Origin of the sequence: Micromonospora sp. NPDC005205 (assembly GCF_040608275.1) — a bacterium.
GTDB lineage: Bacteria > Actinomycetota > Actinomycetes > Mycobacteriales > Micromonosporaceae > Micromonospora.
Map to the genome: position 1 here is coordinate 224312 of NZ_JBEXHV010000008.1, position 55422 is coordinate 279733.

The following is a 55422-nucleotide window of genomic DNA, read 5'->3' on the forward strand; positions in this document are numbered from 1 at the left end:
AACGCGGCACCGCCGAGCAGCCGCTTCTTGTGCGCCGACCGGTCCGCTATCGCCCCGATGACCGGCAGCACGAACACGGTGAGGAACACCGACAGCGAGATCAGGTACGGGTAGTAGGACCCGGCGGCGACCTTGATGCCGAGCGGGTACACGAAGCCGTCGCACGAATCCGCACCCAGCTCGCACCCGGCCGCCACCTCGGCGACAGTGGTCAGGAACGGGCCGAGGAACACGGTGATGACGGTGGTCTGGAACGCGGAGTTGGCCCAGTCGTAGATGTACCAGCCCCGGCGCTCCCGGCGGGTGCTCGCGGGAGGCGGGGTGTCGTCCACCGTGGGGGTCACGGTCTCGGCCATCGGGGGTCCTTGGAATGGCTCAGGCGGCCCAGTGGCCGCGGCTGCGGTAGACGTCGCGCAGCACGCCGACGTGATCGGTCATGATGCCATCCACGCCACGATCCAGTAAGTCGTGCATCTGGGCGGGTTCGTCGATCGTCCAGACGTGCACCTGCAGGCCGATCCGGTGGCAGTAGTCGAGGAACCGGCGGTCCACCACCGGCACCCGCCCGTAGCGCGGCGGCACCTGCGCGGCGACCACCGACGGCGGCAGCCGCAGCGGACGCCCGTGCAGGGAGGCCAGCCGCAGCCGGGCGACGCCGCGCATGCCGAGGCTCGTGGCGACGCGTCCCTCGGTGAGCGCCCGCAGCCGGGTCAGTCGGGCGTCGCTGAACGAGGCGAGCAGCACCCGGTCGCCGGCGCCGGCCCGGGTCACTGTCGCGACCGTCGGCTCGACGCCGCCGTCGGCCTTCACGTCGATGTTGAAGCGGACCTGCGGCCACGCCCCCAACACCTCGTCGAGCCGGGGTACGACGGCAGCGCCGCCGACGCGTACGGAGGCGAGGTCCGCCCAGCTCATCTCGGCGATGCGCCCCGCCTCGCCGGTGACCCGGCGCAACGTCGGATCGTGGAAGATCACCGCGACGCCGTCGGCGGTGGCGTGCACGTCGGTCTCCACGTACCGGTAGCCGAGCCCGATGGCCCGGGCGAACGCCTCGGTGGTGTTCTCGTCGCCCTCGGCGGCGCCGCCACGGTGGGCGAACGCCAGCGGCGCGGGCGCGTCGAGGTAGCCGAATCGGGTCAACACGCGACGCAGTATGCCCGTCGCCGGTGGAGCGCGGGTGGCCTGCCGGCGAAGATCAGGCCTGGGACGCCGGGGAGGCGGCACGGGTGGTTGCCGTGGTCGGCAGGTGTGTCCGCGGTGGCGGCAGGCGCGACGTCGGCATGCCAGTCGGCCGCACGGTCCCGCCGGACCGGCCTACGGCCCCCACCTCCGGATGCCTGTCCTTCGTCCTTTGCTCTGCACCCGCGGAGTCGACAGTCACCTTCAGTAGCTGGTGCGTCCGCGGGTGCAGAGCAAAGGACGCGAAGGTGGTGTTGGGGGGCACCCGGCTGACCTCGGTGCCGCAGGCCCCCGGCAGACCGTTCCACCCGGCGCCCGACCCGGCTTTCCGGCGCCCGTGCGGGGTCTCCGGGCACTGGCGCACCTCGACGTCGCGGCAACCGCGGCGGTGGCCTCAGTCTGAGCGGCGGCGGTGGGTGCGGCTGAGGTCGGTGGGGCGTCCGGGGTCGACGTGGCGGGGCCGGTCGGGTTCGTCGGGGCGCAGCGGGGCGAGGGTGTCGGTGAGAGCGTCGATGATCCGGTCGGTGGCGCGGCGGGCCGCGCCGGGGTTGGCGGCCGCCGTCTCGCCCAGGTCGACGGGAGTGCCGAAGTGCACCCGGATCACCGGGCGGCGCCACAGCGAGCGGGCGATGCCGCGCAGCATTCCGCGGGGCGCCTGGTAGGGCAGCACCTCGTGCGAGCCCCACTGGGCGACCGGGACGACCGGGGCGCCGCAGGCCAGGGCGAGGCGGGCGGCACCGGTCTTGCCGCGTTCGGGCCACAGGCCCGGGTCCAGGCCGATGCGCCCCTCGGGGTAGATGAGGATCACCGAGCCACGGGCGACGGCCGTGGCGGCGTTGTCGAGGGCCTGGTGCACGGCGCTGGTGCCCCGGTCGACCCGGATGTGCCCGGCGTGGCGCATGGCGGCGCCGAGCACCGGGGCCCGGAACAGCCCGGCGGTCGCCATGATCCGGGGGGCGACGCCGCGGGTCTGGCAGGCGGCGGCCATCACCAGCGGGTCGAATGGGCTGATGTGATTGGCGGTCAGCACCAAGGGACCGTGCCGTAGGTGGGTCGGGACGTCGCCGGTGACCTCGAGGCGGGCGAGCAGGCCGACCAGGCCCCGGGCCAGCAGCAGGGCTGCGCGCCAGATCAGTGGCGGCTGCCAGGTGGTGTGTGCGGTGTCCATCAGCGCGCCATCGTCGCACGCTCCGGCGGGGCCGCGAGGGCGGGTCGGGTGATCAGGGTCATTGGTCCCGGGTGTGTTCGGGCCGCAAGGCCCTGCCCAATCCTCTACGACGAGCAGTAGTATTTACTACGTCTCGTAGTACGGATCGTTGGGGGTTTCAGGTGGACGCGTTGGACGTTGCCCGCTGGCAGTTCGGTGTCACCACCGTCTACCACTTCCTTTTTGTGCCGCTGACCATCGGCCTCTCCGTGCTGGTGGCCATCCTCCAGACGATGTGGCACCGCACCGGCAACGAGCGCTACCTCAAGCTCACCAAGCTCTACGGCAAGCTGTTCCTGATCAACTTCGCCATGGGTGTGGTCACCGGCATCGTGCAGGAGTTCCAGTTCGGCATGAACTGGAGCGACTACTCCCGCTTCGTCGGCGACATCTTCGGCGCACCCCTGGCCATCGAGGCGCTCGTCGCGTTCTTCCTCGAATCCACCTTCATCGGCCTGTGGATCTTCGGCTGGGACCGGCTGCCCAAGCGGGCGCACCTGGCCAGCATCTGGGCCGCCGCGATCGGCACCAACCTGTCCGCGTACTTCATCCTCGCCGCGAACTCGTTCATGCAGAACCCGGTGGGCTACCGGATCAACCCGGACAGCGGACGCGCCGAGCTGACCGACTTCCCGGCCGTGCTGACCAACAAGGTCGCCCTGATCACCTTTCCGCACACCCTGGCCGGCTCGTTCCTGGTCGCCGGGTCGCTGGTCGTGGCCGTCGGCTTGTACCACGTGATCCGCAACCGCGACTCCGCCGACACCGGCGCGTACCGCTTCGCCACGAAGTTCGGCTCCTGGGTGGTCCTGGTCGCCTCCGCGGCCGTGCTGTTCACCGGCGACATCCAGGGCAAGATCATGACGGACGTGCAGCCGATGAAGATGGCCGCCGCCGAAGGCCTCTACACCACCGAGAGCCCCGCCTCGTTCTCGGTGCTCACCATCGGCAGCCTGGACGGCAGCCGCGAGGTGTTCGCCATCAAGATCCCGTACCTGTTGTCGTACCTGGGCACCGGCGACCCGAACGGCACAGTGCACGGCATCAACGACCTGCAGGCCCAGTACGCCAGTCAGTACGGCGCCGGCAGCTACACCCCGATCATCCCGGTCACCTACTGGAGCTTCCGCTTCATGATCGCCTTCGGGATGGCCGCCGCCGCGATCGCCCTGCTGGTGCTCTGGAGCCAGCGCAAGGGCCGCACCCCGAGCAGCAAGTGGCTGCTGCGCGCCGGGCTGGCCATGCCGGTGCTGCCGCTGCTCGCCAACTCCTTCGGCTGGATCTTCACCGAGATGGGCCGCCAGCCGTGGATCGTCTTCGGCGAGATGCTCACCCGCAACGGCGTGTCCCGCAGTGTCTCGCTGGCCGAGGTCCTCACCTCGTTCACCGCGTTCACGCTGATCTACGCCACCCTCGCCGTGATCGAGGTCAAGTTGCTGCTGCGCTACGCCAAGGCCGGCGTGCCCGACGTCAGCGAAGAGCACCCCATCGACGACACCCACGACGACGCCGAGCGCCCGCTCGCCTTCGCCTACTGATCCCGGAGCCCATCGTGGAACTGACCACCATCTGGTTTCTCCTCGTCGCCGTGCTGTTCACCGGGTACTTCATCCTGGAGGGCTTCGACTTCGGCGTCGGCATGCTGCTGCCCGTCCTGGGCCGCGACGACCGGGAACGCCGCGTCCTGATCAACACCATCGGCCCGGTCTGGGACGGCAACGAGGTGTGGCTGATCACCGCCGGTGGCGCCATGTTCGCCGCGTTCCCCGAGTGGTACGCCACCCTCTTCTCCGGCTTCTACCTGCCACTGCTGCTGATCCTGCTGGCCCTGATCGCCCGAGGGGTCGCCTTCGAGTACCGGCACAAGCGCCCCGAGGCGTCCTGGAAACGTCGCTGGGACGCGGCGATCGTGGTCGGCTCGCTGCTGCCGGCGATCCTGTGGGGCGTCGCCTTCGCCAACATCCTGCGCGGGGTGCCACTGGACGCCGACCACGAGTACGTCGGCGGCCTGCTGGACCTGCTCAACCCGTACGCCCTGCTGGGCGGCGCGACCACCCTCGCGCTGTTCCTCACCCACGGCGCGGTGTTCCTCGCCCTGAAGACCACCGGCGACATCCGCGAGCGGGCCGGCGCGCTCGCCGTGCGCCTGGGTGTGGGCGCCGCCGTGCTCGCGGTCGGGTTCCTGACCTGGACGTTGAACATCCGCTCCAGCGCGGCCGCCGTCGTGCTGGCCGTCGGCGCGGCCCTCGCCCTGCTCGGCGGTCTGGCCGCCGCCCGGGTACGCCGGGAGGGCTGGGCGTTCACCGGCACGGCCGTGGCGATCGGCCTGGCGGTGGCGACCCTGTTCGCGGCGCTGTTCCCGAACGTGCTGCCCTCCACGCTGGACGCGGCCGGCACGCTGACGGCCACCAACGCCGCGTCCACCCCGTACACCCTGAAGATCATGACCTGGGTGGCGGTGATCTTCACTCCGGTGGTGCTGGCCTACCAGGGGTGGACGTACTGGGTGTTCCGCAAGCGCATCGGCGTGGCCAACATCCCGCAACACTGACCGCCGAGAGCGGGGGATCGCGCACCAGCGGGGACGGCGCAGCGCGGGAGCGTCGGGAAAATCGGGCGGTTGGTGGGGGGTGGGCTCGTTTACGGTGTGCCGATGCCCGCCACTGTGCACGTACGCGAACTCACCGCCGACGACCTCGACGCCGCCTGGGAGCTGGGCCGCTTCGCGTTCGGCTCCGACCCGCAGCGCCCGGCGCCCGCGCCCGCGCCGGTGCCCGGCCTGACCCGTTGGGGCGCGTTCGACGACTCCGGTCGGCTCGTCGGCAAGGCCGTCGACCTGCACCACGACCAGTGGTGGTCCGGGCGGGCGGTGTCGGCCGCCGACGTGGCCGGGGTGGCCGTCGCCCCCGAGGCCCGTGGTCATGGCGTGGCGCGAGCCCTGCTCAGCGCGCTGCTGCGCGGTGCCCGCGACCGTCAGGCGGCGATCAGCGCGCTCTATCCGACCGTCGCCGCCCCGTACCGGGCCTGCGGGTGGGAGGCCGCGGGGGTGCTGCGCACCGTCGACCTGGCCACCGCCGCGTTGCCCCGGCACCGGCCCGCGTCGCACCTCACCGTCCGAGCGGGTACGCCCGCCGACCTGCCGGCCGTCGACGCCCTGTACGAGCGGGTCACCCGGCACCGCAACGGCATGCTGACCCGCCGGGGTGAGCTGTTCGACGCCGCCGAGCGCGGTCTGCCCGGCGACGGGGTCACCCTCGTCGAGGCCGACGGCGAGCTGGTCGGTTACGCCACCTGGCAGCGGGGCCGGGGGTACGGAGCGGATTCGGTGCTCACCGTCGACGAGGCCCTCGCTGTCACGCCCGAGGCCGCCCGGGAACTCGTCGGGGTGCTCGGCAGTTGGGCCAGCGTCGCGCCGACGCTGCGACTGTGCCCGCTCGACGGCGACGCGGTCAGCACCCTCCTGGCGCTGGAGTCGGCCCGCGACCACGAGCGGGACCTGTGGATGCACCGACCGGTCGACGTCGCCCGCGCGGTGAGCGCGCGGGGGTGGCCCGCCCACGCCCGAGGCGTCGTCGACTTCACCCTCACCGACCCGCTCGCCGAGTGGAACACGGGCACCTGGAGGCTGACCGTCGCCGACGGCGACGCCGAGCTGACCCGGGTCGGCGGCGAGGCCGACCTGCGGTTGGACGTACGCGGCTTCGCCCTGCTCTACGCCGGTGCCGCGCAGGCCCGCTCGGTCGCGCAGGCCGGGCTGCTGCACCACAGCCCGGGTGTCGACCCGGGCGCGCTCGACCTCCTGGCCTGCGGCGGGCCCGCACAGTTGCTCGACTACTTCTGACCGGCGGGCCGATGGTTTCCGCCTCCGAAGTGGGAACTCAGCGGCGGCAGCGGACAGATACAGGTGTGACAGCCGAGATGCGGGCCCGGATCCGGGCCGGAGACTCCGACGTGTTGGGTGAGCTCTTCGACGAGCACGCCGAGGCGGTTCATCGACATGCGCTGTGGAGCGGAAGCGATGCGGCGCACGCCGAGGACGTCGTGTCGCTGACCTTCCTCGAAGCGTGGCGGATCCGCGAATCCCTGCGCCCGGACGGGGGCGGTCTGCGGCCGTGGCTGCTCGGGATCGCGACAAACGTCCTACGCAACCGCCGGCGGGCGGCGCGCAGGCACCGGGAGGCGTTGCGGCGGCTGCCGGTACGCGACACCGTCCCCGACTTCGCCGACGCGGTGGTCGACCGGATGCACGACGCCGACCAGGTGGCCGCCGCCCGTGCCGGCCCTGCCGGCGGTGCGCCGACAGGCACTGCGGCATCATCTGCTGACCGAGGTCCGACGGCCGTCGCGGTGGCCACGACGGATGCGGGTGCTCGTGCCGGTGGCGGGCGTGCTGACCGTCGTGGTTGCGGCCGGGATGGTCGCCCAGCCGTGGTCGTCGGACAGCGCGCCACTGATCGTCCCGGTCGAGCAGGGGGAACGCGTCGGGGCGTCACTGCTGCTCAACCGGATGGCCGCGGTGGCCACCGGCAGGCCGGGGCCACCGCCCGGCGAGGGCGGGTACGTCTACATCAGGAGCCGGGGCGCCTTCGCCGAGCTCGGTGACGGCCCGGCCCGACTGCCACCGGTGCACGAGCGGGAGATCTGGATCCCCCGGCACGAGCGGGGTGACGGCCTGGTGCAGCAGCCGTTCTTCCACGCTCCGATCGTCGGTGTGATCCCGCAACGCGAGACGCTCACGGACGTGACGCCGAACGCGGCGCTGGTCGACCTGCCCGAGGACCCGGACGCCCTGCTGGCGAAGCTGTACCGGGAACGTCAGCAGCGGGGCCGGGGCAACAGCCGCGACGGCGCGGCGTTCACCGCGATCGGCGACATCCTGCGCGAGTCGTTGGTGCCGCCGGTCGCGAGCGCCGCGCTCTACCGGGCCGCGGCGAAGATCCCCGGGGTCGAGGTGGTGCGCGGTGTCACCGACGCGGCCGGGCGGCGGGGGATCGCCGTCGCGCACACCGAGCGGAGCCGCCGCGACGAGTGGATCTTCGATGAGCAGAGCTTCGACTACCTCGGTGAGCGCAGCTATCTCGTGGCGGACACCGTCGACGGGCCGGCCGGGACGGTGCTGGGCACGACAGCGGTGCTGCAACGGGCGGTCGTGTCGGAGCTCGGGCAGCGCCCGGCGCGGTAGGGGCCCCGGGCGGCCGGGCTCCGTGTCCTGGATGCCGGCCGCCCGGTGGCGGCGTCCGGTCAGGCCGGGGTGGCCGCCAGTTCGGCGTTCGCGTGTCGGGTGACGATGGTGAGCACCCGCGCTGCCGTGCTGGCCTCGTCGGTGGGGATTCCCGCGTACAGCCGGGCGCTGAGGTCGGCGACGGCGGCGACGACAGCGCGTTGCGTGGCGCGACCGGTGTCGGTGAGCGCCAGCCGTGGCTCGTCGCCGCCGGCCGGACCGGCGACCTGCGCTAGGCCGGCGTCGACGAGGTGGTCGACCACCTGGCGCGCGGCCGAATCGTCGATCTTGAGCGTGCTGGTGACCCGGTGCGTGAGGTCTGCGCGTGCGATCGGGCCCTGGGCGAGGACGTGCAGCGCGACCACCTGGTTGAACGTGACGCCGAGTGTGCTGATGGCCCGTTCGAGCAGGGCCCGGGTGGCGTAGTGGGCCTGGCCGATGACCTGGCCGTTGAGGGTGGGGACGGTGGACATGACGCCTCCTTCGATACGTTGGCCGAGCCAACGTTGGTTGCGCCAACGTAACATCCGATCGTGGGTCGCGCCAACGATTCCTGATAGGCTGCGCCGCATGGACAACGCGGCCCCGCAGTCACCCGCCGGGCTCAGCACCACAGCGAGCTGGCTGCTCAACCAGACCGCCGGTCACGCCGCCCGCCTGCTCAGCGAGGGCTTCGCCGCGCACGACCTGCGCGGCTACCACTACCGGCTGCTCGCCACCCTGGCCGAGGACGGGCCCGCGAGCCAGGCCGACCTCGGCCGTCGCTGCGGCATCGACCGCAGCGACGTGGTGGCCGCCATCAACGACCTGGCCGGCCGAGGGCTCGTGGTGCGTGCCCCCGACCCGGCCGATCGCCGCCGCAACGTCATCAGCGCCACCGACGCCGGCGCCGACGAGGCCCGCCGGCTGGGCGCGACCCTCGCGCGCGTCCAGGTCGACCTGCTCGCACCGCTGTCCACCACCGAGCGCGAGCAGCTGACGCGACTGCTCACCCGACTGCTGCGCCACCACAGCCGGCACTGACAGCCCTCAGCGGGCCTCGCGCAGCTCCGCCAGCCGGGCCTCGATCTCGGCCAGCTCGGCGCGCAGCTTCTCGGCCTGCTGCTCCGCCTCGGCCCGCTCGGTGCCGAGGATCTGCTCCACCGCCTCCTGCACCCCCGGCACGTCGACCAGGGCCACCATCTTCAACGCCTCCGCCGGCTTCACCACGTACGGCTTCGCGAGGGCCTTGCTGCCCTGCTGCGCGGCGACGGTCCACTCGCCGTCGGCGTACGCCAAGGTCACGGTGAGGCCCGCGGGGCTCTTCGGCTTGACGGCCTTGACCGCCCGCCGCGCCGGCGGCTTCTCCGTCTGCTCCACCTTCGGCTCCTCCTGTCGCTGCGCGGGCACCCGCGGCGTGTCCAACACGAACTCCGGCGCGGCCACCGCCGGCGGCTCGGGCTCCGGCTCCGGCTTCGGCTCCACCACCCGACGGGTGACGCCCTTGGGCGCCACGGCCAGGTCGGCGGGGGAGAACGGCAACTCGTCGCGACCGAAGCGCACCACCACGAACTCGTCGGACACCTCCGGGTCGGTCAGCTCGATCACCTGACCGACCTGACCGGCGATCTGCCCCGCCGACGCGGTGAACACCACCCGCGGTTTACGCCCGGCCGCCAACGACTCCCGGATGCTCTGCACCTCGCTAGTGGACAAACCCTGGCCGGCATCCATCACAACCCTCTTCCGTACACCTGTTTGATTGCTGTCTTGATACCAGCCGACTGCGACACCCGCCGCACGGGGCTGACGCCCGCTCAGCCGCCCAGCGCCCGCAGCGCCCGGTCCGCGTGCTCGTTCATGCTGACCTCGCTGTGGATCACCTCGATGATCCGCTGGTCGGTGCCGATGACGAACGTCATGCGCTTCATGCTCAACGGCCCCAACGGCACCCGCCGCTTGACCCCGAACTGCTGCGCCACCGCGCCGTCGGCGTCCGACAGCAGCGGATAGTCGAAGCCGTGCAGCTTCGAGAACTCGGCCTGCTTCGCCACCGGGTCGCGGCTGATGCCCACCCGCGTCGCTCCCAGTGCCGTGAACTCCGCCGCGAGGTCGCGGAAGTGGCAGCTCTCCGCCGTGCACCCCCGGGTCATCGCCGCCGGGTAGAAGAACAGCACCACCGGTCCGGCCGCCAGGAACTCCGACAGCCGCCGCGGCGTGCCCGTCTCGTCCGGCAGCTCGAAATCCTGCACCACGTCGCCGACACCCACACCCGCCATCGCGCACCTCCATCGTCTGATCGACCGCGCGGTGAGCGTAAGCGATCACGCCCAGAGCGTCGTCACCTCGTCGGCCACCACATCGGCCTGGGCCCGCCCGGCCCGCGCCGCGCCGGGTCCAGCACGTTGCGGCCGATCGCCGTCCGCGCCGCCGCGTCCGGCGTCAGCACCACCACCCGCGACCCGGCCGCCCGCAACGCGTCCACCTGCGCCGACAGCCGTGGCATCGGCCCGAACGCCGCCGACGTCGGCGCGAGCACCAGCACCGCGCCCGCGCCCGCTGCCAGGTCAGCGTTCACCGTCGAGCGCATCCCACCGTCGACGAAGCGGCGCGCGCCGATCGTCACCGGCGGCCACACCCCGGGCACCGCGCAACTCGCGCCCACAGCGTCCACCAGGGACACCCCGCTGCCGCTGTCGAAGACCACGAACTCACCGGACGACGCGTCCACCGCCGTGATCAGCAGCCGCCGCCGCGGCCACTCCCGGACCGGCAGACGGGCCTCGATCACCACCCGTCGCGACGCCTCCGACTGGGTACGCGCCGCCACCGCCATCGCCCCGATCCGCGCCCGCGAGCGCACCGCATCGCGGGTCCGCCCACCGGCCCAAACGAGCCGCGCCAGCGCCGCGAAGCCCAACCGTGCCGCCCGCTCACTCGACGACGGCGCCAACTGCTCGGTGTAGAAACGCTCGACGGGCAACCCGGAGCACACCTGCGCGCCGACCATCGAACCCGCCGACGTGCCCACCACCAGATCCGCCTCGGTGACCGGCACACCCCGCTCGACCAACCCGGCCAGCAGCCCCAACTCCCAGGCCACCCCGGTCACCCCGCCACCGCCGAGCACCAACGCGCGCCGCATGTGACCCTCCTCTCGACGACCGTCCCGCGCCGGTCACGGTAGCGTCGGCACGAGCATCGCGCAGACGTCAGACTCCCCGGGAGGCACCGTGGCACCCGTCACCGTCATCACCGGCGGCGGCCGGGGCATCGGCGCGGCCACCGCCCGTCGGCTCGCCGCCGCCGGTCACCACGTGGCCCTGTGCTACCGCCGCGACGACGCCGCCGCCACCGCCGTCCTGGCCGACCTGCGGGCCGCCGGCGCACAGGCCATCGCGGTACGCGCCGACACCACCGACCCCGAGCAGGTGCACGCCCTGTTCGACGCCGCAGCGCAGCTCGGCCCGCTCACCGGCCTGGTCAACAACGCCGGCGTCACCAGCCTGATCGGACCGTTCACCGAGCTGCGCGTCGAGGACCTGCGCCGGGTCGTCGACGTCAACCTCGTCGGTTACGTCCTCTGCGCCCAGCAGGCCGCCCACCGGCTCACCGACGGTGGGGCGATCGTCAACGTCTCGTCGGCGGCCGCGACCCTCGGCAGCCCGGGGGAGTACGTGCACTACGCCGCCGTGAAGGCCGCCACCGACACCCTCACCGTCGGCCTGGCCAAGGAACTCGCCCCGAAGGGCATCCGGGTCAACGCCGTGGCCCCCGGCATCGTGCGCACCGACATCCACGCCGACTCCGGGGTGCCCGACCGCGCCGACTCCGCCGTCGGTCGCATCCCGCTGGGCCGCGCCGGCGAACCCGACGAGATCGCCGCCGCCATCGCCTGGCTGCTCGGCCCGGACGCCTCGTACACCACCGGGACCGTGTTGCGGGTCGCCGGCGGTCTGTGAGCCGGGGCGCGCCGCGCGCCCCGGCTCACCGCTCAGTGGGTGAACAGCTTCGCCGCCGTGATGACCGTCTGCGCCACCCCGTAGCCGAGCAGCGCCGCCACCACCAACCAGGAGACCCACAACCGGGCCTGCTGCCCGGATCGGCTGTCGTCACTCATCGCGTACCACTCCTCTGCGCCGTCGTGTCCTCGTCCACGTTCTGTTGCGGGTGCTGTCCCGCCGCTGGTTCGTGGTAGCGCTGCGGCACCGGCCGCACCAGCAGGTTCGCCACGAAGCCCACGGCCAGCACGCCCACCATCGTGAACAGCGCCGGACGGTACGCAGCGGCGGTCAGCGAGCCCGGCTCGCCCTGCGCGTCGAGGAACCCGTTGACGATCAGCGGACCGGCGATCCCGGCCGCCGACCAGGCGGTCAGCAGCCGACCGTGGATCGCCCCGACCTGGAAGGTGCCGAACAGGTCCCGCAGGTACGCCGGCACTGTCGCGAAGCCACCGCCGTAGAACGACAGGATCACGCAGGCCAACAGCACGAACAGGGCGGTCGAGGTCTGCCCGACGAGCGCCAGTAGCGCGTAGAGCACCATGCCGACACCCAGGTACACCAGGTAGATCGGTTTGCGGCCGATGATGTCCGAGGTGGACGACCACGCGAACCGCCCGGCCATGTTGAACAGCGACAGTAGACCCACGAACCCGCCGGCCGCCGCGACGGTCACCGCGGAGGTGCCGTTGTCGCGGAAGAAGTCCTGGATCATCGGGCTGGCCTGTTCCAGGATGCCGATGCCGGCGGTCACGTTGCAGAACAGCACCACCCACAGCAGCCAGAACGAGCGGGTCTTCACCGCGTTCGCCGCCGACACGTTCGCCGTGGTGACCAGCGGCTTCGCCGCCACGCTGGCGGGGTCGAAGCCGGCCGGCCGCCAGCCCTCCGCGGGCACCCGCACGTTCGCCACGCCGAACATCATGATCACGAAGTAGCCCAGGCCGAGCGTCACGAACAGCCACACCAGGGCGCTGCCCGACGCCGTCGACCCCGCGTTGGCCGGGTCGTAGCCGGCGTCGTAGAACGACAACAGTTGCCGCGACAGGGGAGAGGCGACCATCGCCCCACCACCGAACCCCATGATCGCCAACCCGGTGGCCAGCCCTGGCCGATCCGGGAACCACTTGATCAGTGTGGAGACGGGGGAGATGTAGCCGATGCCCAGCCCGATGCCGCCGAGCAGCCCGTAGCCCAGATACAGCAGCCACAGCTGCTTCGTGGCGATGCCCAGCGAGCCCACCAGGAAACCCGCCGCCCAGAAGCAGGCCGAGACGAACATGGCCTTGCGCGGCCCGTTCGCCTCCACCCAGGTCCCGGCGACCGCCGCTGACAACCCGAGCATCACGATCGCGATGCTGAAGATCACCCCGATCGCCGTCTGGCTGGTGTCGAAGTGGGCGATCAGCGAGTTCTTGTAGACGCTGGTCGCGTAGACCTGACCGATGCAGAGGTGGATGGCCAACGCCGCCGGGGGGATGAGCCACCGGCTGTAGCCGGGCGGCGCGACGGTGTGCCGACGATCGAGTGCGGAAAGCATGAGCTGCTTCCTCTCCGACGAGGACGAGAAACGTCGCCCCCAACGTGCCCACACCCCGCGTAAGCGGCAAACCTCACCGTCGCCGGACGGTCGTTCCGCTGAGCTGAGCGGTCAGTCAGCGACCGCGCACCGCACCCGTGACCGACTCGGCTTGCCCACAGTCGGGACACCGCGACAAGTCGGCCACGCCGCCTTCGTCAGCTCCGGCCGCGACTAGCGCAGGTCCGGAAGGTGCCAGCCGCCGGCCAGCGCGTCGGCGTCCGCCGGACCCCAGCTGCCCTTCTCGTACGACCGCACCGCCGTCGGCAGATCCAGGATCGGCTCGACGATGCGCCACTCCTGCTCGATCGTCTCGGCACGCGCGAAGCGCAGGTGCTGCCCGTCCATCGCGTCGTCGAGCAGCCGCTCGTACGCCTCCTGGCGGCGACCGAGCGCCGCGCCGAAGTCGACGGACAGGTCCACCGGACGGCTCGCCACCTCAGCACCCGGGCTCTTCGCCTGGATCGACATGGTGATGCCGTCGCCGCGCCCGAGCCGGAACCGCAGCAGGTTCGCGGCGGTGGCCTGACCCCGCTCGGCCGGGATCAGCGAGCGCTGCGGCTGCTTGAACTCGACAACGACCTCCGTCGCCGTCCCCGCCAGGGACTTGCCAGCACGCAGGTAGAACGGCACACCCGCCCACCGGGGGGAGTCGACCGTCAACCGGGTCGCCACGAACGTCTCCGTGTTCGAATCCGCCGCCACGCCCGGCTCGTCGCGGTAGCCCGCGTACTGCCCTCGGACGGTGGAGTCCGGCGACAGCGGCGCGATCTGCCGCAGCACCGCGGCCTCCGCCTCCCGGAACGCCGTGGTGTCCTCGCTGGCCGGCGCCTCCATCGCGATGAGCGCCACGACCTGCAGGATGTGGTTCTGCAACACGTCCCGGGTCGCGCCCACGGTGTCGTAGAAGCCGGCCCGGCCCTGGGTGCCGAAGGCCTCGGCGAGCGTCACCTGGATGTTGTCGATGTGCTCGTTGTTCCACAGCGGCTCGAACAGCCGGTTGGCGAACCGGAAGGCGTAGAGACCCTCGACGGCTTCCTTGCCGAGGTAGTGGTCGATGCGGAACACCCGCTCCGGCGCGAAGGCCGCGCCCACTGTGCGATCCAGCTCGCGGGACGACTCCAGGTCACGCCCGAACGGCTTCTCCACGATCACCCGACCCCGGTCGGCCAGACCCACGGCCGCCAGGCCCTCGACGACGGAGCCGAACACCGCCGGAGGGATCGCCAGGTAGAAGACCGGCCGCTCGGCGTCGCGCAGCCGCTGCGCCAGCCGCTGGTACGTCGCCGGGTCCGCGTAGTTGCCGGAGATCATCGAGAGGTTGTCCGCCAGTCGGTCGAAGGCCTCGTCGTCGATCTCGTCCTGGGCCTCGGTGACCGACTTGCGGGCCATGGTGACCAACTGCTGATCGTCCCAGGGGGAGCGGGCCACACCGATCACCGGAACGTCGAGACGGTCGCGCCGGGTCAGCTCGTACAGCGCCGGAAACAGCTTCTTCGAGACGAGGTCTCCCGTGACGCCGAACAGCACTACCGCGTCTGAGCGCATGTGCATGGCACTTCCCAATCGATCATCCGAACCTGATCTTCCGAACGGACAACGGCCCGACCACTCCCGGAATTCCCCAGCGTGCGGCGTACGTGAGGTCGGCGACAGCACTGTCTCGACGCGCCCCTATCTTAAGGAAGGTTTACAGTGCAGGCGAGACGCCGGTAACCTGCCCCTCTAATCGACAATCGTCGATCACGACGAGGCCTGGAGGTACCGTGCGTCGCCGACACACCACCACACGGCTGCTGGCCATAGCCGCACTCGCGCTACCCGTCACCCTGCCCGCAACACCCGCCGCCGCCGCGACACCCACCGCACCAGCCCGACACCTCAGCGACGTCATCCCCGCACCTGTCGAAACCCACCCCGACGCGCACAACACATTCCGCATCACCCCCCTGACCGTCATCCGCACCACCCCCGGCTCAGCCGCCGCCCGGCACGTCGGCCACCAACTCGCCACCACACTGCGCCCCGCCACCGGCCACGTCCTGCCCGTCCTGCCCGTACGCTCCACCCCGCTACCCGAGATCGCTCTGCTCATCGGCGGCGCCGACGACCGCATCGGCCAGCAGGGCTACCAACTCGACGTCACCCGCCGCAGCGTCACGATCCGCGCCAACACCCCCGCCGGGCTGTTCGCCGGCAGCCAGACCCTGCGCCAACTGCTCCCCGCCCAGATCGAGGCACCCGACCGGCAGCGGACCACCTGGACAATCCCCGGCGGACGAATCATCGACTACCCACGCTTCGCCTACCGCGGCGCGATGCTCGACCTCGCACGCCACTTCCACACCGTCGACGACATCACCGCCTACGTGGACCTGCTCAGCCAGTACAAAATCAACTACCTGCACCTGCACCTGACCGACGACCAGGGCTGGCGCATCCAGATCGACTCCTGGCCCCGCCTCACCACCGTCGGCGGCGGACCCGGCACCGGAGTCGACGGCGTCGGCCCCGGATACCTCACCAAGGCTGACTACACAGCCGTCGTCGCCTACGCCGCCGCACGACACATCACGATCATCCCCGAGATCGACATGCCCGGGCACACCAACGCCGCCCAGTCGACCTACCCCGAACTCAACTGCGACGGCGTCGCACCGCCCCCGCGCACCGACATCGCCGTCGGCTACAGCTCCCTCTGCATCAACGACGACCTCACCTACCGCTTCGTCGAGGACGTCATCCGCGAAATCGCCGCCATCACCCCCGGACCATTCCTGCACATCGGCGGCGACGAAGCCCACGCCACCACCGACGAGGACTACCGCACCTTCATGAACCGGGTCCTGCCCCTGGTCACGAAGTACGGCAAACGCGCCTACGGCTGGAACGAAATCACCCAGGCCGACACCTCCACCGACGACGTCGCCCAGTTCTGGGGCACCGGCACCACAAACGCCAGCCTCGTCGCGGCCGCCGCCCGCGGCACCAAAGTCGTCATGTCACCGGCGAACAAGGCCTACCTCGACATGAAGTACGACGCCAACACCCGCCTCGGCCTACGCTGGGCCGGCCTGATCGAGGTGTCCGACGCGTACGGCTGGGACCCCGCCACCCGGGTCACCGGCATCGGCGAGAACGCCATCCTCGGCGTCGAGGCCCCACTGTGGTCCGAGACGCTGCGCACCCTCGACGACATCGAACACATGGCCTTCCCCCGCCTACCGGCGATCGCCGAACTCGGCTGGTCAACCACCACCAGCCACGACTGGGAATCATTCCGCACCAGACTGGGGGAGCAGGCACCCCGCTGGCGACTGCAACAGGTCGACTTCTACCCGTCCCCACAGGTGCCCTGGATCTGACCCGTACCCCCGGCGCACCCGGTTCGTGGGCACCGGCCGACCCGGCCGGTGCCCACGACGCTCAGCGACCGCAGACGGTGTCCAACGCCTTCAGCGGCGGGTCGAGATCCGGCGCCTCGATCTCGGTGGCCTTCGGACCGGCCAGGTGCTTCTCCACCCCGGCGGCCAGGGTCTCCAACGCGGTGCGCACCTGCGGATCGGCAGCGGTCGGCGCCGCCGTCTTGAGGTCCTGCAACAGCGCCGTGTAGTGGCCGCGAACCTTCGCGCCCGCCTCCTTGGCGCTGACCGGCTTGTCGATCGCGGCGATCGCATCATCAGCCATCGCGACGTAGTGCTTCTTCACAAAAACGAGACTGGTGTCGCAGACCTGCTTGCTGTTCGCCGCCACGTCGACGGTCGGGCTCGGCGCCACGGTCGGCGACGGCGGGGCGGCGGCCCCAGCATTCTCCTTCTCGGCAGGCTGGCAGCCCACAACGAGGCCGACGGTCGCCACCAGGCCAACCACAATACGGACAGACTTACTCGTCAAGGCGTTCCCCCGTGGTGATGTGCGGCCCCGCCGTTCGCGGCGAACGGGCAGTGGCCGGAGCGCACCACTGTAGACACCACCCACCGAAGACGCAGACCAGTTTCACCCGCGGCCCGCCCGGCATGAGACGGTGAACCTGAACCCCACCGCCGACAAACCCAACGAGGACTCCCGATGAACCTGGCGTTCGACCACACGGCGGAGACCGGACCAGCGGTGGTGTGCCTCCCCATGTTCAGCATGAGCCGCGCCGCCACGGCCGCCGCCTTCCACCCCGCCTTCGCCGGCACCGGCCTACGAGAGATCTACCTGGACCTACCCGGCCACGGAGACACCCCCGCACACTGCCCACCCACCTCCCAGGCAGTGCTGGACACCGTCTGCGCCTGGCTCGACCACCACCTCGACACGCCAGCCCTGCTCGCCGGCGGCTCCTACGGCGCGTACCTGGCCGCCGGCATCGCCCGCCAACGACCCGACCTCGTCCGCGGCCTGCTCCTCGTCTGCCCCGGTGTCACCATCGCCCGCCACAGCCGCAACCTGCCCGACGACCCACCACTCGAAGCACCCCCGGGCTGGCTCGACGCCGCCCCCACCGAACTGCACCCACATCTGGACGCCGCCCTGGGTCACCGCACCCCAGAAGTCGTCGCGACGGTGCTCGCCGCACTGCACTCCGGCGGCCCCGGTGACCCGACATTCCAACAGGAGTTGCAGAACGGCCCCGACTACGCGCTACCCGACGAGAACACCAAGGTCGTCTTCGACAGCCCGGTCAGCGTGATCACCGGCCGGCAGGACCGCATCGTCGGGTACGCCGACCAGTTCCACGCCATGCGCCACTATCCGCGCGGCACCTACAGCATGATCGACGCGGCCGGGCACCACCTGCCGTACGAACAACCCGCCCTGCTGCGCTCGCTCACCCAGGACTGGCTGCGCCGATCGCACATCTGACAGCCCGAACTGGGGGAGCGGGCCCCGTCAACGAAGTCCCGAGGCCCAGGGAACCTCGTGGTACGTCACCCCCGTAGTGACCGAGACCAGATATTTCTGTCCTCGCAATGGGCCGTCCCACAACGCCTCGAGGTCGACCGGGTGGTCATCCTGCAACACCACGGGCCACCGAGGTTTCACAGGAGCGTCGTTGGGCCTCGCATCACTCACCTCTGACCACCTGACGGACAGCCGTCCGTACCCCACCGCGACGTAGGCCAACGTCGGCGTCGGTTGCGGCAGTCCGTCCTCGGTGAGGCCGTTGGTCGCGAAGTAGAATTCGACACCGTCGAGCGTCTCACCGCTGACCGGTAGCAAACCCGCCTGCCTCGCGGCCGCGTCCGCCTGGCGCAGCGCATCGAGCAACTCCGCCCGGACGGCGAAGTATCTGGTCTCGCCCCAGCTGCACCGCAGTTGGTAGGAGTCGTGCGGGTAGAGACCATTCGTGTCACCAGCGTGACAGGCATCGGACGTTGACGTCGCCACCGGTCTCAACGCCGGTGTTCGCTCGACCAGGCCGGCGACAATCGCATCGGCCTGGGCAGAAGCCGACGCGCCCGCCTGCCGGACGAAGCCGGACGTTGCCTCCCGCCTCGCATCCTCTCGTGTAGGCGCGTCGGATCCACATGCCGCCAACGACAGCGTCAGGACCACAGCTACTCCCACTCTGTACTCGCGTGTAGCCACGACCGGAGCATTCCGGCTCGCCGCAGCGGGCGCATGAGCTGCGGTACCTAACCTGCCGGGAGCACCAACACCCCCACCATCCACTCGTCAGTTCCAGCGCGATTCGATAATGCACATTATGTAAAGTAAAGCTTTCTGGGGGTCCCCTCTCCGTACCCCGACGGGGGTCAGTCGCGTGTCAGGCCGGGCGGGCACGCGTCCTCGTCCGGGCCGACGAGGCGCGCGTTGACCAGCGGGTTACCTCGCAGGGCCGCGAGCACCGCACCGCTGGCGCCGATGTCGGCCCAGGTGTCGTCCCACAGGGCGGAGACGAGCCAGGAACGATCCGCCGGAAAGAACAGGTCGGGCAGCGCCCCGTCGCCGCGCATGTGACCAACCCGCCAGCTGAGGGCCTGTTCCGGCCCGGCCTGGACCAGTACGTAGGGCCAGTCCCAGTAGAGGGACACCCTCGGGGCCTGCGGGAAGACGACGTCGTGGGCGCCGGTGTCGAGAAAGCCCAGCCACCAGGGCTGGTCCGGTGTGCACGCCACCAGCTCGTCGATCACGGCGTGTTCGTGGTCGTCGAAACCGACCCCGGCGGGCGGGTGAAAGGTGCCGTACGCCTCGAACACCGGCGGGATCGCCGTAGTGACCGACAGGCCCTGCGTGGTCCGGCCGGCGAGCCAGGCGACGTCGCCGGCCGTACCGATCCGCCAGGTCCGCCCGTCCTTGCTAACGTCCACGGGCTCCATCGGTGTCGTTGCGTCCTGCGGGTCGCGGTCGACGGCGGCAGGCGACGCATATGGAGCCCACCCGGCTCGGCCAGCGGCCCGCCAACGGTGCCCCTCGCAGCAGACCAGATCTGTCGGACCGTCGATGTCCCGGTACACGATGGGCGTGCCGGGTCGACCACAGGTGGGACAGATGGCGGCGACCGACGTCATGTCGCGCACGATACGTGCTTTCTCATCGGCTCCGGCCGTGCTCACGGCGGTCCGGAATGAGGCCGCTATCCCCCTCTGTCTACCCGCTTCCCGGGGACGCGAGAATCATGCATAATATCCCTTATGCATGACAAACAGGACGAATCGCTCGCGGTGCTGATCGAGGAGTTCCTGACCGCGCGGGCCACCCGTAAGCCCTCCCCGCACACCCTGGCCGCGTACCGCAGGGATCTGCGAACGATCGCGGCTCTGGTCGCGGAGGATGCCACCCCTCCCCTACCCCTGGACGCGTTGTCGATCACCGACCTCTCCCCCAGGGTGATGCGCGCGGCCTTCGCCCGGTTCGCCGCCCCCCGGGCGCCCGCGTCGGTGCACAGGGCCTGGTCCACCTGGAACAACTTCTTCACGTTCCTGGTCGCTGACGGGTTCGTGGCGGGCAATCCGATGCCGGCGGTTGGGCGGCCTCGGGCCCTACTCCCCCAGCCGAAGCCGTTGCGCGGCGCGGACACCCCCGAGGTGCTGCTCGCGTCCGCCGCGCGGGACGACGGGCGGCAACGCGACCCGTGGCCGGAGCGGGACGTGGCGGTGTTGGCGGTGGCGCTCTGCGCCGGGCTGCGTCTGTCGGAGTTGCTGGCGTTGCGCGTCGACTCGCTCGGCGGTCGGCCCGGTGAGCGGCGGGTCGAGGTGGCGGGCAAGGGTGGGCGGCCTCGGGTGGTGCCGATCGAGGCGGATCTGGACCGGGTGCTGCGGGACTACCTGGACAGTCGGGTGCGGCGCTTCGGTTCGCGGTCGGTACGCCCCGACTCGCCGTTTCTGGTGGATCGGCGTGGTGAGCCGTTGCGCCGTGGTGGCCTGCAGTATCTCGTGGAGTCGTGTTACCGGCGGGCCGGCATCGGTGACCGGGTGCCGCGGGGTGCGCGGCTGCACGCGCTGCGGCACACGTTCGCGACCCGGTTGGCGGAGGACGGTGCGAGCGCGGCGGAGATCATGCGGTTGTTGGGGCACGCGTCGTTGGCGTCGTCGCAGACGTACATCGAGGTGACGGCCGGGCAGCAGCGTGACGCGGTCCGCGCCAATCGGACCAACCGCGCGTTGGCGGGTCTGGTGCCGCCGGGGTGAGGGTGGTCAGTGTGCGCGGTGGCCGGTGCCGTCGGCGGTGACGGGCAGGGGGCCGAGGACGGCGTTGATGATGTGGATGCGGGCGTTGGTGGCCTGGTAGTCGGCGCAGACCGTGTCGGCGCGGTCGCCGAGGCGGGCGGTGGGCCCGGTGCGGGTGACGGTGACGGTGACGCCGTCGAGGGTGGTGGCGGTGCCGGCGGTGGTGAGGTCGGCGATCGGGTGGTTTCCGGTGATGAGGTGGGCTTTCAGCAGGGTGCGGAGCTGGTCGGTGTGGTGGGTCATGAGGTCGTCCCAGTTGTCCTCGGAGAATGTGGCGGCGAAGGCGTCGTCGGAGGGTGCCAGGAGGGTGACGCCGTCGCCGGCGGGTAGGTCGTTGAGGACGCCGCTGGTGCGCAGTGCCGCTTCGAACGTGGTGAGGGTGGGGATCCAGCGCAGCGCTGCCTCGACGGGTTGCCCGGCGAGGAAGCTCGGGTTGCCGGGGTCGGTGCCGGTGGGCAGGGCGGCGCAGAGTGGCCCGGTGGGCTGGGGTGCGGTGTTGGCGGGCGCGGCGTCCGTGCGGGGGGCTGCGGGGCTGCCGGTGCAGGCGGCCAGCAGCAGGGTCGGCAGGAGCAGGCCGAGCGTCCGGCGGACGCGTCGAGCGCCGTGCGGTCCGCGGGATCGTCGGTGTCGCGGTGCGGTGGCGGGGTGCGACACGGCGGCCTCCACGGGTGCGGTGTTGCTGGTGGGGTGCCGGCGGCGCGGGTGTCGGGTCCGCGCCGCCGGCGTGATGGCTCGCTAGTTGTCGGTCACAGTGCCGCGCACTGGGTGGTGCGGGGGCCGTGCACGGTGTTGGCCACGCCCAGGTTGGTCGGGGCGGGGTTGTTTGCCGTGCAGTTGAGTGGGCCGCGGATGGTGTTGCCGACCAGCAGGGGTGCGTCGGTGCCGGTGGTGTTGCCGGTCAGGCTGACCGGGCCGGCGATGGTGACGTCGATGACGGAGACCGCGTTGGTGGTCTTCGCGATCTGGACCGGGCCGTTGATGGTGCCGTCGGCGAGGAGGATGCCGGCGGCGCCGGTGGCGGTGACCGGGCCGCTGATGGTCGTTCCGGTCGCGACGAGTGCCGCGCCGGCCCGGACGGTGACCGGGCCGTTGATGGTGGCGTCGTCGGCGCAGGTGAAGCCGGTGACGGTCAGGGGTCCGTTGCGGCGGCCGGTGAGGGTGGGATAGACGCGTTCGCCGTCGGTCAGCTTCTCCACGCCCTTGCCGTCGAGGAGCAGAGGGATGAGGCCGCGTTCGGGTTGGTTGAGGGGGACGTAGTAGCCGTCCTCGGTCTTGATGACCTTCCAGCCGTGGGCGGCGATGCGCTGGGCGACGGTGGTGCCGACGCCACCGGGTCCGTCGGTGCGGGCGCCGTTGTACTGCTCGTCGGTGAGTTTGTAGGCGCAGGGCGGGTTGTCGAGGATCAGGTCGGCGGGGGGCGCGTCGAGTGGTGGTGGGCTGTCGCCGGGGTGCGGTGCCGGGTGGGCGGGGATGGGGCGGGAGCCGCGGAAGACCAGCCGGCCGGTGTTGGCGGCTTGGGTTTCGATGGCTTCGCTGCGGGCTTTCAGGATGTCGGCGCGGTCGGCGCGGTGGTAGTCGAGGAACTGCTGGAACGTCCACAGGGCGGAGTAGGTCTTGCGGCGCCGGTTGTTGGCGGTGTTGCCCTCGTCGGGGCGGGTCTGGCCGCCGGCGCTGCGCAGTTCCAGCAGGGAGTTGGTGACGTTCTTGAGCCCGAGGGTGTTGCGCAGGATGGTTTCTTCGCTGAGGCCGACGTTGCCGCCGCCTTCGCAGCCGTAGGGGCAGGCCCACCAGCCGGCTTCGGCGCCCTTGGCGTACATGTGGCCTTCGATCATGTCCTGGGACTGGTCGAAGATGGGTTGGGCGACGTTCTGGTGCCGTGGGGGCAGCATCGGCAGGTCGCCGGCGCGGGAGTTGCCGAACTCGTGGCCGTCGTAGCCGGCGACGGGTCGGTAGTCGCGGACCATTTTGATGTACGCGGCGGTCTCGGGTTGGCGGATCAGGGAGTAGTCGCGGTTGAGGTCCTGGCCGGTGGAGTTGCCGCGGGTGTTGTTGGCGCGGCCGTCTCCGTTGATGGTGGGGACGATCAGGACGGTGGTGTGGCTGAGCAGGTCGGTGATGCGGGGGTCGGTGCTGAAGGCGAGTTGGCGGGCCATGATGAGGCAGGCTTCGCGGTCGCCGGGTTCGTTGCCGTGCACGTTGCAGTTGATGGCCACTGGTGCGGTGGCGGCGACGGCTTGCGGGGTGGCCGCCGGGGTGGGGTGGCCGATGACCATCATGTTGATGGGTCGGTTCTGGACGGTGCGGCCGAGTTCGACGACGCGTACGCGGTCGCTGAGGGCGTCGATGCCGGCGGTGTAGGCGTACTCGTCGGTGTCGCTGGTGTACTGCGCGGCGTGGGTGGTTTCCCAGCCGGTGCGCAGTTGCTCGCCGGGGGTGGTGGGGTTGCCCCAGGGTGCGGTGGTGGTGGCGGTGACCGGGTCGGAGTAGGGCTGTTCGGTGGTGTCGGTGCGGGCTCGTACGCGCCATTGGAAGGTGTCGCCGGGGTTGTAGCCGGCGTCGGCGAAGGTGGGTGCCTGTTGGTTGATCTGGCGGTTGGGTCGCCAGATACCGACGATGGTGGGTGCGCCGGTGGGGGTGTTGTCGGCGTCGACGGGGGTGCGTTCGATCTGGTAGTCGGTGGCGCCGTCGACGGGTTGCCAGGCGAGGGTGGTGTATCCGTCGGCCTGGTGGGCGGTGAGGGCGGTGACCTGGTCGGGTGGTGCGGCGGTGTGGGCGTTGGCGGGGGTGGCTGCCGTGGTGAGGGTGAGGGCGATGAGGGTGGACACGGCGATGAGGGTTTGTCGCTGGCGTCTCATGTGGCCTCCGACGAGTTGATCGTGGCGTGTCGACCAGCATGATCGTCGAAGTCCGTCGATGCAATGATCTTGAGGGAATCTTGCGACTTGGCGGTCCGCTCCCCCGCCCTCAGGCGTTGATGGTGGTGGGCTCACCCGGTGGGAGCCAGCGGATGCTGTCGCGTACCAGAGGCGGCGCGGCGGTGAACGCGCGCTCGATGACCTCGCGGGGTTCCTGGAAGTGCTGCCAGCCCTCGTAGTGCACCGGGATCGCGGTGTGGGGTCGCAGGGCGGCGCAGAGTTTCGCGGCCCGCCGGGCCGTCATCGAGTAGCGCAGCGGACCGGTGACGGGGAATCGCACTCCGCCCAGGTGCAGCAGCACCGTGCCGACCCGGATGCGGGTTGCGACCTGGCGTACCCGGCGGGTCAGCACCGTGTCGCCGGTGATCCAGAGCGCGCCGTGTTGTTGCCCGGCCCAGCGCAGGGCGAAGCCGATGACGGCGCCGACGATCGGGCCGCTCAGTGGCGGACCGTGCCGGCACGGCGTGGCGGTCACGTCGATCGTCGGCCGTCCGGGCTGCGTGAGCCGGGTGCGCTGCCCGGCGCGCAGGCCCCGGGTGTCGGGGCCGAGCCGTCGTGCCCCGGGCACGGTGGTGATGACCGTGCCCGCAGCGCTCAGCAGCGCTCGGCCGTTGTGGTCGAGGTTGTCGCCGTGGTGGTCGTGGCTGAGCAGCACCGCGTGGATTGGCCCGAGGTCGGCGGCGGGGATCGCCGGGCCGGTGATTTTGCGCGACGAGGTACCCCAGCCGAAGGTGTAGCGCCGCCCGGGCGGGTCGAACGTGGGGTCGGTGAGCAGCCGCCACCCGCCGATTTCGATCAGCGTGGTGGGACCACCGATATGGGTGATCCGCATCGGGTGTGCGGTGCTCACCGAGCGTGCCGCAGGGCCCAGTCGAGGGCGACGTCGGCGATGCGCTGCCAGCCCTGCTGGGCGGGCAGCAGGTGCGCGTACCCCTCGAAGAGCTCGACCTCGGTGATGGTGTCGCCCTTGTAGTGCGCGGCGTTGGAGCGCTGCACGCTGGGCGGCATGATGTGGTCCTCGGAGCCGGAGATGAACAGCAGCGGGGCGCGTTGGTCGTTGTGGTAGTCGACCGCGATGTCCTGGGGGCCGGGCAGCAGGTTGGCCAGGACGCTGTCCCAGAGGATGCCGCCGGCGGCGGGGATGGCGTAGCGCTCGTACAGGGCGCGGGCGGTCTGTTCGTCGAAGGTGTTGGTGAAGGCGTAGTGCCACTGCTCGAAGGTGAACCCAACGGCGCGGTGCCGGTTGGCGGGGTTGCGCAGCACCGGGAAGGTGGAGCGCAGCTGCGAGAACGGGATGTTCCTGACGCCTTCGGTGGGCGCCGAGTTGAGGGCGACGGCGCTGGCGCCGTACCCCCGGTCGAGCAGTACCTGGGTGAACGCCCCGCCGGCGGAGTGGCCCATGATGATCGGCGGCTTGGGCAGCGCGGCGACGACTTCGATGAGATGGTCGATGACCTGCGGCGCGGTCAGCGTCTCCAGGGGGCTTGGGTCGGCGTTGATCGCCTCGACCTCGCCTTCCAGCCCCGGGTAGGTGGGGGTGAGCACCTGGAAGCCCTTGGCCTGGTAGTGGGCGACCCAGTGTTCCCAACTGCGGGGGGTGACCCAGAACCCGTGGATGAGGACGATGGTGTCCGGCGTGTCGCTCATGGTCAGCTCCGTTGGTGTCGGGGGTGGCGATGGCGCAACGGCGGTGGTGTCGGTGAGCCCACCCTAGACATTCGTTGCCCACGATGGCGGCACATCCCGAAGGGCTGGTTGTCAGCCGAGGTCGACCAGCAGGGGGCGGTGGTCGCTGATGGTGGACGACGGCGCGGTGACCGCGCGGACCGGTGGGAGGGCGGCGAGGGCGTGTCGGTCGGCGAGGATGTGGTCGAGTTGGACGCGGGGCTGCCCGGACGGGTAGGTGGGGCGTCGGCCCAGGGGGTGCCAGCCGGAGATGAGCCGGGCCGCTCCGGCGGGCAGGTTGAGGTCGCCGAGCAGGACGCGGGGCCCTGGTAGCGCGCGCAGGGCACGGACGGTCTGACGTAGTTGGCGGGCGTTCCAGCCGGGCACGAAGGACAGGTGGGTCGCGGCGACGGTGAGGGGGCCGTGCGGGGTGTCCAGGACGGCGGCGAGGATCACGCGGGGCTCGTCGTGCAGCAGGATGAGACCGCCGCGGGGGCCGGGCACGTAGACCGGTGAGCGCACCGGTGCCGGCTTGAGTCGGGTGACCTGCCAGCTGCGGACGGGGTGTCGGCTGATCAGGCCGATGCCGTAGCAGGGCTCCCCGTGGCCGTCGTCTTCGTGGCGCAGAGGGCGGAACTGTTCGCCGGGGGTGCCGACGACGGCCGCGGCGAAGCGGTGGTGTGGTGCGCCGAGGGCGCGGGCGGCGATGGCGGTGAGGTCGAGGTTGCCGCTGCGACGTTGGTCGCGGTCGACCTCCTGAAGGGCGAGCACGTCCGCGTCGAGGGCCCCGATCGCGGCGGCGAGTCGGTCGGAGTCGACGAGCCCGTCGGTGAGGGACCGTCCGTGCAGCAGGTTGAAGGTGGCCAGGCGCACTCCTGCACCTTACGTGCCCGTGGCATGGTTGCCGGGTGGTGAAGGTGTTGCTGTGTTCGGTGCTGGTGTTCGTGGCGATCGGCGCGTTGGGGGTGTGGTTGCGGCGTACGCGGGGTCGGTGAGCGGGTGAGGCTGACCACTCGGTGCCCGTTGCGGCGTGGCGGGTGGGCAGAATTGCCGCCCGTGGACGCCGTGACGCTGAGTACTCTGCTGGCCGCCGCGGCGATGGCCGGGTGGGTCGATGCCGTGGTCGGTGGTGGCGGGTTGTTGCTGCTGCCGGCGTTGTTGGTGGCCGCCCCGGGGTTGCCGGTGGCCACCGCGCTGGGCACGAACAAGCTGGCCGCGATCTTCGGCACGGCCACGGCGGCGGCGACGTACGCGCGCAGGACGACTGTCGACTGGCGGGTGGCGGGCCCGGCGGCGGGGCTCGCGGTGCTCAGCGCGGGGGTGGGCGCGGCGCTGGCCGGGGCGGTGCCGGCGTCGGCGTACCGGCCGGTCGTCCTTGTGGTGCTGGTGGCGGTGGCGGTCTTCGTGCTGTTGCGTCCCCGGATGGGAGCGGTCGCGGTGCCGGCGAAGCGCACCACGGTGCGGGTGGCGGCGGTGATCGCGGTGGCCGGGGTGGGGATCGCCCTGTACGACGGGTTGATCGGCCCGGGCACCGGCACGTTCCTGGTGTTGGCGTTCACCGCCCTCGTGGGCGCGGACTTCGTGCACGGCTCGGCGATGGCGAAGGTCGTCAACGCGGGGACGAACCTGGGCGCGCTGGTGGTGTTCGCGGCGACCGGGCACGTGTGGTGGCTGCTGGGCGCGGGCATGGCCGTGTGCAACATCGCCGGCGCGGTGCTGGGGGCGCGGATGGCGTTGCGCCGCGGCTCCGGGTTCGTGCGGGTGGTGTTGCTGGTGGTGGTGGTGGCGTTGGTCGCGAAGCTGGGCCACGACCAGTGGGTGAGCTAAGGCCGGTTTCGTAAGAACTGGCCGGCCTGTGCCGGGCCCGGACGACGACCGGCGGCGTTGCGGTTGCGTCCGGATACAACACCGGTATCCGGACGCAACCGCGCCTTGCCGGATCGCCGCCCGGACTCCGCCTCGGCTCGACCGCCCTTACGAAACCGGCCTTAGCCGCGTCGGCTGGGTGAGTCGAAGCGTCCGGCGCGGATCTCGCGCAGGGCGCGCCGGCGGGTGTCGCCGCGCAGGGTGTCGACGTAGAGCCGCCCGCCCAGGTGGTCGGTCTCGTGTTGCAGGGCGCGGGCCAGGAACCCGCTGCCGGCGATGGTCAGCGGCTCACCGTGCTGGTCGACGCCGTGGGCGGTGGCGTGCAGGGCCCGCACGGTCGGGAAGTACAGCCCGGGGATGGACAGGCAGCCCTCCTCGTCGTCCTGGAGTTCGTCGGACAGTTCGAGGGTGGGGTTGATGAGGTGGCCGCGGTGCCCGTCGGCGTCGTAGACGAACACCTGGGCGCTGACGCCGATCTGCGGTGCGGCGACGCCGGCGCGACCGGGGGCGCCGAGCAGGGTGTCCATCAGGTCGGTGACGAGGGCGCGTAGCTCGGCGTCGAAGGTGGTGACCGGCTCGCATCCGGTGCGCAGGACAGGGTCGCCGATGATCCGGATGGGCCGCATGGTCATGGGGTTCAGCGTATCGCCGTGCGGTGCCGCGGTCAGCGCCCGGCCAGCGTGGCGCGGATCGGGGTGGTCTTCGCGGCGGCCTCGGCGACCTCGGCGTGTGCGTCGCTGTCCCAGGTGATGCCGCCGCCGGCCCAGGTGTGCAGTCGTTGGCCGTCGGCGGCGGCGGTGCGGATGGTCAGGCCCAGGTCGACGTGGCCCGGGGTGGCCCAGCCCAGCGCGCCCATGCTGGCGCCGCGTCCGACGGGTTCGAGGGCGCTGATCTGGCTCAGGGCCGCGAGTTTCGGGGCGCCGGTGACGGAGCCGCCGGGGCAGGTGGCGCGCAGCAGGTCGGCGAGGCCGAGGCCGTCGGCGGCGGCGGCGCGCACCGTCGACTCGGCCTGCCACAGGTCGCACCAGCGGCGGACGGCGAACAGTTCGTCGACGGTGACGGTGCCGGTGCGGGCGATGCGGGCGAGGTCGTTGCGTTCCAGGTCGACGATCATGATGTGTTCGGCGCGTTCCTTGGCGCTGGCGAGCAGCTCGGCGCGGCCGGCGGCGGTGGCCGGGCGGGTCCCCTTGATCGGTCGGGTGATCACCTGCCCGTCGGTGACCTCGACGAGGGTTTCCGGGGAGGCGCAGCCGATGGCCCAGCCGTCGCCGGTGAGGACGCCGCCGTAGCGGGCGCCGGGCAGCGCGCCGAGGCGCTTCAGGGCGGGCAGCGGGTCGCCGCTGTAGGGGGCGGCGGCGTGGCCGACGAGGTTGCTCTGGTAGACGTCGCCGCGGCCGATGGCGGCGCGGACCGCGTCGACGGCGTCGGCGTGCTGGCCGGGGGTCCAGCTCTCGACCCAGTCGCCCAGCCACCACGGTGGCGGTGGTCCGGGCCGGGTGAACCGGGTGGGGCCGTGCTGGTAGACCACGACGACGAGGTCGGGTAGGGCCGGTGCGGGCTCGGGCGCCCCGGTGGGTGCGCCGGCCAGCAGCGCCCCGGCGGCGGCGGACAGGTACAGCGCCGCGCCGCAGACCCCGGCGCCGTGCTGGCCGGTGGCGGGTCGGGTCAGGTCGTGCAGGGGTAGGCCGTGCGCGGCGAGGAACTCCTCGGCGAGGGCCGCGGGGTCGCCGCCGTCGCCGAGGGACCAGTGCAGACGGGCGCGTTCGGTCAGCGCGCCCCGGCACGCGGCCGGCGCGGCGGGTACATCGACAGTCGCAGCCGGGCCGCTGCTCGCAGCGAACACCTTTGGGAGCGTTTCCACGCCGTACGGTCCAACCTTCCTCATCCGTTCAGTGGATTTCCCGTGCACCAGGCGGGCACCTGCTCGATGCTGGACACTTTCGCTTGGTACTGTGCGTCACTGGTCATGTGAACCATGACACAGTGCCCCCACAGTCCGGAGAACCCGATGTGCCAGCACCAACCGACCTGCCCCTCCGCTGAAGCCACCGACCGGGAAGCCGCGCGGGTCCTCGCCTGCTTCCGTGAGCAGGGCTGGAGCCTGCTCTGCAATGGCGTCATCGTCTTCGAGGACACCGGCGAGCTGCTTCCTGACGGCAGCAGCATCGCACCGCACCGCGGCCCCGCCCGCCACGCTCTCGTGGCCTGACCGACCACTCAGCGTCACCGTTTAGCCGCCGTCGACCCAGGCTAGTCCCCCGGTAAGGGACGTCCCCGCCCAGGTCGCAGCGGCTGCCGGGGCAGGCCGTACCGCCCGCCCCGGCGCGCCGTCGTCAGTCTCGACCGGCTGCGGCGTCGTCAGTCCTCGAACGCCTCCGGCGACGGGCACGAGCAGACCAGATTCCGGTCGCCGTACGCGCCGTCGATGCGCCGCACCGGCGGCCAGTACTTCCCGGCCCGGTCCACCCCGGCCGGGTACGCGCCCACCGACCGCGGGTACGCGTGCGACCACTCGTCACCGCTGACCATCGCCGCGGTGTGCGGCGCGTTCGCCAGGGGATTGTCCCCCGCCGGCCACGCCCCGGAACCCACCTGCTCGATCTCCGCGCGGATCGCGATCATCGCGTCGCAGAACCGGTCCAGCTCGGCCAGGTCCTCGCTCTCGGTCGGCTCCACCATCAGCGTTCCCGCCACCGGGAACGACATCGTGGGCGCGTGGAAGCCGTAGTCGATCAGCCGCTTCGCCACGTCGTCGACGCTCACCCCGGTCGCCTTCGTCAACGGCCGCAGGTCGAGGATGCACTCGTGGGCCACCAGGCCCTTGTTGCCGGCGTACAGCACCGGGAAGTGCCCCCGCAGCCGCGCCGCCACGTAGTTCGCCGCGAGGACCGCCACACCGGTGGCCCGGGTCAGCCCCTCGGCGCCCATCATCCGCAGGTACGCCCACGGGATCGGCAGGATCCCCGCCGACCCGTACTTCGCCGCCGAGATCGCCGGCGTGGCGTCGGCGTGCGCGCCCAGCGGGTCACCGGGCAGGAACGGCGCCAGGTGCGCGCGCACCGCCACCGGGCCCACCCCCGGGCCGCCGCCGCCGTGCGGGATGCAGAACGTCTTGTGCAGGTTCAGGTGCGACACGTCCGCGCCGAACTTGCCGGGCTTGGCGAACCCGACCAGGGCGTTGAGGTTCGCCCCGTCGACGTACACCTGCCCGCCCGCGTCGTGGACCTTCGCGCACAGCGACGCGATGCCCGTCTCGTACACACCGTGCGTGGACGGGTACGTCACCATGATCGCGGCGAGCGCGTCGCGGTGCTTGTCGATCTTCGCGTCGAGGTCGACGAGGTCGACGTTGCCGTCGTCGTCGCAGGTCACCACCACGACCCGCATCCCGGCCATCACCGCCGACGCCGCGTTCGTGCCGTGCGCCGACGACGGGATCAGACACACATCGCGGTGCGTCTCCCCCCGCGACGCGTGGTACGAGCGGATCGCCAACAGGCCGGCCAGCTCACCCTGCGATCCGGCGTTGGGTTGCACGCTGACCGCGTCGTACCCGGTCACCTCGGCCAGCCACGACTCCAGCTGACCGATCATCTCCCGGTACCCGGCGGTCTGCGCGTCCGGGGCGAACGGGTGGATGTTCGCGAACTCCGCCCAGCTGACCGGCTCCATCTCGGTGGTCGCGTTCAGCTTCATCGTGCACGACCCGAGCGGGATCATGCCCCGGTCCAGGGCGTAGTCGAAGTCCGACAACCGCCGCAGGTAGCGCAGCATCGCCGTCTCCGAGTGGTGGCTGCGGAACACCGGGTGGGTGAGGAAGTCGCTGCCGCGAATCAGGTCGACGGGCAGCGCCGCGTCCGCGTCGGCGTCGAACGCGGGCACCCCGAACGCCGCCCACACCTGCGCCAGGTGCGCGTCGGTCGTGGTCTCGTCGCAGGACACCCCCACCCGGTCGGCGTCGACCAGCCGCAGGTTGACACCACGCTCCGCGGCGGCGGCCACCACCTCGGCGGCCCTCCCGGGCACGGTCGCGGTGACGGTGTCGAAGAACGCGACGTCCGCGACGTCCACCCCACCGGCGCGCAACCCGGCCGCGACCCGCGCCGCCATCGCATGGGTACGCGTCGCGATGGCGCGCAGCCCGTCCGGGCCGTGGTAGACGGCGTACATGCCGGCCATCACGGCCAGGAGCACCTGCGCGGTGCAGATGTTGCTGGTCGCCTTCTCCCGGCGGATGTGCTGCTCACGGGTCTGCAACGCCAACCGGTAGGCCGGGTTGCCGTCCGCGTCGCGCGACACCCCGACCAGGCGCCCGGGCAGCATCCGCTCCAGGCCCGACCGCACCGCCAGGTAACCGGCGTGCGGCCCACCGAAGCCCATGGGTACGCCGAAACGCTGGGTGGTGCCGGCGGCGATGTCCGCGCCGATCTCCCCCGGTGCGCGCAGCAGCGTCAACGCCAGCAGGTCCGCCGCCACGGTCACCAGGGCGCCGACGGCGTGCGCCGCCTCCACGAGGCCGGCGTGGTCGCGTACCGCACCGGACGCCCCCGGATACTGCAGGTGCAGGCCGAAGAACTCCGCCGGCAACTCGTCACGCTGCACGTCGAGGACCCGCACGTCGATGCCGAGCGGCTCGGCCCGGCTGGTGATCACCGCGATGGTCTGCGGCAACGCGTCGGCGTCGACGACGTACACGCCGCTCTTGCTCTTGGAAGCCCGCCGCGCCAGGGTCATCGCCTCCGCCGCCGCGGTGCCCTCGTCGAGCATGGAGGCGTTCGCGGTGGCCAGGCCGGTCAGGTCGGTGACCATGGTCTGGAAGTTCAGCAGCGCCTCCAACCGGCCCTGGCTGATCTCCGGCTGGTACGGCGTGTACGCCGTGTACCAGGCCGGGTCTTCGAGGACGTTGCGGCGGATCACGGCCGGGGTGTGCGTGCCGTGGTACCCGAGCCCGATCATGGAGACGGCGACGGTGTTACGCGCCGCGAGGGCCCGCAGCTCGGCGATCGTCTCGGCCTCGGTGGCCGCCGCGGGCAGGTCGAGGGTGCCGTGCCAGCGGATCACCTCGGGGATCGCGGCGTCCATCAGCTCGTCGATCGAGTCGTGCCCGACGACCTCCAGCATCCGACGCTCATCGTCGGGGCCGGGACCGATGTGACGGGTGGCGAACTGCTCTACGGTCATAGGGGGCGCTCCCGGGGCGAGGTCGACGTGTCGGCCTCCCCCTCTGTCGCACCCACAGGGGCACTCCACAGCGCCTGCCCACGAGGTCCTTTTGCCTGAGAGGTTCCGGGGAGGATTTGCCCCTTCGGCGCCGCCCTGCGTGCTGTCGGGCGGTCTCTCCCACGTGGGTGTTACCGGCGTGGTCAACGCTACCAGCGTCGGTGTTTCCGGCAGATGTCCTACCCCCGGGGGGCTGATGTTCCCCCTCCTGGCCGGGGTGCCCATCCGGGGCTGGCCCGTCAGACCCCCAGCGGCGTCCCGGCGCCGACCCGCGCGGCCAGCTGCGGCAGCACCGCGCCCAGCGGCGCGTCGACGCACACGGTGGCGTGACCGTCACCCCGGGTCGGCCCCTGGTTGACGATCGCGACCGGGATGCCCCGTTTCGCGGCCCGAATCACGAACCGGCGCCCGGACATCACCGTCAACGACGACCCGAGCACCAGCAACGCGCGGGCCTGCTCCACGGCCGCGAAACACCGCGCCACCCGCTGCGGCGGCACCGTCTCACCGAAGAACACCACGTCTGGTTTCAGCATCCCGGTGCCGCAGATCCCGCAGTCCACCGGCCGGAACGCCTCCACCTGCTCATCGGGGAGATCAACATCACCGTCCGGGTTGACGGCGGCGACGCGGGCCACGAACTCCGGGTTGGCCTCGCGCAACCGCCGGTGCAGTTCCTCCCGGGAGGTGAGGTTGCCGCAGTCCAGGCAGGTCACCTCGTCGAGGCGGCCGTGCAACTCGATCACCGACGGGCTGCCGGCCGCACCGTGCAGACCGTCGACGTTCTGGGTGATGACCGTGTCGACCAGCCCGGCGTGCTGCAACCCGGCCACCGCCCGGTGCCCGGCGTTGGGCGCCGCGCCCGCGATCAGCCGCCAGCCCAGGTGGCTGCGCGCCCAGTAGCGGCGCCGCGCGAGGGGATCGCGGGTGAACGCCTGGAAGGTCATCGGCGTGTGCCGCCGCGCGACCCCGCTGGGCCCCCGGTAGTCCGGAATTCCCGACTCGGTGGACAGGCCGGCGCCGCTGAGCACCACCACCCCGCCACCGGCCACCAGCGAGTGCAACGCGTCGAAGCTCTCCATCACCTCTCCATGCTGCCTCAACCGGGCCGCTGACGCCGAGCCCGCGCCGGGTGGGCGGCCCCACCCGGCGCGGACGACGGCCATGCGGCGATGACGGTTATGCGGCTAGGACGTCGGCGACGACGCAGGCGATGTTGTCCGGGGCCCCCTCGGCCCGCGCCAGATCGATCAGCGCCCGCACCGTGTCCTCGGGATCGTCCGTCGCAGCCAACGCCGACCCCAACCCGGCCCGGTCGACGACCGCGGACAGCCCGTCGGAGCACAACAGGTACCGGTCACCCGGCACCGCGGTACGCAGCGCCAGATCCGCCTCGACCTGCCGGCCGCCACCGAGGGCACGCACCAGCACCGCGCGCTGCGGATGCGTCGCGGCCTGGTCCCGGTCGAGCCGACCCTGATCAACCTGCGCCTGCACCCAGGTGTGATCCTGCGTGAGCAACGACAACTCACCGCCGCGCAGCAGGTAGGCCCGGGTGTCACCGACGTGCACCAGCGCCAGCCGGGAACCGCTGAGCAGCAGCGCGGTCAGCGTCGTGACGGGCTGGTCGGTGTCGGTGGCCAACCCGTGCACGGCACTGTCGGCGGCGCTCACCGCGCCGCCCAGCATCGTCAGCAGGTCCGCGCCCGGCACGTCGGTCAGGGCCAACGGCTTCAGGGCGTCGACGGCGGCGGCGCTGGCGGCCGCGCCGCCGGGCCCCCGCATCCCGTCGGCCACGGCGAGCAACCGCTCGCTGGCGTACGCGGTGTCCTCGTTGCTGTCGCGCACCAGCCCGGTGTCACAACCGGCGGCAGAGCGAACGACGACTGTGGGATTCGGGTCAGACATGGTGGTACCCCCTTCAGACAGGTGGTCCACGAGGAGGGTGGCGAGCCGGGCGCGGGCCGCGGTGTCGGCGCTGACCTGCCGCCAGTACGCGGTGACCGCGTCAGCCGCCGCTGCCGGCTCCAGGTCACACACGACCCGGATCGTCGCCAGCGGCATACCGAGCCGACGCAACTGGGCGACCAGCCGCGCCACCGGCAGTTGAGCCGGGTCGTAGAGCCGGTAACCGGACTCTGGATCGACAGCGGCCGGCACCAGCAGCCCACCCTGGTCGTACAGGCGCAACGCCTTCGGCGTCAGCCTCGCCGCCCGGGCGAACGCCCCGATGGTCATCAGCCCCACGTCGACATCCTCCTCGCGCCGGTCACGGCGACCGGCACCCACCAGGCTCAGGGTTGCCCGAAGGTCAAGGTCAAGCCGATGACGCCGGTAGGTTGGGCGCATGCGCGTCGTCATCGCCGGAGGCCACGGCAGGATCGCCCTACTGTTGCAACGCCACCTCGTCGGGCGCGGCGACACCGCCGTCGGCCTCATCCGCAACCCTGAGCAGACCGCGACGCTACGCGCCGCCGGCGCCACCCCCGTCGTCTGCGACCTGGAACACACACCGCCGGAACAGGTGGCCGAGCATCTGCACGGCGCCGACGCGGTGGTCTTCGCCGCCGGCGCGGGTCCCGGCAGCGGCGCCGCCCGCAAGGACACCGTCGACCGGGCCGCCGCCGCGCTGCTCGCCGACGCCGCCACCCACGCCGGCGTCCACCGCTACCTGCTCGTCTCCTCCATGGGCGTGGACACGCCACCCGCCCCCGGCACCGACGACGTGTGGGCGGCGTACCTGCGCGCCAAACGCGCCGCAGAGGACGACCTGCGCCGCCGCGACCTGGCCTGGACGGTGCTGCGACCCGGCCGGCTCACCGACGACCCACCCACCGGGCGGGTCACCCTCACCCCACACGCCGGTAGTGGCGCGATCAGCCGCACCGACGTCGCCCACGTCCTCGCCGCGCTGCTCGACGAACCGGGCACCACCGGCGCGACACTGGAACTCGTCGACGGACCCACCCCGATCGTCGAGGCCGTCCGCGCCGCCGCCAGCTGACCGACCCGTCGCGCCGCAGGGGCTCGGCTGACACCCACCCGCCAGGTGTGGCCCTCAGCCGCCGGGGCGGTGCGCGGCGACCAACACCGGCCCACCGGGGACCGTCGGAAAACGCCGAACGTCACCCAACCCGGCCTCCGCCAGCACCGCCGCCATCCGGTCGGCGTCGAAGGCGTTGCCGCCGTTGCGGACGGCGTTCCACCGGTCGACGGCCGCCCGCAACGGGTCCCCGGCCGGCGGATTGGTGCCAGCCACCAGCCAGCCACCGGGTCGCAGCGCCTGCACCAACCGGGGCAACGCGAGCGCCAACGTCTGCTGGGGAAGAAACGGCGCCGGCACCCACACCAGGTCGTACCCATCCGGCTCGGCCACGTCCGCGACGTCCTGCCGGCGCACACTGATCCGGTCCGCGACGTCGCGCGCCTCGGCCAACTCCCCGCGGGCCAGGTCCAACGCCCGCTGCAGCACGTCGATGCCCACCACCGACACCCGGGGCAACGCGCGGGCCAGGGCGACAGCCAACGCCGCCACGCCGGTGCCCACGTCCAGCACCCGGGCATCCGCCGAGTCCAAGCGCTCCGCCAGCCCCGCCAACTCGGGCACCACCCGGGTCGCCAACGCCCGGCCGGTCGCCGCCGACGCCCGACCCTGATGCAGCAACACCTCGTCGTCGACCTGCGCCCAGCCCGCGCCACCCCCGCCGGAAGGCTCCTGCGCCGCCGCGGCGACCGCCTGCCGCAGCGAACTCAACCGCGCCTGCACCGCGCTGCGCCCGGTCGGCCCGTCGGCAGGCACCAGCGACGGGTGCGCGACCGGCGTCCCGCCGTCCCAGGACAGCAGACCGGCCGCTTCCAGTACCGCGCTGCGGTGCGGCGACGCCGCGAGGACCTCGGCGAGCGGGGCCGACAGGGCGTCACTCATGGTGCCGACAGCGGCCGCCAGCGCCCACGCCGACGCCTCCAACGCGGTCAGCGGGTCCGCCGATCTGCCGGATGGAGACGGTGATACCGACACGACGGCACCTCTCCCCGGAGCGGGCCACCGGTCAGCCCCGCCTGACCCCTCCGACTATGCCACCGCCGCCAGCGCACCGGGTGGGGTCCACGTCAGCGCACCCCACCCGGCGACTCAGCGCTGCTGGTGCCGCGGCAACGCCGACTGACCCACCACACCACCCACGAACGGCGCCCCCGGCGTCTCCGCCGCGATCCGATCCATGGTGCGCGCCAACTGCTCACTGCCGTCGTCGAGATGCCGCGCCGCCGCCTGCATGTGCGACACCATCATCTCGCCGAAGATCCGCAACGCCTCCCGGGTCGCCACCGTGTCGTCGAAGCTCGACCCCGCCGCGCTGCGGTACTCCGCCACCGCCCGCTCCGCCTCCTGCTTCGCCTCCGCCTCCGCCGCGTGCAGGTAACTCTCGTACTGCACCCGGGCGTACTCGGCGACCCGACGCGCGTAGTCATGCGCCTGCGCGATTATCTGCTCGGCCTCCCGCTGCGCCGCCGACAGCAGATTCACCTCACGCGCCGCCGGAAGCTTCGCCGCCGCCCCCGTACTCGGGATCACCCCGTGCCGGTGCAACTCCACCCGGTCGGTCAGCCGCTCGTTCTCCGCCCGCAACGTCGCGATCTGCGTCGCCAACAGGTCCAACTCGTCAGCGACCTGCACCCGGAACCGGTCCACATCAGCGTTGTCGTAACCACGCCGAGCGAACGACGCCGCACCGAACTCCCACCGCCGAACCCGGTCGGCGGTCATCCGCACCTGCACACCGCCGGACACCTGCACCCCGTCATACCGACTGATCGGCGTCGCACTCACCTGTGCCCACCTCCCGAAGTGCCACCCGCAGCCGACTGCTGCACCGCCGTGCGCCACGCCGGGCCGTACCACTGCGCGCCCAGGCCCTCGTGGTGCACCTGACCCGCGTGGTAGCCCGCCTGCACCAACGTCCGCACCGCGTGCGACACCATCTCGTCCGACCCACACACGAACACGTGCCGGGACCGCCAGTCACCGTCGGCCAACGCCCGGTCCACCGCCTGTACGAACTCCCCCGGCCGGTGCATGTCGGCACCGACCACGTACGTCACCGTCAACCACGGATACGACGACGCCAACTTGTCGATCGCATCGCTGTCGTAGAACTCGCTACGGGACCGGGCCCCCACATACAGGTCCACCCGCCGGCGGGAACCCTCCGCGGCCACCTGCTCCACCAACGCCTTCATCGGCGCCCAGCCGGTACCCGACACCAACAGCAACAGGTCACTGGAGCCCGCCGCCCACAACCCCAGCCGGTCCCCCACCGGCGCCGCCAGGTGGACCGGATCCCCCACCGCCGACCCGTACACCAGCCGCGACGACACCGCACCACCCGGCGCGGCCCGCACATGCAACTCCAACGTGCCGTCCGCCCGCGGCGCGTTCGCCGGCGAGTAGTACCGCCACGACCGCACCGACGGGTGCGACACCCCGATCGACTGACCCGGCGTGAACGGCAACAGATACTGCGGACGCACCGTCAACACCGCCACGTCGAACGCCCGCCGCTCATGCGCCACGATCTCCGCCACCCACCACGGCGGATTGACCGCCTCAGCGGCCTGCGCGGCCTCCACCATCACCTGGGCGACCAACCCGTACGCCGCCGTCCAGTCCGCAGCCAACTCGTCGGTCCACTGCTCGGCGAGGAAATGCTGCAACGTCGCCACCAGCGCCTCACCGACCGCCGGATAATGCTCCGCGCGGACCGCGAACTTGCGGTGATCCGCGCCGAGATCCTGCAGGAAACCCACCAGCCGATCCACCTGGTCCACGTTGGACACGATGTGACCCAACGCGGTCACGAGGCGATCCCGCTGACCAGCCATGTTCGTGGGGAACATCTGCCGCGTCTCGGGATGAGCGAGGAACAACGTCGAGTAGAAGTAGAGCGGCACCTGGTCGCCGTGACCGGCGACCACCGACCAGCTCTGCTTGAGGCGAGCGGCGTCCACGCTCAGACGCCCGACCTGTTCCCGGCAGCCACCACCTGGCCCTGCACCTGCCCCAGCACCGTCTGCACATCGGCGATGACGTCCGCCGGCACTCCGAGCTCGGTCAGCGTCACCGTCAGGTACTCGCCCACCTTCGCGTAGTGGCCCGCCGTGATGTTCAACGGCTGGTGCGCCTCGTCCAACCCGCGACCCGTGTACTCGTTCGGGCCACCCAGCACCACCGTCAACATCAACGCCAGATGCCGCCGCTGACCCGCCATGTCCACGCCAGCGAAATAGCCCGCCAACTCCGGGTCCGCGAGCACCTTGTCGTAGAACAGCTCAACCGCCGCCTTGACCGAACTGGCACCGCCAATGCGGTCGTAGTGCGAGGCGGGAACAGTCTCTTCCGTAACAGTCACGGTCGTTCCTTCCGGGGGTGAAGGGTCCAGAACCGTGAGGGACCATAGCGTGTCAACCGCCCCCGGTCAGCGCCCCCTTATCGGATTCCCGACAACACGACGACACGGTGCGTCACCACTACCGATGGGTATCTCCACAATGGGCAACCGACACGACACCCACAGTATCCACAGTGGACCGACACGGTCGATCAACCCTCGCCACCGTCACCGACGGTCGCGAGAAAACAACCGGAAAAAAACCGAAAGATCGAACTGTCAGCCGGCGCGCCGCCGCGCCCGCCGCGCCGCCAACTCGTCACCCACCGGATCCGGGCCCGCCGCCACCACCGGCTCCACCGGGCCGCTCGTCGCCGGCTCCGCCGGCAGATGCGACAACGACCCCTGGATCTCCTTGAAAGCCCCACCGATCGCGATGCCGAAGACCCCCTGGCCACCCTGCAACAGGTCGACCACCTCCTCCGGAGACCGGCACTCGTACACCGTCGTCCCATCAGAGATCAGCGTGATCCCCGCCAGATCCTCCACACCACGCGACCGCAACGCCTCGATCGCCTTACGGATGTTCTGCAGGGACACCCCCGCATCCAACAACCGCTTCACGACCTTCAACACCACCAGGTCCCGGAACGAATACAACCGCTGCGTCCCCGAACCCGAGGCATCACGAACGCTCGGCACCACCAGCGTCGTCCGCGCCCAGTAATCCAACTGCCGGTAACTGATGCCCACCGCATGGCAGGCCGTCACACCCCGGTAACCAACCGAACCGTCACCCTCAGCCGCCACACCTGGCGACGAGGCACCCGACTCGTCGAACTCTGCACCCGGATCGGAATCCCGCGGCTCGTGCATCCGGACAACCTCCCCGTCAGTGTGGCGACGCATCGTTTCCTCCGACGCGCACCCCTCGACATGGAAACCCTATCGCCACCGTCAGGGGTTACCACGGAGGAACCGACGCGACACGCCGCGCAGCCACCGAGAAAGATCACCAACAGAGCCCAGGCACACCTCAGCCCGCGAAATCCTCCGGACGCACCTGCTCCAGGAACTCGCGGAACTTCTCCACCTCGTCCTCCTGCTCATCAGGGATAACGATCCCCGCCTCGCTGAGGACCTGCTCCGCACAACGAATCGGCGCACCAACCCGCAACGCCAACGCGATCGAATCGCTCGGCCGCGCCGACACCCGCACCCCATCGCCGATCAACAGATCAGCGTAGAAGACGTTCTCCTTCAGCTCGGTGATCTCCACCGCCTGCAAGGGCGCCTTCAACGCCGCCAACACGTCCCGCAGAAGGTCATGCGTCAACGGCCGGGCCGGCTTGACCCCCTGCTGCTCATAAGCGATAGCCGTCGCCTCGACCGCGCCGATCCAGATCGGCAGATAGCGGTCCCCCTCGACCTCCCTGAGCAGGACGATCGGCTGGTTGCTGGGCAGCTCCACCCGAACTCCGACCACGCTCAGCTCGCGCACCGCCGCCTCCGTGTCGTTGTCACCTACGCCGCACCGCGCCTTTCCCTGCACGGTACACGGACCGCAACACGGCCGTCCCATGCGCTACAGCACCACGCCCGCGCCGAAAAGGGGTTACCCCGGCAAGCCTACGGCACGCTTCCCGGAAGAGATCTTTCCGCTCAGCCGCCACCCACCGGGCACCCTCACCGACCCAACGTCGACCGCAGCCCCACCCGCACCAACGCCGCGTGCAACTGCTCCGACAACGCCACCAACTCCCGCGCCGTCTCCGCCGCCCGCGCCCGCGCCGCCGGATCACTCTGCCGCGCCAACGGCGCCACCAACTGCGCGAACAAACCGACCTCCCGGTCCGCCGCCGTCCGATAACCCCGCAGGTGCCGCGGCTCCAACCCGTACGCCGCCAACCCCGCCACCGCCGACGCGATGATCAGAGCATCACCGTCATACCAACCCGGCGGATCCGACACCAGCACACCGAGCCGCTCCAACTCCACCAACGTCGACTCGTCGATCCCACTGCGCGCCACCAGATCCGCCCGGCCGAGCCGCACCTGCGACGACTCGGCCGGCTCCGCGAACTCACGACCCGGCACCGCACCATCAGGACCAACCGCAACCAACGCCGGCCGCGACCGCTCCGGCTGCTCACCGGACGAATCCCACTGGGCCAACTGCTCCCGAATCACCCGCAACGGCAGGTACCTGTCCCGCTGCGCGGTCAACACGAACCGCAACCGCGCCACATCGTCCCAGCTGTACTTCCGGTAACCCGCCGCCGTCCGCTGCGGCTCGACCAAACCCTCGGCCTCAAGAAACCGCAGCTTCGAAATCGTGGTATCCGGAAAATCCACCCGCAACTGCCCAAGCACCTCACCGATGCTCATCAGCGGCTCAGACCGAGCCGCCCCGGGTGACATGGAGGCCGCAGGCTCGTTCACCCCCGGCCGGCCTCCTCCTCCGGGCGCGGACCGGCGATGAACACCACCCGGAACTTACCGATCTGAACCTCGTCACCATTGCTCAACGTGGCCGCCTCGACCCGCTCACGATTGACGTACGTGCCATTCAGGCTACCCACGTCCCGCACCGTGAACGTCCCACCATCACGGTGGAACTCCGCGTGCCGACGCGACACCGTCACGTCATCCAGGAAGATGTCACTGTCCGGGTGCCGGCCACTGGTCGTCACATCGTGGTCCAACAGGAACCGGGCACCCGCATTCGGGCCTCGACGAACCACCAGCAGCGCCATACCCGGCGGCAACGAACCGGACATCCGGCTCGGCACCACATCGGTATCCGGCCCCTCCAGCACTTCGTCGAGCGAACCGAGATTGAGCGTCGAAGTGACGTCGAGTGGGGGGAACTCGTCGTCTGGCCGCGTCATGGGACCACCTCACGGATCTGTTCGGTCGGCGTCGGGTAATGGCGGGTCTGGCCGCCGGGCACTTGAACACCCGGCGGCTGGCTCCCCGTGCCCGGGAAGGCAATTCCGCAACGCTCAACTATTGGGTTCTCGGTCGACTGGGCGAGCCTAGCCAGCGCCGAAATGCAGGGCAACCGGACGCGCGCAGACATCCCGCGCACCGGATCAAGCACACTCAGCCTTCGGTGATCTTCTGATACGCGGCCGCCGTCAGCAACCCATCCGTCGCAGTCGGATCGTTCGGCGTGATCTCCACCAACCAACCCTCACCGTACGGATCAGTGTTGATCAGCTCAGGCGTGTCAGCCAACGCATCGTTGCGCGCCGCCACCGTACCGGCCACCGGCGCGTAGATCTCCGACACGCTCTTGGTCGACTCGATCTCACCCAACGAGTCACCGGCCGCGACCACCGCACCCGCCTCGGGCAACTGCACGTACACGATGTCACCGAGCGCGTCCTGCGCGAAGTGGGTGATGCCGACCCGGACCGAAGCCGTGCCGTCACCCGCCACCCACTCATGCTCGGCGGTGTATCGCAGATCCTCGGGAATCACCAGACGCGTCCTTCATCCATCGGTGCCCCGGACCACCCGGGTCCGGCGCGGCCGCGCCGGTCAGGAGACCGGACGGGCGTGTTCCAACTTGATCGGCACGTGCAGCGCCGAAACCTCGGCAACCTCACGCTCCCCAAACGTCACGTTACCGCCGTCACCCCGGACCGACGCCACCACCCCACCAGGAATGTTCAACGCCGTACGCATCGTCGCCGGATCACCGATCACCGTGATCGTGTACGGCCCCGACAACCGACGCCCCTCCACGATCAACGACGCGTTGTTCTCCCCATCGAGGAAGTACGTCGACGCGATGATCCGCACCGTCGCCCGATCCCCACCGGAAATCTGCATCGCCTCGGCGCCCGCACCGCGCAGCTCCTGCACCGCGTCCAACACCCGGTTCGCCGAAATCGGCTTCACACCGGCGTCGAACTGCACAGTCAACCCCGGACCCACAGCCGGCAACGTCCCCGCCAGGATGCCCAACTCGTCCGCCCGCCGCGTCGCCTCATCCAACGCCGCCTGACGACCCTGCTCACCCGAGCGCAACTGCCGCTGGCTGTCCTCCAGAGCCCGGATGTCCTGCTGCAGGCGATTCTCCCGCGCATCCAGATCCGACAGGATCCGGACCAGGTCCTCCTGACGGGTGGCACCCAGAGTCGGGTCCGTCGACGTCGTCTTCAACTGCACGACCAACGTGAACCCCAGCAACGCCAACAACGCGGCGATCATCACCCCGGCCGCACTCCACCGGGACCGGCCAGCCACCACCGGCGCCGCCGACTCCGTCACCGGCTCCGCCAACCCGTCGGAACCCGCAACCGGCTGCTCCCCCGACCGCGACACCGCGCTCAGGTCCACCGTCGCACCATCGTCGACCGGCTCCACACCTGGCTCCGCCACAGGCTCGTCATCCGCCGGCGCCTGCGGCGCCAACGGGCTCAACTCATCCGGATCCGGCGCATCCGGCCGCGGATCCGGCTCACCCGCCGGCCCACCCGGCCGCACCGGACCCACCGGCTGCGGCCACCCGGTCCCCGTGTCGGTCTGCTCGTCACTCATCGCAACCCAACCTACGCCCGGAACAGGTGCCGACGGATCGCCGCCACGTTGCCGAAGATACGCACCCCCAACACAACGACCACACCGGTGGACAACTGCCCACCCACCCCCAACTGGTCACCCAGATACACGATCAGACCAGCCACCAGCACGTTCGAAATGAACGACACCACGAACTGCTTGTCGTCGAAGATGCGGTCCAACCGGGCCCGCACCCCACCGAAAACCGCGTCCAACGCGGCCACCACCGCGATCGGCAGGTACGGCTGCAACGCCGCCGGCACCGTGGGATCAAGCCACACGCCCAGCACCACACCGGCGAGCAACGCCAACACCGCGATCATCGGCCACCTCCGGAGGGGCTAACAGTCGTCCGCGGACCGGACGACCCGGGACTGCCGGAACGGACACCCGACGCGGAAGGGCTCGGACTGACCGACGGCTTGGCGTAGCGTAGCTGCGGCTCCGGCGCCGCCGGCAGGGTGAGGTCATCCGCCTCCCGCACACCGAACGACAACCCCGTCCCCTGCGCGACCTTCCGCATCAGCGCCGCATTCCGGCTGTCCTCGAACTTGCGCCGCATCGAACCCGGCCCAATCGCCGACACCTCGTACGGCCCGGTCACCGGCCGGAAATCAACGAGCATCGCCTCACCCGCCGACCGGATCGTCGACGTCGACGTCAACCGCTGCCCGTTGATGGCGATCGCCTCCGCGCCAGCACTCCACAACGCGTTCGCCACACCCTGCAGGTCGCTGTAGAGCACCCGCGGCGGCCCCGCGCCGGCACCGGTGACCGCGTCCGCCTTGTCCGGCGCGTCCGCCAACCGCACCACCACACCATCACCGCGGACCCGGCCCAACCCGGTACTCGCCTCCAGGTTGCGCAACCGGGCGGCGGCCGAACCGGTCAACGCCGCGTCCCGCTGCCGACTGACCTCCTCGCGCAGCTGGTCCGCCCGAGTGGACAACCGATCGGTCTGGCGCTCCCGCTCCTTGATCTGCGCCACCAGACCCGAACGGGCCTGGCTGCGCCCCGGCTCGTCCGCCATCGTCTGCCGGTACGCGACCGCGAACAGGAAACCGAGCATCACCACCACGACCAGGCTCACCGACCGTGCCGGCAAGGCCCGCCACCCGCGCGCCGGAGCGGACTCCGCCGAGCGCCGACGGGCGGCAGCCGCGTCCGCGTACCCCGGATCCAGCGGGTTGCGGAACAGCTCGGTGAGGAAGTCCGGCGCGTACACCCGGTCCTGGCCGGGCTTTCCCAGCCGAGGCGCGCTCACGCCGCCGCTCCCGGACCGCGCGCCGCGCGCACCAGCCGGGCCGCCTGCACGACGTACATCGCGCCGGCCACCCAGTACAGCACCAGCCCCCACCAGGCCAACGCCCAACCGATGGCGCTCGCCGCCGTCGCCACGTCGGTGGCCGCGCTGGCCAACAGCAGCACCGGGAACGCCGCGAGCAGCAGGAACGTGGCGGTCTTGCCCACGTAGTGCACCGGCGGCGGACCGTAGCCGTAACGACGCAGCACCGCCAGCGAGGCCAGCAGGAGCACCTCACGGGCCAGCAGCGCCGCGGTGAACTGCCACGGCACCACCTCCCGCGCGGTGAAGGCGATCAGGGTGGCGAGGATGTAGAGCCGGTCGGCGAGCGGGTCGAGCAACTCGCCCAGGCGGCTGACCTGGTGCAGGCGGCGGGCGATCCAGCCGTCGACCCAGTCGGTGGTGCCCCCGATGGCCAGCACCACGACCGCCGCCACGTCGGCCCGCGCCACCAGGAACAGGTAGAGGAAGAGCGGCACGCCCAGCAGCCGCCCGAAGCTGATCAGGTTGGGCAGGGTGAGGACCTGGTTGCCGGGAGTCTCGTCACCGGTGTCCCGCGGTTGCTCTGCCCGAGCCGGCCGACGCGACACCGATCCTCCTCCACGGCACGCGGGCCCCCGGCCGGCGCCGGGCGCGGCTGAGGGTCGTACGCGCTGTCGGGCCGACCAGCGCCGGCTCTCCCCTGTGGCCCCGGGCGGGGCCCCCTGCCCTGATACGGCCCGCGATCTCGATGATCGCGGGCCGGGTAGGTGCGCTGCCACTATATCGGGCTTCCTCTCGCTGGCCGGCCGCCGCTGCGGCCTGCCGGTGCGGCGGTGTCGCACTGTGGCGTGGATCACCACGCGTAAAGCGTCCTAGGATACTAGTGGAAGAGTGGTGGCGCTCAGGCCGTCTGGACGGCGGGATCGGTCTGCTGCTCGGGCACCGACGTCGCCGCCCGAGCGAACCCGGCCAGCGCCAGCAGCAGCTCGTGCTGCATCCGCGCCGGCATCCGGTCCAGCACCGCCTGCACCGCGCGCTGCCGCCGCTCGGCCAACTCCCCCAGCAGGGTCAGCGCCGCAGCGGTCGGCACCAACCGCACCTCACGCCGGTCACGCGGATCGGCCACCCGACGCAGCAGCCCGGTCGCCTCCAACCGGTCGCACAGGCGGCTCGCCGACGAGGGCACCACGTCCAGCAGCTCCGCCAGGCCGTTGACGTTGGTCTCCGGACGACCGCTGATCAGCGTGAGCACCCTCAGCTGGGTGGGCGGCACCTGGTGCCGCGACCCGGCCGACTCCAGCACGGCGATCAGCGTCTCGGCGGCCGTGGTGATCGCCGTGGCGAGATCCGCAGGTCGGTCCACCTGATGTCCCCTGCCGTTGTCGCGCTGGTGCCCGCCCGGCAATGCGGCGGCGAAACTCACGCCATGCTCCGCTCGCGTGGACCGTGCCAGTCCAGACAGACCACGACGGCGTCGTCACGCAGATCAGAATCTGCGTGATAGGCGTGTAGTTCGCGCATCACCGTACCAACCGCCTCGGCCGGCGGCTGCAACCGCGTGGCGCGCAGGGAACGTGCCATCGCCCGCTGCCCGTACGGCTCCTGGCCCGGCGGCTCGGCAGCCCACACCCCGTCGCTGACGACGAAGAGCCGGTCACCGGGGACGAGTTGCATCTCCTGAAGCTCGTAGCGGGTCTCGGCGAACATGCCCAGCGGCAGCTGCTGATCGAGTTTCATCGGCTCGACAGTGGACCCGCGCATCCGCAACAGGTGGGGAGAGCCCGCGTCGACGGCCCGCACCCGGCCGAGGCGAGTGTCCACCTCAAGCAGCAGGGTGGCCACGTACCGGGCGCCCCGGTGTTGGTAGAAGACCGTGTCCGATGCCAGCTCGGCCTGCTCCACCAGGCCGCCACCGGAGCGACGCGCGTTGCGCATCGCGTTGACAGTGACGGCTGTCAGCAGCGACGCCGCCAGCCCGTTGCCCTCGCCGTTGAGCGCCGTCACGGTGAGACGGTCGCCGTCCAGCGACCAGTCGAAGTGGTCGCCACCCACCGTGTACGCCGGTTCGAGCTGGCCGGCGAGGTCGAACGCGTGGTGGGACACACCACGACCGGGCAGGAGGTCCCACTGCATCTCGGCGGCCATCGTCAGTCGCTCCCGACGGCGGGCCCGCCGGTAGCGGTCGGTCTCCCGGTCCGCCGCGCGCATCGCCACCGCCAGAGCGCCGGCGATGTCCGTCGCCCGACCGGTGACCGCCGCGTTCGGTACGGCCGGCAGCTCGATCAGCAGCACACCCAGCCGCTCGCCCCACACGGTCAACGGCAGGTAGAGCCGGCAGGGGCCCTCACCATCGCGGACCGGCTGCTGGCTGCTGAAGCAGCGCTGCGCCATGGTGTGGCAGGCCAGGAAACCGGCCGCCGGCAGGTCCGGATCCAGCACCGGCCACAGGCCGCTGATCCGGTAGTCGGCGACGAAGACGTCGGTGCGCAGCGCGCCCATCGCGGACCGGATCGCCCGGTCCGCCGCCTCCGCCAACTGGTCGGGCGGAGCCTCGCGCAACGCGCGCGACACCACGTCCGGCGCGTCTACCATCGTCGACCTCCCCCGAAGCTTGCTGTAGGGCAAGCATCATACGGACGCCACCGGACGGGTGATCGGCGCGGTCAGTCACCCGCGCGGGTCGCGAGCACACCGTGGAACGCGTCGGGCACCTCGGCCGGCGGGCCTTCCGGGCGCCACTCGGCAACCGGGACGATCCCGTCCGCCGTGGGCACCCACCGACCCAGCAGGGGCGCGAACGCCGCCGGTGGACGCATCCGGAACTGCGGCCCCATCATGGCCAGCGCCTGCGGGTGACCGGCCAGCTCCTCGGTGTCGAAGTCCACAGCGAGCAGGCTGCCCGGCGCCGCGGCAGCGTACAGCTCGTCGAGGGTGCGGGTCAGCGTGGCGTCGTCGAGGAACGCGGCCAGCCCCAGGAAGACCACTCCGACCGGCCGCCGACCCCACCCCGCCACGAAACGGTGCAGCTGCGCCGGGTCGACGGTGCCGATGTCGGTCGCGTCGCCGAAGCCGTAGCCGGCCCGGTCGCTGCCGGCGAGGATGCTCTGTCCCAGTCGGATGGTGACCGGGTCGACGTCGGTGTAGAGGACCGTCGCGTCGGCGGCGACCTCGTGCACGTTGCCCATCGTCGGCACCCCGGCGCCGAACACCAGGAACCCGTCCACGCCCTGCTCGGCCATGGCCCGCACCGCCCGGCCCAGGAACGCCCGCAGCTCGCGGAACACCGGCGCGCACGGCCCATACGCCTGCTCGAACGCGTTCGCGGCGGCCACGTCCACGGGAAAGTGATGCTGCCCGCCGAGCCAAAAGTTGATCATGCGAGCGGTGCTCGGCTGGTCTGGTTCACCCATCGGCGGCGCTCCCTCCCCGGTCGTCGCCAGCGTACCGACCGGGACGCGCTCGGCGGTATCGCGACGCGGGGGCGTCCGGGCCCGCGATACTGGCCGCGAGCGGAGGTGGGGCCGTGAACTCGGCGAACAACGCGGCGGTGGTGGTCGGCGTCGACGGCTCGGAGTCGGCGCTGCGCGCCGTGCGCCTCGCCGCCACCGAGGCGGCCCGCCGGCACCGACCACTGCGGGTCGTGCACGGTTTCATCTGGCCGCTGCTGCACGTACCCGTCTCCCCCGCCCCGGACGCGCCTCCCGGCGGTGGGCTGCGCCACCGGGCCGAGGAACTCGTCGAGGCCGCGGTGCGCGAGGCCGAGGCGACAGTGCCCGGGTTGTCGATCTCCGGCGAGATCATCGACGGTGAGGCTTCCGCGGTGCTGGTGGGCGAGTCCCCCACCGCCGCGCTCATCGTGCTCGGCGATCGCGGGCTGGGTGGGTTCTCCGCGCTGCTGGTCGGCTCGGTCGCGGTGCAGGTCGCCGCGTACGCCGACTGCCCGGTGCTGGTCGCGCGCGGCACGCAACGCCCCGACGAGCCGGTCCTGGTCGCCGTGGACGGCTCGGACGCCTCCCGGCTGGCGGCGGACTTCGCCGCCGAGACCGCAGTGTCACTCGGCGTGCCGCTGATGGCGGTGCACGCCTACCGACATCCCGGCAGCAGCGGCCCGGGCGACATGCAACCCCTGGTGTACGACGAGGCGAAGCTGCGCGGCGAGCAGGAACAGATGCTCGCCGGGTGGCTGACCGGGCTCACCGAGGCCCACCAGGGTCTGCGGTTGACCTGCCAGGTGGTGCACGGCCGACCCGGCACTGTGCTCGCCGAAGCGTCCCGCTCCGCCCAACTGGCGGTCGTCGGTGGGCGCGGGCGCGGCGAGGTGACCGGGTTGCTGCTGGGGTCGGTGAGCCAGTCGATGCTGCACCACGCGCAGTGCCCGGTGGTCGTGGTCCGGGCGCCCCGGTAGTGCGCCGGGGTTGGTCCGCCGCCAGACGGGTAGACGGCCGCGGTACGCCCAGCGGACGGCGGGCAGCACCAGGTGCCCAGACCGACGAAGGAGGCACAGATGCCAGGACCACGGCCGGGCAGTAACGCGTACGACAAGCAGCGCGCGCGGTTGCGTAACGCGATCGACGACTCCGGACGCCGAGTACCCGACGGCAAGGCCAACCAGGTCGCGAACAGGATCCTCCAGGAGGATCGCGGTCAACGAGGCGTGGTGCGCGGCGACCGGACGTACGGCCCGAAGAGCGAGCGCGAACCGGGCGACCCGAAGTGAGGACGGTCGACGTGGCCGACGGCGCGATCGCAGGCGCCGTCGGCAGCACCGCGCTGAACGTGGTCAGCTACCTGGACATGGCACTGCGGGGACGGCCGGAGAGCGACGTCCCCCAGGAGACCGTCGACCGGCTGGCCGGGATCGCGCACGTCGACCTGGGAAACGGGGCCCGGGCGGCCAACCGCCGCTCGGGCCTCGGGCCGCTGATCGGTTACGGGTTGGGCGTCGCCGCGGGCGTCGGGTTCGCGCTCTACGCCGGTGGTCGACGTCAGCCGATGCCGGTGGCCACCGGTCTGCTCGGCGCGGGCGTCATGACCATGACCGACGGGTCGATCACCGTGCTCGGGATCAGCGACCCGCGTACGTGGCGGCGCTCCGACTGGATCTCCGACATCATTCCGCACATCGCGTACGGGCTGGCGGCCGCCGCCACCTGGAACAGGTTGCGACGGCCGCCAGGCCGCGGTCGCTAGGTCCGTCAGCGGGTGTCGCTGTCGTCCTCGGCCACCGGCTCACCGGCCGGGCCGTACGGCGACACCTGCCCCTTGGGCACCGGACGACCGGCGTCACCGCGCGACGAGCCGCGGTTGGCCGGATGCCCGCCCGGGGCGGGGCCCTTGTTGTCCTGGCTGGTGGCGCCCAGTGCGTTGCGGCGCAACTCCTGCTGCTGCGGGTTCGTCACGGGGTGTCTCCCTCCGGTACGGCAGGCGGCAGAAGCCGCCTCCACAGTCGGCATACCCGCCCGCCCCGATGGCATTCCGGCCTCGGCCAGCGGTGCGACGGCTAGCGGCTCCTCAAGTGGGTAACCCGACCGGGTGGGCAATGATCGAAGTGTGGTGCGGGTGTTACTCGACCGGCGCGGCCGCACGTACGCGGAGGAGGCCGGCATCCGGCTCGCCGACCGGCCGGGGCCGCTGTACCAGCTGCTGGTGCTGACCACGCTGCTGAGCACCCGGATCCGCGCGTGCGTGGCGGTGGACGCGGCGCGGGAACTGTTCGCCGCCGGCTACCGCACCCCACAGGCGATGGAGGCGGCCAGTTGGCAGGAGCGCGTCGACGCGTTGGGGCGGGGCCACTACCGCCGCTACGACGAGCGGACCGCCACCATGCTCGGCACCGGCGCCCGACTGTGCCTGGACCGTTGGCACGGTGACCTGCGACGCCTGCACCGGGAGGCCCAGGGCGACCCGGCCGGGCTGCGGCGGCGGCTCACCGAATTCCCCGGCATCGGCCCCACCGGCGCGGACATCTACCTGCGCGAGGCGCAGACGGTCTGGTCGGACGTGCGCCCGTACGCCGACCGTCGGGCCCTGGCCGGGGCGAAGCGGCTGGGCCTGCCGGGGTCCCCGGACCGGCTCGCCGGTCTCGTCGACGAACCGGACTTCGGCCGGCTCGCGTCAGCGCTGGTACGGGTGGCGCTGGGTGAGGAGTCCGCCGGTGAGGTCACCCGTGTCGCCGCCCGTTGAGGCGCTCACTTGACCGTCTTGTCGCCCGGGCGGGTCAGGTGCCACACCAGCAACGCGGCGAGCAGCGCCAGGACCACGACCCCGCCGGAGATGCCACGGCCCTCCTCGGGGCTGCGGCCGGCGCTGCCGAAGTAGATCACCGCGAGGCCGGCCAGCACCGTGACGAACGTACGCAACCCTCGGTCCTTCACGTCTGGCACCGTAGGCGTACCGCGTTCCCCGCTTTGCCGGTTTAGACCTTTTGTCAACCTTCTGGGTGAACGCTCAGCGTTCGGTGACGAACCCGCAGAGGCGTACCCGGCGCACCGCCCGGTCGGCGACCTCCACCACCTGCAGGGTCAGACCGGGCAGCCGCACCGTCTCACCCGGGGAGTCCGGCAGGTGCCGCAGTCGGGCCAGCACCAGACCAGCCACTGTCGTGTAGTCCCGGGACAACGGGAAGCTCAGCCGCACCCCCAGGTCGGGCAGGTCGTGCAGCGGGAAGTCACCGGGCACCAGCAGGGACCCGTCCGGTTCCCGGATCACCCCGTGCACGTCACGGTCGGTCTCGTCGTACAGCTCACCGACCACCTCGGCCAGAAGGTCCTCCATGGTGATCATGCCGTCGATGCCCCCGTGCTCGTCGACCACCAGGGCCAGTTGCTGATGCTCCTGGCGCAGCTGACGCATCGCGTCGGCGACCGGCAGGGTCACCGGGAGCAGCAGCGGCGCCTGGACCCGCTCACCCACTTCAGCGGTGCCGGCCCGCACCAGGTCGCGGATGTGCACCACCCCGAGCACCTCGTCCAGGCCGCCGGGGCCGGTGACGGGAGCGCGGGACCGTCCGGCGGCGGCGAGCCGCCGGACGCCCTCGTCGGCGGCCAGATCGGCGGGCAGTGTCGTCACCTCCCGCCGGGCGACCAGGATCTCCCGCAGCGTCCGGCCGGCGATGTCGAACGCGCCGGTCAGGATCTCCCGCTGCTGGGCCGACAGACCGCGCTGGCTGGCCAGCATCTCCCGCAACTCCTCCTCGGTCATCTCCTCCCGGTTGGCCCGCGGGTCACCACCGGCGAGCCGCACGACCGCGTCGGTGGCCCGGCTGAGCAGCCACACCGCCGGCCGGGACACCCGAGCCAACAGATCCAACGGGCCGGCGCTCAGCAACGCCCAACGCTCGGCCCGCTGCATGGCCAGCCGCTTCGGGGCCAACTCACCGAGCACCAGCGTGACGAACGTCAGCAGCACGGTCACCAGCAGAACCGCGGCGGGACGCGCCGCCGCGCCGAGGAAGCCCAACGGCCCGACCAGCGGAGAGGCCAACGACACCGCGGCCGCCGCCGAGGCCAGGAACCCCGCCAGGGTGATGCCGAGCTGAATCGTGGCCAGGTAGCGGTTCGGGTCGCGGGACAGCTGCACCAACCGGTCACCGGCGCGGCTGCGCCGGCCCAGCCGCCGCAACTGGCCCTCCCGCAGGGTCACCAGCGCCATTTCGCTGCCGGAGAGCGCGGCGTTGACCAGCACCAGCACGGCCACCAACGCCAACTGCCCGAGCTGACTGCCCATCGCGTGCCCCCGTCCGCCGCCTGAGGTCACTCAACCGCAGCGGGGCGCGGCGTGGGCGGTGTTTGCGACCGCGCCCCCGCTCAGTCGACCTCCAGGTCGTCCAGCGAGATGGCGTGGGTCATCAGCCACCGGGCCAGGGCCGACATGCCGAACAGCCACAGCGGCACCGACTCGGTGGGGCCGTTGGTGGCGTAGATGGCGAAACGGAGGTCCGGCGCCCGGTACGCCTCGATCCGCCACTTGTGCTGCCGGTCCCGCCAGACCGCCGAAGGGTCCATGGCGTCACCGTAGGTGACCATCGCCGACCTCGGGGCCGGTTGGCCCGGCATCGGCGGCTCAGCCCGGCACCACCGTCGTCCCGAACACGATGCGGGCAACGGACACCAGGAGGCTGCTGCCGACCGCGGCGAGGATCAGCCAGCCGAGCCCGCGCCACCCCGAACCCCGGTCAGGCACCGGCACCGGCGGTGGTCTCCACAGCTCCCGGTAGGTCCAGGCCAACACACCCGCCCCGAACGGCAGCAGCCCGACCCAGAACCAGAACCACCGGGTGCCGACCAGCGGCGGCGCGCCACCGATCAATCGGCCCAGCCAGAGCACGGTCAGCACACCGGCGAGCAGAGCCGCGGCGTTCCCGATCCGGTGCGCGGTGCCGCCCCCGGCCTGCCACGAACCGTCGACTGCGGCACGCCGCGCGTCCCACCCGGTGCTCGCCGACGAGTCCGGCCCGACGGTGGACGAGTCCGAGGCGAACGGCGCCCCAGCGGCGTACCGCTTCTGGCCGTTCGACACGGTCCAGGTCAGCATCCCCCCGTCGGCCGCGTACTGCACACGCGGCTGGCTCCCCCAGTACGCGCCGTCGTCGGCCCAGCCGGCCGCCCGCTGGTAGCTCACCACCCGGCCGGCCGCGAGATCCCGGTCGAGCTGGGCCTCGGTCGACGCGCGGGGCTCGACCCACCACGCCAGACCGGCCCACAGCACCCACAGCACCGGCAGCCCCCAGCGCAGCGCCACCGAGACGACGCGCCGCCGACCATCGCCCGGCCGCGCCCGGGACGGGGACACCTCGACCATCAGCCCACCGTCGCATCTCGGCGCAACCGTGTCAGCACCGGATCGGTCGCGGCGGTCAGCGGTCAGGTTGATCCTGGTCCGTCGGCTTGATCCTGGTCCGTCGGCACTGTGGCTCGCCGGACGCACTCGCGAAGCAGAGCACGACGTCGGGAATGCACGTCGTCACGTTCCTGACTGCTGGCCGCGTAGACGTTGCTCACCGGCGACCAGGCCATGGACATCGCGATGACCAGGGCCATGATGTCGAACGGGTCACCACCGCGGATCCGTCCGGCGGCCTGGGCCTCGGCGATTGCCGTGAGCTTGCGATCGTCGTAGTGCTGGTGGGTCTCGACGAGGTGTCCGGCGGGCCGGCGTTCCAGCCGCGTCCAGGTCGCGAGCCGGATGAGGTCGGGGCGGCGCAGGTATTCGTCGTAGAGGCGAACGGCCCAGTCCGCGAGATCGTCGGCGTCGATGGGCACGACGTTGGTGATGCGTTCCAGCGAGCTGAGGAAGATCGCGTCGAACAGTCGTTCCTTGTCCCCGAAGTAGGCGTAGAGCTGCGCCTTGTTGGTGCGGGCCGCCTTCACGATGCGTTCGACGCGGGCCCCGGCGATGCCGTGTTGGGCGAACTCCTCGGTGGCGGCGTCCAGGATGCGCTGGTAGGTCGCGGCACCTCGCGAGGTCAGGGGCTGCTCCGGCATGTTTCCACACTAGCAAAACAGAACAGTTGGTTTGCTTCGGCGCGCCGCCCGACCTAGGCTGCAACAGACCGAACAGTCTGTTTAAAGGAGTCGATCATGCGACGGACCACCGGATGGCGAGCGACCGGCCCGACGGAGCTGCGGCGTACCCCGATCGAGCGTCGTGACCTACGCCCAGACGACATCGCGGTGCGGGTCGACTACTGCGGGGTCTGCCACAGCGACCTGCACGCCCTGCGCGACTACGACCAGCACACCAACGCCCCACTGGTGCCCGGTCACGAATTCACCGGCGTGGTGACCGGCACCGGCCCCGAGGTGACCAGCTTCTCGATCGGCGAAAGCGTCGCGGTGGGCAACATCGTCGATTCCTGCGGCGCCTGCGCCATGTGCGCAGCCGGACAGGAGAACTTCTGCCACTCCTTCCCGACCCTGACCTACGGCGGCACAGACCGGGAGGACGGGTCGACGACCCTGGGTGGCTTCTCCCGCGAATACGTCGTGCGGAACACCTTCGCCTACCCGCTCCCCGCCGGCCTCGACCCGGCCGCAGCTGCCCCGCTGCTGTGCGCCGGCGTCACAGTGTGGGAGCCCCTGCGCTCCCATCGCGTCGGCCCAGGCACTCGCGTCGCCGTGGCCGGGCTCGGCGGCCTGGGCCACCTCGCGGTCAAGATGGCCGTGGCACTCGGCGCTACCACGACCGTGATCAGCCGCACCCAGGACAAGCGGGACGACGCCCGCCGGCTCGGCGCACACGGCCTCGTCGACTCCACCGATCCCCAGCAGATGGCTGCTGCCCGCGACACCTTCGACCTCGTCATCGACACCATCTCCGCACCGCACGACCTCGCCCCGTATCTGAAGCTCGTGGCGATGGACGGCACCCTCAGCCTGCTCGGATATCTGGGTCCGGTCACCGTCGAAACCACCGACCTGCTTGTCGGCCGCAAGAAGCTCAGCTCCGCCGGGAGCGGAGGCCGCCGCTCGACAGCTGAGATGCTCCAGTTCTGCGCCGACAACGGCGTCACCGCCGACATCGAGGTACTCACGTCGGCGCAGGTGGGCACGGCACTCGACCGCCTCCGGCGAAACGACGTCCGCTACCGCTTCGTGCTGGACATGTCCGACCTGGACTGAGAGTGGTTGGCGAGGTCACGGCGTGACGCTCAGGTGACGACGATCCGGGCGTCGTCGGGCAGCCGGCGGG

General features: G+C 71.4%; 63 protein-coding genes, 1 pseudogene and 1 riboswitch (2 of these 65 only partly in view). Of the genes and pseudogenes, 18 read left to right on the plus strand and 46 right to left on the minus strand.

The genetic code is table 11. The features are described from left to right. The 3 genes from ABZU43_RS17415 to ABZU43_RS17425 form a co-directional block, all read right to left on the minus strand. Positions 1-356, minus strand: partial view of an MFS transporter gene (locus ABZU43_RS17415; protein WP_355007520.1) — the beginning only. 1036 nt of this gene lie to the left of the window's left edge; only the first 356 of its 1392 coding nucleotides appear in the window; it begins with the start codon at positions 354-356; the stop codon falls past the left edge of the window. A gap of 19 nt (positions 357-375) precedes the next feature. Further along, the gene (locus ABZU43_RS17420; RefSeq protein WP_355007521.1) at positions 376-1143 is read right to left on the minus strand and encodes a glycerophosphodiester phosphodiesterase; all 768 of its coding nucleotides are present in this window, start codon (positions 1141-1143) and stop codon (positions 376-378) included. A gap of 430 nt (positions 1144-1573) precedes the next feature. After that, positions 1574-2347, minus strand: coding sequence for a lysophospholipid acyltransferase family protein (locus tag ABZU43_RS17425; RefSeq protein ID WP_355007522.1), 774 nt, complete (start codon positions 2345-2347; stop codon positions 1574-1576). Positions 2348-2508: 161 nt separating this feature from the next. Here ABZU43_RS17425 and ABZU43_RS17430 point away from each other — a divergent pair, with 161 nt between their 5' ends. From ABZU43_RS17430 to ABZU43_RS17450, 5 genes and pseudogenes are all read left to right on the plus strand, one after another. Continuing rightward, positions 2509-3924 carry a cytochrome ubiquinol oxidase subunit I gene (locus tag ABZU43_RS17430; RefSeq protein WP_355007523.1) on the plus strand — a complete coding sequence of 472 codons (1416 nt, stop codon included), beginning with the start codon at positions 2509-2511 and terminating at the stop codon, positions 3922-3924. A gap of 14 nt (positions 3925-3938) precedes the next feature. Continuing rightward, on the plus strand, positions 3939-4937 hold the full coding sequence (cydB, locus tag ABZU43_RS17435) for a cytochrome d ubiquinol oxidase subunit II (protein ID WP_355007524.1): 999 nt from the start codon (positions 3939-3941) through the stop codon (positions 4935-4937). A gap of 102 nt (positions 4938-5039) precedes the next feature. Continuing rightward, the gene (locus tag ABZU43_RS17440; RefSeq protein ID WP_355007525.1) at positions 5040-6227 is read left to right on the plus strand and encodes a GNAT family N-acetyltransferase; all 1188 of its coding nucleotides are present in this window, start codon (positions 5040-5042) and stop codon (positions 6225-6227) included. 77 nt (positions 6228-6304) lie between these two features. Next, positions 6305-6544 (plus strand): annotated as a pseudogene (locus tag ABZU43_RS17445) (sigma factor); the annotation flags it as partial. Between the two features lie 115 nt (positions 6545-6659). Continuing rightward, the gene (locus ABZU43_RS17450) at positions 6660-7568 is read left to right on the plus strand and encodes a CU044_5270 family protein (protein ID WP_355007526.1); all 909 of its coding nucleotides are present in this window, start codon (positions 6660-6662) and stop codon (positions 7566-7568) included. A 59-nt stretch (positions 7569-7627) separates the two neighbouring features. Here ABZU43_RS17450 and ABZU43_RS17455 read toward each other — a convergent pair whose 3' ends face one another. Continuing rightward, entirely contained in the window at positions 7628-8080 is a 453-nt protein-coding gene (locus ABZU43_RS17455) for a MarR family winged helix-turn-helix transcriptional regulator (RefSeq protein ID WP_355007527.1), read from the minus strand. A 97-nt stretch (positions 8081-8177) separates the two neighbouring features. Here ABZU43_RS17455 and ABZU43_RS17460 point away from each other — a divergent pair, with 97 nt between their 5' ends. Then, complete coding sequence (locus tag ABZU43_RS17460; protein ID WP_355007528.1) at positions 8178-8630, plus strand: MarR family transcriptional regulator; 453 nt, start codon at positions 8178-8180, stop codon at positions 8628-8630. A gap of 6 nt (positions 8631-8636) precedes the next feature. Here the strand turns inward: ABZU43_RS17460 and ABZU43_RS17465 are convergent, their stop codons facing one another. The 3 genes from ABZU43_RS17465 to ABZU43_RS17475 all read right to left on the minus strand — a co-directional run bounded on the left by ABZU43_RS17465 (position 8637) and on the right by ABZU43_RS17475 (position 10731). Beyond that, on the minus strand, positions 8637-9320 hold the full coding sequence (locus ABZU43_RS17465) for a hypothetical protein (RefSeq protein ID WP_355007529.1): 684 nt from the start codon (positions 9318-9320) through the stop codon (positions 8637-8639). Between the two features lie 83 nt (positions 9321-9403). Next, positions 9404-9865, minus strand: a complete 462-nt coding sequence (locus ABZU43_RS17470) for a peroxiredoxin (RefSeq protein WP_355007530.1) — start codon at positions 9863-9865, stop codon at positions 9404-9406. Between the two features lie 62 nt (positions 9866-9927). Then, positions 9928-10731 carry a patatin-like phospholipase family protein gene (locus tag ABZU43_RS17475; RefSeq protein WP_355007531.1) on the minus strand — a complete coding sequence of 268 codons (804 nt, stop codon included), beginning with the start codon at positions 10729-10731 and terminating at the stop codon, positions 9928-9930. Positions 10732-10819: 88 nt separating this feature from the next. Between ABZU43_RS17475 and ABZU43_RS17480 the strand changes: the two genes are divergently transcribed. Continuing rightward, on the plus strand, positions 10820-11548 hold the full coding sequence (locus tag ABZU43_RS17480) for an SDR family oxidoreductase (RefSeq protein WP_355007532.1): 729 nt from the start codon (positions 10820-10822) through the stop codon (positions 11546-11548). A 32-nt stretch (positions 11549-11580) separates the two neighbouring features. Here the strand turns inward: ABZU43_RS17480 and ABZU43_RS17485 are convergent, their stop codons facing one another. The 3 genes from ABZU43_RS17485 to zwf all read right to left on the minus strand — a co-directional run bounded on the left by ABZU43_RS17485 (position 11581) and on the right by zwf (position 14720). Next, positions 11581-11706 (minus strand): hypothetical protein, encoded by a 126-nt coding sequence (locus ABZU43_RS17485; protein WP_355007533.1) that lies wholly within the window; start codon positions 11704-11706, stop codon positions 11581-11583. Then, positions 11703-13127, minus strand: coding sequence for an OFA family MFS transporter (locus tag ABZU43_RS17490; RefSeq protein ID WP_355007534.1), 1425 nt, complete (start codon positions 13125-13127; stop codon positions 11703-11705). Before ABZU43_RS17490 ends, ABZU43_RS17485 begins: the two co-directional genes overlap by 4 nt. Positions 13128-13340: 213 nt before the next feature. Continuing rightward, positions 13341-14720: a glucose-6-phosphate dehydrogenase gene (zwf, locus tag ABZU43_RS17495; RefSeq protein ID WP_355007535.1), complete on the minus strand. Its 1380-nt coding sequence runs from the start codon at positions 14718-14720 to the stop codon at positions 13341-13343. A 212-nt stretch (positions 14721-14932) separates the two neighbouring features. Between zwf and ABZU43_RS17500 the strand changes: the two genes are divergently transcribed. Further along, positions 14933-16531 (plus strand): beta-N-acetylhexosaminidase, encoded by a 1599-nt coding sequence (locus ABZU43_RS17500; protein WP_355007536.1) that lies wholly within the window; start codon positions 14933-14935, stop codon positions 16529-16531. A 61-nt stretch (positions 16532-16592) separates the two neighbouring features. Here the strand turns inward: ABZU43_RS17500 and ABZU43_RS17505 are convergent, their stop codons facing one another. Continuing rightward, a complete protein-coding gene (locus ABZU43_RS17505; protein WP_355007537.1) occupies positions 16593-17024 on the minus strand; it encodes a hypothetical protein in 432 nt (143 codons plus the stop codon). A gap of 210 nt (positions 17025-17234) precedes the next feature. On the opposite strand from ABZU43_RS17505, the gene ABZU43_RS17510 reads away from it, so the two are divergent. Then, positions 17235-18017 carry an alpha/beta hydrolase gene (locus tag ABZU43_RS17510; protein ID WP_355007538.1) on the plus strand — a complete coding sequence of 261 codons (783 nt, stop codon included), beginning with the start codon at positions 17235-17237 and terminating at the stop codon, positions 18015-18017. A gap of 27 nt (positions 18018-18044) precedes the next feature. Here the strand turns inward: ABZU43_RS17510 and ABZU43_RS17515 are convergent, their stop codons facing one another. Together ABZU43_RS17515 and ABZU43_RS17520 are read right to left on the minus strand one after the other, a co-directional pair. Next, a complete protein-coding gene (locus ABZU43_RS17515) occupies positions 18045-18710 on the minus strand; it encodes a hypothetical protein (protein WP_355007539.1) in 666 nt (221 codons plus the stop codon). A gap of 200 nt (positions 18711-18910) precedes the next feature. Next, positions 18911-19465, minus strand: coding sequence for a hypothetical protein (locus ABZU43_RS17520; protein WP_355007540.1), 555 nt, complete (start codon positions 19463-19465; stop codon positions 18911-18913). A gap of 324 nt (positions 19466-19789) precedes the next feature. On the opposite strand from ABZU43_RS17520, the gene ABZU43_RS17525 reads away from it, so the two are divergent. Next, positions 19790-20785 (plus strand): tyrosine-type recombinase/integrase, encoded by a 996-nt coding sequence (locus ABZU43_RS17525; RefSeq protein WP_355007541.1) that lies wholly within the window; start codon positions 19790-19792, stop codon positions 20783-20785. A 6-nt stretch (positions 20786-20791) separates the two neighbouring features. Here the strand turns inward: ABZU43_RS17525 and ABZU43_RS17530 are convergent, their stop codons facing one another. The 5 genes from ABZU43_RS17530 to ABZU43_RS17550 form a co-directional block, all read right to left on the minus strand. After that, positions 20792-21478 carry a fasciclin domain-containing protein gene (locus tag ABZU43_RS17530; RefSeq protein WP_355007542.1) on the minus strand — a complete coding sequence of 229 codons (687 nt, stop codon included), beginning with the start codon at positions 21476-21478 and terminating at the stop codon, positions 20792-20794. A 92-nt stretch (positions 21479-21570) separates the two neighbouring features. Further along, positions 21571-23679 carry a M14 family zinc carboxypeptidase gene (locus ABZU43_RS17535; RefSeq protein WP_355007543.1) on the minus strand — a complete coding sequence of 703 codons (2109 nt, stop codon included), beginning with the start codon at positions 23677-23679 and terminating at the stop codon, positions 21571-21573. A gap of 109 nt (positions 23680-23788) precedes the next feature. Then, a complete protein-coding gene (locus tag ABZU43_RS17540; protein WP_355007544.1) occupies positions 23789-24571 on the minus strand; it encodes an MBL fold metallo-hydrolase in 783 nt (260 codons plus the stop codon). A gap of 14 nt (positions 24572-24585) precedes the next feature. Beyond that, entirely contained in the window at positions 24586-25386 is an 801-nt protein-coding gene (locus tag ABZU43_RS17545) for an alpha/beta hydrolase (protein WP_355007545.1), read from the minus strand. 111 nt (positions 25387-25497) lie between these two features. Next, positions 25498-26277, minus strand: coding sequence for an endonuclease/exonuclease/phosphatase family protein (locus ABZU43_RS17550; RefSeq protein WP_355007546.1), 780 nt, complete (start codon positions 26275-26277; stop codon positions 25498-25500). A gap of 183 nt (positions 26278-26460) precedes the next feature. On the opposite strand from ABZU43_RS17550, the gene ABZU43_RS17555 reads away from it, so the two are divergent. Further along, positions 26461-27231: a TSUP family transporter gene (locus tag ABZU43_RS17555; protein WP_355007547.1), complete on the plus strand. Its 771-nt coding sequence runs from the start codon at positions 26461-26463 to the stop codon at positions 27229-27231. A 161-nt stretch (positions 27232-27392) separates the two neighbouring features. On the opposite strand, the gene def is transcribed toward ABZU43_RS17555, so the two are convergent. Together def and ABZU43_RS17565 are read right to left on the minus strand one after the other, a co-directional pair. Next, positions 27393-27902 (minus strand): peptide deformylase, encoded by a 510-nt coding sequence (gene def / locus ABZU43_RS17560; protein ID WP_210783845.1) that lies wholly within the window; start codon positions 27900-27902, stop codon positions 27393-27395. Positions 27903-27934: 32 nt separating this feature from the next. Continuing rightward, positions 27935-29182, minus strand: coding sequence for a chorismate-binding protein (locus tag ABZU43_RS17565; RefSeq protein WP_355007591.1), 1248 nt, complete (start codon positions 29180-29182; stop codon positions 27935-27937). A gap of 96 nt (positions 29183-29278) precedes the next feature. On the opposite strand from ABZU43_RS17565, the gene ABZU43_RS17570 reads away from it, so the two are divergent. Next, positions 29279-29479 carry a DUF5999 family protein gene (locus ABZU43_RS17570; RefSeq protein ID WP_007460326.1) on the plus strand — a complete coding sequence of 67 codons (201 nt, stop codon included), beginning with the start codon at positions 29279-29281 and terminating at the stop codon, positions 29477-29479. Between the two features lie 149 nt (positions 29480-29628). On the opposite strand, the gene gcvP is transcribed toward ABZU43_RS17570, so the two are convergent. From gcvP to ABZU43_RS17585, 3 genes are all read right to left on the minus strand, one after another. Further along, positions 29629-32451, minus strand: a complete 2823-nt coding sequence (gcvP, locus tag ABZU43_RS17575; RefSeq protein WP_355007548.1) for an aminomethyl-transferring glycine dehydrogenase — start codon at positions 32449-32451, stop codon at positions 29629-29631. A 73-nt stretch (positions 32452-32524) separates the two neighbouring features. After that, positions 32525-32623: riboswitch (glycine riboswitch) on the minus strand. A 106-nt stretch (positions 32624-32729) separates the two neighbouring features. Then, a complete protein-coding gene (locus tag ABZU43_RS17580; protein WP_355007549.1) occupies positions 32730-33572 on the minus strand; it encodes an NAD-dependent protein deacetylase in 843 nt (280 codons plus the stop codon). A 97-nt stretch (positions 33573-33669) separates the two neighbouring features. Further along, positions 33670-34737 carry a MerR family transcriptional regulator gene (locus tag ABZU43_RS17585; protein ID WP_355007592.1) on the minus strand — a complete coding sequence of 356 codons (1068 nt, stop codon included), beginning with the start codon at positions 34735-34737 and terminating at the stop codon, positions 33670-33672. A gap of 100 nt (positions 34738-34837) precedes the next feature. Here ABZU43_RS17585 and ABZU43_RS17590 point away from each other — a divergent pair, with 100 nt between their 5' ends. After that, positions 34838-35494 carry an NAD(P)H-binding protein gene (locus tag ABZU43_RS17590; protein ID WP_355007550.1) on the plus strand — a complete coding sequence of 219 codons (657 nt, stop codon included), beginning with the start codon at positions 34838-34840 and terminating at the stop codon, positions 35492-35494. A 54-nt stretch (positions 35495-35548) separates the two neighbouring features. Here the strand turns inward: ABZU43_RS17590 and ABZU43_RS17595 are convergent, their stop codons facing one another. The 16 genes from ABZU43_RS17595 to ABZU43_RS17670 form a co-directional block, all read right to left on the minus strand. Continuing rightward, on the minus strand, positions 35549-36508 hold the full coding sequence (locus ABZU43_RS17595) for a class I SAM-dependent methyltransferase (RefSeq protein WP_355007551.1): 960 nt from the start codon (positions 36506-36508) through the stop codon (positions 35549-35551). Positions 36509-36622: 114 nt separating this feature from the next. Further along, entirely contained in the window at positions 36623-37318 is a 696-nt protein-coding gene (locus tag ABZU43_RS17600; RefSeq protein ID WP_355007552.1) for a cell division protein DivIVA, read from the minus strand. After that, on the minus strand, positions 37315-38496 hold the full coding sequence (locus tag ABZU43_RS17605) for a globin domain-containing protein (RefSeq protein ID WP_355007553.1): 1182 nt from the start codon (positions 38494-38496) through the stop codon (positions 37315-37317). The genes ABZU43_RS17600 and ABZU43_RS17605 overlap by 4 nt, the downstream gene beginning before the upstream one ends. A gap of 2 nt (positions 38497-38498) precedes the next feature. Further along, positions 38499-38897 carry a group 1 truncated hemoglobin gene (locus ABZU43_RS17610; protein ID WP_355007554.1) on the minus strand — a complete coding sequence of 133 codons (399 nt, stop codon included), beginning with the start codon at positions 38895-38897 and terminating at the stop codon, positions 38499-38501. A gap of 258 nt (positions 38898-39155) precedes the next feature. After that, positions 39156-39752, minus strand: coding sequence for a MerR family transcriptional regulator (locus ABZU43_RS17615; protein ID WP_355007555.1), 597 nt, complete (start codon positions 39750-39752; stop codon positions 39156-39158). A gap of 160 nt (positions 39753-39912) precedes the next feature. Beyond that, entirely contained in the window at positions 39913-40377 is a 465-nt protein-coding gene (locus tag ABZU43_RS17620; RefSeq protein ID WP_030327706.1) for a bifunctional nuclease family protein, read from the minus strand. Between the two features lie 185 nt (positions 40378-40562). After that, positions 40563-41264: a MerR family transcriptional regulator gene (locus tag ABZU43_RS17625; protein WP_355007556.1), complete on the minus strand. Its 702-nt coding sequence runs from the start codon at positions 41262-41264 to the stop codon at positions 40563-40565. Between the two features lie 50 nt (positions 41265-41314). Continuing rightward, a complete protein-coding gene (locus ABZU43_RS17630; RefSeq protein ID WP_007071101.1) occupies positions 41315-41767 on the minus strand; it encodes an FHA domain-containing protein in 453 nt (150 codons plus the stop codon). Between the two features lie 214 nt (positions 41768-41981). Beyond that, a complete protein-coding gene (gene gcvH / locus ABZU43_RS17635) occupies positions 41982-42362 on the minus strand; it encodes a glycine cleavage system protein GcvH (protein WP_091397961.1) in 381 nt (126 codons plus the stop codon). A gap of 60 nt (positions 42363-42422) precedes the next feature. Further along, the gene (locus ABZU43_RS17640; protein WP_355007557.1) at positions 42423-43427 is read right to left on the minus strand and encodes a DUF881 domain-containing protein; all 1005 of its coding nucleotides are present in this window, start codon (positions 43425-43427) and stop codon (positions 42423-42425) included. A gap of 11 nt (positions 43428-43438) precedes the next feature. Then, positions 43439-43771, minus strand: coding sequence for a small basic family protein (locus tag ABZU43_RS17645; RefSeq protein WP_030327710.1), 333 nt, complete (start codon positions 43769-43771; stop codon positions 43439-43441). Next, positions 43768-44712, minus strand: a complete 945-nt coding sequence (locus tag ABZU43_RS17650; RefSeq protein ID WP_355007558.1) for a DUF881 domain-containing protein — start codon at positions 44710-44712, stop codon at positions 43768-43770. Before ABZU43_RS17650 ends, ABZU43_RS17645 begins: the two co-directional genes overlap by 4 nt. Further along, complete coding sequence (locus tag ABZU43_RS17655; protein ID WP_355007559.1) at positions 44709-45341, minus strand: CDP-alcohol phosphatidyltransferase family protein; 633 nt, start codon at positions 45339-45341, stop codon at positions 44709-44711. The genes ABZU43_RS17650 and ABZU43_RS17655 overlap by 4 nt, the downstream gene beginning before the upstream one ends. Positions 45342-45634: 293 nt before the next feature. Continuing rightward, a complete protein-coding gene (locus ABZU43_RS17660) occupies positions 45635-46096 on the minus strand; it encodes a MarR family transcriptional regulator (protein ID WP_355007560.1) in 462 nt (153 codons plus the stop codon). Positions 46097-46152: 56 nt separating this feature from the next. Further along, a complete protein-coding gene (locus ABZU43_RS17665) occupies positions 46153-47325 on the minus strand; it encodes a PP2C family protein-serine/threonine phosphatase (RefSeq protein ID WP_355007561.1) in 1173 nt (390 codons plus the stop codon). A 71-nt stretch (positions 47326-47396) separates the two neighbouring features. Continuing rightward, positions 47397-48143, minus strand: a complete 747-nt coding sequence (locus ABZU43_RS17670) for an SAM-dependent methyltransferase (RefSeq protein WP_355007562.1) — start codon at positions 48141-48143, stop codon at positions 47397-47399. Between the two features lie 113 nt (positions 48144-48256). On the opposite strand from ABZU43_RS17670, the gene ABZU43_RS17675 reads away from it, so the two are divergent. From ABZU43_RS17675 to ABZU43_RS17685, 3 genes are all read left to right on the plus strand, one after another. Next, positions 48257-49138, plus strand: a complete 882-nt coding sequence (locus ABZU43_RS17675) for a universal stress protein (RefSeq protein WP_355007563.1) — start codon at positions 48257-48259, stop codon at positions 49136-49138. Between the two features lie 99 nt (positions 49139-49237). Then, complete coding sequence (locus tag ABZU43_RS17680; protein ID WP_088989541.1) at positions 49238-49450, plus strand: phosphatidylethanolamine-binding protein; 213 nt, start codon at positions 49238-49240, stop codon at positions 49448-49450. Further along, complete coding sequence (locus tag ABZU43_RS17685; protein ID WP_355007564.1) at positions 49447-49923, plus strand: hypothetical protein; 477 nt, start codon at positions 49447-49449, stop codon at positions 49921-49923. The genes ABZU43_RS17680 and ABZU43_RS17685 overlap by 4 nt, the downstream gene beginning before the upstream one ends. A gap of 5 nt (positions 49924-49928) precedes the next feature. Here ABZU43_RS17685 and ABZU43_RS17690 read toward each other — a convergent pair whose 3' ends face one another. Then, entirely contained in the window at positions 49929-50132 is a 204-nt protein-coding gene (locus ABZU43_RS17690) for a hypothetical protein (RefSeq protein ID WP_355007565.1), read from the minus strand. A gap of 133 nt (positions 50133-50265) precedes the next feature. Here ABZU43_RS17690 and ABZU43_RS17695 point away from each other — a divergent pair, with 133 nt between their 5' ends. Next, positions 50266-50916: a hypothetical protein gene (locus tag ABZU43_RS17695; protein WP_355007566.1), complete on the plus strand. Its 651-nt coding sequence runs from the start codon at positions 50266-50268 to the stop codon at positions 50914-50916. Positions 50917-50921: 5 nt separating this feature from the next. Here ABZU43_RS17695 and ABZU43_RS17700 read toward each other — a convergent pair whose 3' ends face one another. The 5 genes from ABZU43_RS17700 to ABZU43_RS17720 all read right to left on the minus strand — a co-directional run bounded on the left by ABZU43_RS17700 (position 50922) and on the right by ABZU43_RS17720 (position 54215). Then, positions 50922-51107 carry a hypothetical protein gene (locus tag ABZU43_RS17700; RefSeq protein ID WP_036410487.1) on the minus strand — a complete coding sequence of 62 codons (186 nt, stop codon included), beginning with the start codon at positions 51105-51107 and terminating at the stop codon, positions 50922-50924. 73 nt (positions 51108-51180) lie between these two features. Next, the gene (locus tag ABZU43_RS17705; protein ID WP_355007567.1) at positions 51181-52458 is read right to left on the minus strand and encodes a hemolysin family protein; all 1278 of its coding nucleotides are present in this window, start codon (positions 52456-52458) and stop codon (positions 51181-51183) included. A gap of 80 nt (positions 52459-52538) precedes the next feature. Then, positions 52539-52736, minus strand: coding sequence for a hypothetical protein (locus ABZU43_RS17710; protein WP_238669770.1), 198 nt, complete (start codon positions 52734-52736; stop codon positions 52539-52541). Between the two features lie 58 nt (positions 52737-52794). Then, positions 52795-53532, minus strand: coding sequence for a hypothetical protein (locus ABZU43_RS17715; protein ID WP_355007568.1), 738 nt, complete (start codon positions 53530-53532; stop codon positions 52795-52797). A 62-nt stretch (positions 53533-53594) separates the two neighbouring features. Further along, positions 53595-54215, minus strand: a complete 621-nt coding sequence (locus ABZU43_RS17720) for a TetR family transcriptional regulator (protein WP_355007569.1) — start codon at positions 54213-54215, stop codon at positions 53595-53597. Positions 54216-54311: 96 nt separating this feature from the next. Between ABZU43_RS17720 and ABZU43_RS17725 the strand changes: the two genes are divergently transcribed. Next, complete coding sequence (locus ABZU43_RS17725; RefSeq protein ID WP_355007570.1) at positions 54312-55352, plus strand: NAD(P)-dependent alcohol dehydrogenase; 1041 nt, start codon at positions 54312-54314, stop codon at positions 55350-55352. A 29-nt stretch (positions 55353-55381) separates the two neighbouring features. On the opposite strand, the gene selB is transcribed toward ABZU43_RS17725, so the two are convergent. Beyond that, positions 55382-55422, minus strand: partial view of a selenocysteine-specific translation elongation factor gene (selB, locus tag ABZU43_RS17730; RefSeq protein ID WP_355007571.1) — the end only. The gene runs 1738 nt beyond the window's last position; the window shows 41 of its 1779 coding nt (coding positions 1739-1779); its start codon lies beyond the right edge, outside the window — the gene reads right to left on this strand; its stop codon occupies positions 55382-55384.

Bases quoted from the DNA above. Each gene is read 5' to 3' on its own strand.
- ABZU43_RS17680 (WP_088989541.1), top strand. From the start codon at position 49,238: ATGCCAGGACCACGGCCGGGCAGTAACGCGTACGACAAGCAGCGCGCG.
- ABZU43_RS17460 (WP_355007528.1), top strand. From the start codon at position 8,178: ATGGACAACGCGGCCCCGCAGTCACCCGCCGGGCTCAGCACCACAGCG.
- ABZU43_RS17710 (WP_238669770.1), bottom strand. From the start codon at position 52,736: ATGGACCCTTCGGCGGTCTGGCGGGACCGGCAGCACAAGTGGCGGATC.
- def (WP_210783845.1), bottom strand. From the start codon at position 27,902: ATGACCATGCGGCCCATCCGGATCATCGGCGACCCTGTCCTGCGCACC.
- ABZU43_RS17490 (WP_355007534.1), bottom strand. From the start codon at position 13,127: ATGCTTTCCGCACTCGATCGTCGGCACACCGTCGCGCCGCCCGGCTAC.
- ABZU43_RS17470 (WP_355007530.1), bottom strand. From the start codon at position 9,865: ATGGCGGGTGTGGGTGTCGGCGACGTGGTGCAGGATTTCGAGCTGCCG.
- ABZU43_RS17720 (WP_355007569.1), bottom strand. From the start codon at position 54,215: ATGCCGGAGCAGCCCCTGACCTCGCGAGGTGCCGCGACCTACCAGCGC.
- ABZU43_RS17465 (WP_355007529.1), bottom strand. From the start codon at position 9,320: ATGGATGCCGGCCAGGGTTTGTCCACTAGCGAGGTGCAGAGCATCCGG.
- ABZU43_RS17510 (WP_355007538.1), top strand. From the start codon at position 17,235: ATGAACCTGGCGTTCGACCACACGGCGGAGACCGGACCAGCGGTGGTG.
- ABZU43_RS17540 (WP_355007544.1), bottom strand. From the start codon at position 24,571: ATGCGGATCACCCATATCGGTGGTCCCACCACGCTGATCGAAATCGGC.
- ABZU43_RS17425 (WP_355007522.1), bottom strand. From the start codon at position 2,347: ATGGACACCGCACACACCACCTGGCAGCCGCCACTGATCTGGCGCGCA.
- ABZU43_RS17455 (WP_355007527.1), bottom strand. From the start codon at position 8,080: ATGTCCACCGTCCCCACCCTCAACGGCCAGGTCATCGGCCAGGCCCAC.
- ABZU43_RS17525 (WP_355007541.1), top strand. From the start codon at position 19,790: ATGCATGACAAACAGGACGAATCGCTCGCGGTGCTGATCGAGGAGTTC.
- ABZU43_RS17715 (WP_355007568.1), bottom strand. From the start codon at position 53,532: ATGGTCGAGGTGTCCCCGTCCCGGGCGCGGCCGGGCGATGGTCGGCGG.
- ABZU43_RS17640 (WP_355007557.1), bottom strand. From the start codon at position 43,427: ATGAGTGACGAGCAGACCGACACGGGGACCGGGTGGCCGCAGCCGGTG.
- ABZU43_RS17580 (WP_355007549.1), bottom strand. From the start codon at position 33,572: ATGGAGAGCTTCGACGCGTTGCACTCGCTGGTGGCCGGTGGCGGGGTG.
- ABZU43_RS17665 (WP_355007561.1), bottom strand. From the start codon at position 47,325: ATGGTAGACGCGCCGGACGTGGTGTCGCGCGCGTTGCGCGAGGCTCCG.
- ABZU43_RS17535 (WP_355007543.1), bottom strand. From the start codon at position 23,679: ATGAGACGCCAGCGACAAACCCTCATCGCCGTGTCCACCCTCATCGCC.
- ABZU43_RS17725 (WP_355007570.1), top strand. From the start codon at position 54,312: ATGCGACGGACCACCGGATGGCGAGCGACCGGCCCGACGGAGCTGCGG.
- ABZU43_RS17570 (WP_007460326.1), top strand. From the start codon at position 29,279: ATGTGCCAGCACCAACCGACCTGCCCCTCCGCTGAAGCCACCGACCGG.
- ABZU43_RS17440 (WP_355007525.1), top strand. From the start codon at position 5,040: ATGCCCGCCACTGTGCACGTACGCGAACTCACCGCCGACGACCTCGAC.
- ABZU43_RS17645 (WP_030327710.1), bottom strand. From the start codon at position 43,771: ATGATCGCGGTGTTGGCGTTGCTCGCCGGTGTGGTGCTGGGCGTGTGG.
- ABZU43_RS17615 (WP_355007555.1), bottom strand. From the start codon at position 39,752: ATGCACGAGCCGCGGGATTCCGATCCGGGTGCAGAGTTCGACGAGTCG.
- ABZU43_RS17545 (WP_355007545.1), bottom strand. From the start codon at position 25,386: ATGAGCGACACGCCGGACACCATCGTCCTCATCCACGGGTTCTGGGTC.
- ABZU43_RS17485 (WP_355007533.1), bottom strand. From the start codon at position 11,706: ATGAGTGACGACAGCCGATCCGGGCAGCAGGCCCGGTTGTGGGTCTCC.
- ABZU43_RS17475 (WP_355007531.1), bottom strand. From the start codon at position 10,731: ATGCGGCGCGCGTTGGTGCTCGGCGGTGGCGGGGTGACCGGGGTGGCC.
- ABZU43_RS17630 (WP_007071101.1), bottom strand. From the start codon at position 41,767: ATGACGCGGCCAGACGACGAGTTCCCCCCACTCGACGTCACTTCGACG.
- gcvP (WP_355007548.1), bottom strand. From the start codon at position 32,451: ATGACCGTAGAGCAGTTCGCCACCCGTCACATCGGTCCCGGCCCCGAC.
- ABZU43_RS17670 (WP_355007562.1), bottom strand. From the start codon at position 48,143: ATGGGTGAACCAGACCAGCCGAGCACCGCTCGCATGATCAACTTTTGG.
- ABZU43_RS17590 (WP_355007550.1), top strand. From the start codon at position 34,838: ATGCGCGTCGTCATCGCCGGAGGCCACGGCAGGATCGCCCTACTGTTG.
- ABZU43_RS17705 (WP_355007567.1), bottom strand. From the start codon at position 52,458: ATGGGCAGTCAGCTCGGGCAGTTGGCGTTGGTGGCCGTGCTGGTGCTG.
- zwf (WP_355007535.1), bottom strand. From the start codon at position 14,720: ATGCACATGCGCTCAGACGCGGTAGTGCTGTTCGGCGTCACGGGAGAC.
- ABZU43_RS17625 (WP_355007556.1), bottom strand. From the start codon at position 41,264: ATGAGCATCGGTGAGGTGCTTGGGCAGTTGCGGGTGGATTTTCCGGAT.